This is a genomic window from Anaerovibrio lipolyticus LB2005 (genome assembly GCF_000621545.1).
Taxonomy (GTDB): domain Bacteria; phylum Bacillota; class Negativicutes; order Selenomonadales; family Selenomonadaceae; genus Anaerovibrio; species Anaerovibrio lipolyticus_A.
Window position 1 is genome coordinate 57672 of the sequence record NZ_JHYA01000005.1, and the last position, 57671, is coordinate 115342.

Here is a 57671-nt window from a genome sequence, read left to right on the forward strand (position 1 = left end):
ATAGGTAACCACTACAATGCTAGCCACCAAGGCAACTGTATCATGATATGGCACGAAGCTAATATATTCTCCTACCACAGGTGAAAGCAGAACACTGGTGGCAACACCCATCAATATGCTGACCAAAGTTATGCCAATCTGAACCACAACGAATGCCAGCTCCGGTGCCTCGAAAAGCTCCAGGGCAGCTTTGGCATCCGGGACATTGTCATCAACCATTTTTTCCAATCGGCTTTTATGACTTTCTGTAAGAGCTGTCTCAGCCATGGCAAAAAAAACATTAATCAGCATTAAAACAAATATTATGGCAAATATGAGTGTGGGGTGATAGGTATCCAAAAAAAGCACATCCTTTATGTATTGAGATTTAATAGTTTAAATTATATTTTATCATTATTTTGGTAGTATATCTATATTTTCCTTGACATAGAAATAAAGTGATTATATTATAATTTATGTTATGTAACATATGTTGCATAACATAAATTATAGTAAGGAGAATATGCCATGCCACCACGAGTTAAATTCCAAAAAGAAGATATTGTCAGTGCAGCAGTAAATATCGCTAGGAAAAAAGGGATTGAGGCTGTTACTGCCCGTGAGGTAGCGGCAGAGCTTGGGGTATCCACAAGACCTATTTTTACATGGTTTGAAACTATTGAACAGCTTAAGGGAGAAGTATATAAACAGGCTCAGGAGTATTATCGTAGTTATATTCGGGATGGGCTTAAAGAGAAGATACCCTTTTTGGGGGTTGGCCATCAATACATCCATTTTGCCAAGGAGGAGCCGGAGCTGTATAAACTATTATTTTTAACCAAATCCAGTGATTCCTTAGGAGGTGCTATGGAGGCATTGGAGCTGTCACAAAATTTGGTACGGGAATCTATAATGAATATATATAATATGAATGCATATACAGCGGATTGCTATTTCCGTAATTTGTGGCTGGTAGCCTTCAGTATGGCTACCCTTATTGTAACTGATGATTGTCCTTATACAGATAAAGAGATAAGTAGTATTTTTACGGAGATGAGTCTTGCGGTGTGTAAGGCATATAAGGAAATCCCGGGCTTGGCAAAGGGAAACTATGATAGGGATGCAATATTCAAGGAATTGGTAAGGAAATAATATATAGTTAGTATTGGATTCAAGTCAATTTAAATATGATTTCTAGGGCGAATTGCAGATTGAAAGGATGGGGGATTATGAAAATTATAGGATTGCTCGGGGGAATGAGTTGGGAAAGTACAGTTACCTATTATGAGATATTGAATAGAACTGTTGCTGAAAAGCTGGGAGGCTATCACAGCGCTAAAATTATGATGTATAATGTGGACTTTGCCCCTCTGGAAAATAACATGGCCACTGGTAACTGGGCCGGCAATGCTGAGATTTTATCAAAGGCTGCTAAGCGCTTGGAGGATGCTGGAGCGGAGTTTATCGTTATTGCCACTAATACAATGCACAAGCTGGTGCCGGATATAGAGAAGAAAATTAATATACCTATTTTACATATTGCCGATACCACGGCTAAGAAGATAAAAGAGGACGGTTTGACCAAGGTTGGTTTCTTGGGAACCAAGTTTTCCATGACTCAGGATTTTTTACATGAGCGATTCAGAAAGGCTGGTCTTGAGGTAATCATACCTGATGAAGCAGATATTGAGCTGGTAAATAATGTTATATTTGATGAGCTGTGCTTGGGAAAGGTTTTGGAATCATCCCGCAAAGAGTATCAACGCATTATATCTTCCATGAAGGCGCAAGGAGCAGAGGGCGTTATCCTTGGCTGTACGGAAATTGGTATGCTGATATCCGCTGAGGATAGTGTACTTCCAGTATATGATACTACCCTGATTCATGCCCGTGAGGCAGCTTTAAAGGCTTTGGATGATTAAATGTAAGGGAACGTTAATTATTTTTGAAAAAGTGTTTGTTCATAATTTAGAGGGGAAAATTGGATGACTGTAATATTGTATGTTCATGGAAAGGGCGGCAGTGCAGCGGAGGCCGATCATTATAAGGCACTGTTCCCGGATGCTGAGGTTGTTGGCCTGGATTATAAGACCAGCTCACCTTGGGAAACGGGAAAAGAGATAAGGGCCTTCGTGGAGAAGCTGAAAACGCAGTATGACAATGTAATACTGGTGGCCAATAGTATTGGTGCCTTTTTCAGCATGAATGGAAATCTGGATGGACTTGTTCAGAAGGCCTATTTCATTTCGCCTATTGTGAATATGGAACGGCTCATTGAGGATATGATGATGTGGGCCAATGTAACGGAGGCTGAGCTGGAGGCCAAGGGGGTCATATCCACGGAGTTTGGGGAGGATTTGTCCTGGGAGTATTTGGACTATGTGCGGAATCATCCCATTAACTGGAATGTGCCGACCAGGATACTGTATGGCAGTGAGGATAAGCTGACTTCCCTGGCAACTATGGAGAAATTTGCAGAGATGCATAGCGCCCAACTGACTGTTATGGAGAAGGGTGAGCATTGGTTCCACACCGAGGAGCAAATGGAGTTTTTGGATAATTGGATTATGACAAATTAGTATTAGAAAGAAGCGAGAAAATTGAATAATAAAGATATAATAATTCGTCGGGAAACAGAGAAGGACTATCGTGCTGTAGAAAATATGGTACGGGAAGCATTTTGGAATGTGTACCGTCCCGGATGCGTGGAGCACTATGTACTGCATAAGCTGAGACATGATAGAGATTTTGTGCCGGAGCTGGACTTTGTTATGGAAAAGGGAGGCGAAATTATTGGCCAGAATATATTTATGCGGGCTAGTATTAAGGCTGATAACGGGGAAATGATACCAGTTATGGCTATGGGGCCGATATCCATTGCACCAAAGTATAAGAGGCAGGGATATGGCAAGCTGTTGCTGGATTATTGCCTTGAGCAGGCGTCAAAGCTGGGCTGTGGAGCCATGTGTTTTGAAGGTAATATTGATTTTTACGGTAAGAGTGGCTTTACTTATGCCAGCGAATTCGGCATCCGCTATCATGGACTTCCGGAAGGGGTTGACGCGTCCTTCTTTCTTTGTAAAGAGCTAAAGCCAGGGTATTTGGCTGGTATTACTGGTGAATATGCACCACCGGCAGGCTATATGGTGGCTGAGGAAAATCCGGCAGAGTTTGAGGCCTTCGAGGCTCAATTTCCACCAAAGGAAAAGAAGGTCCTGCCAGGACAGATTTTCGGGTAATGGTAAAGCGGCAGGTGTCAGAAATGGCACCTGCCGCTATTTTGATGTTATGTAGTGTTATTTAGTTATCAAAGTAATTAGTTTAATTATGTCATTTCTATATTTAATTTAGTCATACATTACAAAAATGACTAAATTAAAACTATTGACTACCAAATTGAAATGGATTATGATTAATGTGAATTAACTTTATCATGGTTATAGTAGGTGATAAAGCTTGATCGGCGTGAGGTAGTTAAATGAAAGATTATAGTTATAAAGAAAAATGGGAAAAATTACTAATCCCCGAGATTGTAAAGAAACTGACAATTATTAATGAGTTTAAGGGGGAACAGCGTCTTTTTATTGAGGCACATAAGGATGAATTAAAGGAGCTATTTGAACTGGCTAAAATACAAAGTACGGAAGCCTCGAATAGGATAGAAGGAATCTTTACAGTTGATGACAGATTAAAAAATTTGGTACAGCAAAAGACCACTCCACGAAACAGGGATGAGTCTGAAATAGCGGGTTATCGTGATGTTCTTAATACTATCCACGAAAGTTATGATTATATACCGATTAATGTTAATTTTTTCCTGCAATTACACAGGGATTTATATAAGTATATCGGCAGTGTTGATGGTGGCGTTTTTAAGACCTCAGACAATATTATAAGGGAAATAGATGAAAATGGTAATGAGAAAATAAGATTTAATCCAGTGCCTGCCTGGGAAACACCGGAAGCATTGGAAGAATTGTGCAAGGCTTTTAAAGAGGCTATGGATGATGTCGATCCATTGATTTTAATGGGAATGTTTATCCTGGATTTTTTGTGTATTCATCCCTTTAATGACGGTAATGGACGAATGAGCAGATTGCTTACATTGCTATTGCTTTATAAGTCAGGATTTATTGTAGGGAAATACATTAGTATAGAAAAGATTATTGAAGAAACAAAAGAAACATATTATGAAGCTCTACAAGATAGCTCTATAGGTTGGCACGAAAATACCAATGATTATAAGCCTTTTGTAAATTATATGCTGGGAGTAATAGTTGCTGCTTATAGAGAATTTGAATCAAGAGTAAAGCTGGTAGCAAATGCTAAACTTTCTAAGCCAGAGAGAATTCGGGAAATAATAAAAGCGCATATAGGTACTATAACGAAAGCTGAGCTTTTAGAAACAAATCCAGATATTAGTGATACAACAGTACAGAGGACTTTGGCAGAGCTCTTGAAAAATAATGAGATAAAGAAAATCGGCGGAGGCCGCTACACAAAGTATGTGTGGAATGTGGAGGATTAATAACATGATTACTGGTGAATTAAAAAACAAGATAGATGGACTTTGGGATATATTTGCAGCCGGTGGACTGGTAAATCCCCTTGAGGTTATTGAACAAATTACATACTTGATGTTTATCAGGGATTTGGATGATGTAGACAACAAGCGGGAAAAAGAAAGTGCTATGTTGGGACTGCCATATAAGAGTATTTTCGCTGATGATGTGAAAATAGGGGAACGCTCTATTAATGGGAAACAGCTTAAATGGTCTGTATTCCATGATTTTCCAGCAGGCAGAATGTACACTGTAATGCAGGAATGGGTTTTTCCTTTTATCAAAGATTTGCATGGTGACAAAAACAGTGCTTACAGCAAATATATGGACGATGCTATTTTCAAATTGCCTACACCGCTCCTGCTGTCTAAGGTGGTTGACTCATTAGATGAAATCTATGAACTGATGAATGCCAATCAATCTATTGATGTTCGTGGTGATGTTTATGAATACCTCTTGAATAAAATTGCTTCAGCTGGCAGAAATGGCCAATTCAGAACCCCTAGACATATTATTCGTATGATGGTAGAAATGGTGGATCCTAAAGCTGATGATGTGATTTGTGATCCTGCTTGTGGTACTTCTGGCTTTTTGGTATCTGCTGCAGAATATTTAAAAGACAACAAGAAAGAGGAAATATTTTTCAATAAAGAGAAAAAAGAGCATTACATGAATACCATGTTCAATGGCTTCGATATGGATAGAACCATGCTTCGTATCGGTGCGATGAACATGATGACCCATGGTATTGAAAATCCGTTTATTGAATATCGTGACAGCTTATCTGATCAAAATGAAGACAGTGAAAAATATTCCCTTATTTTGGCTAATCCGCCATTTAAGGGAAGTCTTGATGCGGATGCAGTATCTTCGGATCTGCTTAAAGTATGTAAGACTAAGAAAACGGAGCTGCTGTTTTTGGCATTGTTCTTACGGATGTTAAAAGTAGGCGGAAGATGTGCTTGTATAGTTCCTGATGGAGTGTTGTTTGGATCCTCCAAAGCACATAAAGCTATTCGCCAGGCCATAGTGGATGAAAATAGATTGGAAGCAGTTATTTCTATGCCATCTGGAGTATTCAAACCTTATGCTGGAGTGTCCACGGCTATCCTTGTTTTTACTAAGACTGGCCACGGCGGAACGGATAAGGTATGGTTCTACGATATGAAAGCAGATGGCTTTAGCCTGGATGATAAGCGCCAGCCTGTACAGGAAAATGATATTTCGGATATTGTTGCCAGATATGGCAATTTGGAGACTGAAGCAGACAGAAAACGCACTGAGCAGTCTTTCTTTGTACCAGTGCAGGAAATCAAGGATAATGACTATGATTTATCCATAAATAAGTACAAAGAAATTGAGTATGTACCAGTAGAGTATCCACCAACCAGCGAAATCATGGCAAATATTCGCCGGCTTGAACAGGAAATAAAGAATGAGATGGACGAGCTGGAAAAGCTGTTGAAAGTGTGAGGAAGGGTAATTTTTCATGGGAAACGATAAAATACAGTTATTTGAAGATCAGCCTATAAGGGTCGCGTGGGCCGAGGATGAGGAAGAATGGTACTTTTCGATAGTGGATGTGGTTGGTGTGTTGACGGAACAACCTAATACAGACGGAGCACGTAATTACTGGAAAGTATTAAAAAACAGGTTAAAAGAGGAAGGAAGTCAACTGGTTACAAATTGTAACCAGTTGAAAATGACAGCACAGGATGGTAAGAAAAGGCTAACTGATGTGGCAAATACAGAGCAATTACTTCGCCTGATTCAGTCCATCCCATCAAAGAAAGCAGAGCCGTTTAAAATGTGGCTGGCACAGGTCGGAAGGGAACGGTTGGAAGAAGTTATTGACCCGGAATTAACAATAGAACGTGCTTTAGAAACCTATGCCAAGAAAGGATATTCACGGGAATGGATAAACCAACGTTTACAGGCAATTCAAGTAAGAAAAGAGCTTACGGATGAATGGGATAGGCGTGGGATAAAAAAGGGTGTTGAGTATGCTATTTTAACGGATGAGATAACAAAAGCATGGTCTGGGATGACAACCAGACAATACAAGAACCTCAAAGGACTTAAAAAGGAAAACCTTCGTGATAACATGTCTACTCTTGAACTGGTGCTTAATATGCTTGCGGAAGCAACAACAGCTGAAATCTCTAAGCAAAAGCAACCGGAAACATTTGAAGAGAACCGATTTGTTGCAAAAGAAGGTGGAGCAGCGGCCGGTGAGGCAAGGTCTGCGGTGGAGAAAAGAACAGGAAAGCCTGTGATAACTAATAAAAATGCTGTCCAGTTACAGAATTTGCTTACTGGGCTTATTGAAACGGATATAGAGAAGAATGGGGGAGAATAATAGTGAATTATAATGATTATCCATACAATATATTCAATCAGAATTCATTACTTAATTATGGACAACAGATTTCATATCAGCAACATCAAATCGAGCAAGAATACTGTTGAAATGAACTGGTGACATATTGTCACCGGTTGAATTATGGGGGACTATATGAAAAAGGTTAGTGTAAGAGGCGGTTTTTCAGATCGTAATGGTATAAAAGCTGAAAATACAGAAATTCAAATAATAAATTTTGATGAAAAAACCCGAATTCAATTATTTAATACAATTATGAGACTATATGATATAGTATATGAACATAATTTGTACTATAAAAAAAGGCATATACAACAGTTTTTAAAATTTGTATTATGTGAGATATATTCTGAAGCTATAGATGTAAGAACGATATATTTTGATGATGATGTAATTGAAGCTATAAAAGAAACATTTCTACATGGCGAATATGATGATATTTTAACATTGGTAGAAGGTCTTATTAATTATTGGGACAGGGTATTAAAGGAGAATAGAGGTAGTCAATATCATTTAACACTTGGTTGGTCTATTTATGAAGTTGTTAATGTTTTTTTTGAAAGAGAATATATTGGCTATCGTTTTATTGATGAGAAAATTGTACCTATAAGCGACCCTTATGAAGTTGATGCAATTAAAGATACATTAAGTATTGAATATGAATCAGTTTATGAACATATTTCTAAAGCAAATAAATTCCTTTCAGATAGAGAAAATCCAGACTACGAAAATTCAATAAAAGAAAGTATAAGTGCTGTAGAAGCGTTGTGTGAGGTTATGACTGGTATATCGGGTAAGAATGCCACCTTGGGAAGTATGCTAAAAAAAGCAGAAGAAAGAGGTATGTTTATTCATGCTACTTTAAGATCTGCTTTTGAAAAATTGTATGGGTATACTTCAGATGCAAATGGAATTAGACATGCAGGTGATATTGGCGGGCCTTCTTCAACATTCGAAGAAGCAAAATTTATGTTAGTTTCATGCTGTGCGTTTATAAATTATTTAATCGCAGCTAACGCAGATTAGAAAAAAGTAAATTGAGATTTGTAGGGATGAAAGATGAAATTAGAAGATGTATGTAAAGTATTTACTGATGGGGACTGGATAGAAAGCAAAGACCAATCTGATAATGGGATAAGGCTTATTCAAACAGGAAATATTGGTGAAGGTGTATATCTTGAAAAAAGCGAAAGAGCAAAATATGTATCACAAGATACTTTTGCTGCTTTAAAGTGTACTGAGATTTATTCAGGAGATGTATTAGTGTCGAGACTACCAGAGCCTGTTGGTAGAGCGTGTATAATTCCGCCTAAATCGGAAAGAATGATTACGGCAGTTGATTGTACTATTTGTAGACCAAATGAAGAAATAGTATTAAAAGAATATTTATGCTACTTCATGCAATCTGATGTTTATTATAATCGGCTGTTGAATAATGTCACTGGAACTACTAGAAAACGAATCAGTAGGAAAAATCTTGGAAATGTCGAGATAAATGTTCCTAATATAGATAAACAGAGAGCAATTATAGCAAAATTAGATATTATATCCAATATCATTGATGAAAGAAAACGAGAATTAGAGCAATTGGATGTCCTTATTAAAGCCCGATTTGCCGAGATGTTTGGGGATGGTAATTATCCTGTGGTAAAGTTGGGTGAAGCGTGTAAAAAGATAACTGATGGAACGCATAAAACTCCAAATTATTTGGATGAAGGAATAACATTTATTTCAGCTAAAAACATAGTAAATGGTGAGCTCGATTTTTCGGATGTAAAGTATATTTCGGAAGAAGAGTATCTGGTTATTCAAAAAAGGTGTCAGACAGAAAAAAGTGATATTCTACTCTCGAAAAGTGGTTCTTTAGGTTTTCCTGTGATAGTGAAGACAGATGAAAAACTTGGTTTATTTGAAAGTTTAGCAGTTTTGAAATATGAAAAAGATAGATTCATACCGGAGTTCTTGTGTGAGCAGTTGAAGACAGACATGGTACAACGACAGTTTACTTCAGGAACCAAAGGCGTTGCGATAAAACATTTGCATCTTGGTGTAATAGCAAATACGGATATAATTGTTCCACCTGTGGAAGAACAAAAGGAATTTGCATATTTCGTCCATCAAGTAGACAAATCAAAAGTTGCGGTGCATAAAGCACTTGATGAAACACAAACTTTATTTGATAGTTTAATGCAAGAGTATTTTGGTTAAATTCACTTTTTTAACGATTTTGCTGAGGTCAGCAAAATCAATAATTAGTATGTTAAATGTAGGTTTACACTAATAGAATAGTTATGGTTGGAGGATGTTGGTATCTTGGAAGGGAGATACCAACATGGAAGAAAAAATAGCAGCAATTTTAAATGAGATGGCAGAGTGCCTGTCTGTGGCACAAATGCGTAAATTGCAGGAAGTTATGTTGAAAAACTTTGTATCTCAGCCTGAGAATGTCTGTGAAATATCAAATGAAGATTTCTTAAAAATGTTTTTAGATGCAAAGAGAATAGAGGGATGTTCTGACCGAACAATAAAGTTTTATCGCATGACCATTGATAAAATGCTGCAAAGTGTGTTAAATCCAATTAGAAAAATCACTATTGAGGATATGCGTAGTTATTTATCAGAGTATCAAAAGATTAATAATTGCAGTAAGGTTACTGTGGATAATGTTAGACGTAACATTTCCAGTTTCTTTTCCTGGCTGGAGGAGGAAAACTATATTTTGAAAAGTCCTATGCGGCGTATACATAAGATAAAGACTAACCAGCAGGTTAAAGAGATTATTTCGGATGAAGAAATAGAAAAACTCAGGGATAAGTGTAACTGTAGCCGTGACTTGGCAATGATTGACTTATTATATTCTACAGGTATTCGTGTAGGCGAACTGGTTAATCTAAATATAAATGATGTGGATTTTGCGGCTCGTGAGTGTGTGGTATTTGGTAAAGGTGGCAAGGAACGCCGAGTATATTTTGATGCTAAAGCCAAACTGCATTTGTTGAAATATATTGACAGCAGAGTGGACAATAATGAGGCATTATTTGTTACCTTGGATGCACCGCATCAAAGATTAAAAATAAGTGGTGTTGAGATACGAATGAGAACCTTGGGGCGTAGTATTAATCTCAATAAGATACATCCACATAAATTTCGTCGTACGATGGCAACTAGAGCCATAGATAAGGGAATGCCCATAGAACAGGTGCAGAAAATACTAGGCCATTCCCAAATAGATACAACCATGCAATATGCTATGGTAAACCAGAGTAATGTAAAAACATCCCATCAGAAATACATTTCTTAATGCAAATTGAGATTTGTAGGGGTATGAGATGGCAAAATTAATTGATATAACGGGAAAAGCTCTTTCTGGTGAATGGGGCACAGATGATGAAAAAGGCATAGGCATACCTGTATTGAGGACGACTAATTTTACCAATGAAGGAGTCGTCGACTACACAGATGTTATAACAAGAATTATTACCAAAAAGAATCTTGATGAGAAATATTTGAAGCCAGGAGATATTATTATTGAAAAATCTGGTGGAAGCGATAAGCAGCCTGTTGGTCGAGTAATCTATTTCGATGGTCCAGAGAAAAAATATTTATTCAATAACTTTACTGGATTATTACGAGTAAAAGAACCGAATAGATGGTTTCCCAAATATGTATTTTATTCGCTTTTTGGAAATTACCGAAGAGGTGGTACACGCCCATTTGAGAATAAAACAACTGGTTTACATAACTTAAAAACAGATGATTATGTATCACGGTATGAAGTAAAAGAAGCTAAATATTCCAAGCAGATTGAGATCAGTGAATATTTGGATAAATTATATTCTATTATCAAAATGAGGGAGAAAGAGTTAGTTGAACTTGATACCCTTATCAAAGCCCGATTTGTCGAGATGTTTGGGGATATAGCCATTGGTAAATATAAGTATGAAACACGCAAACTAGGTGAAGTGGCGGATGTAGGGTCGAGCCATCGAGTCTTTACATCAGAGTTTGTGGAAGAAGGAATACCTTTTTATCGAGGAACTGAAATAGGTGTATTGGCAAATGGGCAAAAGCCATCTGATCCATATTACATAACCATGGAACATTACAAACGTCTTGCTAGTGATGGGACCAAGCCAAAGATAGGTGACTTATTAATGCCTTCAATATGCGATAAAGGACAAGTGTGGATGGTTGATAGTGATGAACCATTTTATTATAAGGATGGTCGAGTTTTATGTATTTCGGCTGATAGAAATATGTATGACACAAGATACTTACAGTATTTTATGAAGGTTAAAACCGAGGTCGAATATCCTAAAATTGGATCTGGTTCAACTTTTGCAGAGTTTAAAATTTTTCTTTTGAAAGATTTTGATGTTTTAACACCACCTAGAGAATTACAGCGCAAATTTTCTTCATTTGTTAATCAAGTCAACAAATCAAAATTTGTCGTCCAAAAAGTATTGGATAGCGCATGAATATTGATTGTAAACGTTGGAGCGTTTTTTTAGACGATTTTGCCGAGAGCGGCAAAATCGTCTCTGTTATAAAAGTCTCTGTTTTTGGTAAATTTCCCTTAAATAATCAAACTTTCCCTTAAAAACCGAGGTATAATAAGGGAAAGTCTAAATACTATGGGTTGAACCATGACTTTAATAGTTCATTATTAGGAGATAGAGTAAAATGTACACTAATTTTGATTATCTAAAGCAAGACCCACAATTTAACAGCTTTTCTGATGTGGCAATTTCAGCAGAAAAAATAATATTGCTGGACCCTGAGGCTAGTATTATCAATAGCCGTAGGGCAATGGAATTCGCTGTAAAATGGATGTATTCCGTAGATAAAGATTTGTCTGTGCCATATCAGAATAATCTGCAAAGTTTGATGAACGCTGAAGAATATAGACAGATTGTTGGCCCTGATTTGTGGAAGAGGATGGATTTTATCCGTCGTTGTGGCAATAATGTGGCCCATGGAAGCAAAAAACTTGGCCGGGATGAGGCCACGTTATGCTTGGAAAATCTGTTTATTTTTTTGGATTATATCGCCTATTGTTATTCGGAGCATTACGAGGAACAGAATTTCAATCACCATTTGATTGAAGACAGAGTAAAAAAGATTAAGGAGTCCCGCCAGCAGAGTCAGGATGTTAAGGCGGAGCTTGAACGGGAAATAAAGAATTCTGCCCAGAAGGATGTAGATATAGAGAAGCTTCGTCAGGAAAATGCTGCGTTGAAGGAAGAATTATCTTCCCGCCGGGCGGAGAAGCAGCAGACCTATGTTGAAAAGCCACTGGATTTGTCCGAATATAAGACACGGAAAATTTATATCGACACTATGCTAATAGCTGCTGGCTGGACAGAGGGCAAGGACTGGATGAATGAAGTAGAGCTTCCTGGTATGCCAAATAAATCGGAGGTTGGGCTGGCAGATTATGTGTTGTACGATGAAGCCCATAGACCTTTGGCCGTTGTGGAAGCAAAGAGGACTTGCGTGGATGTGGCAAAGGGGCGGCAGCAAGCCAAACTGTATGCGGATATTATCGAGAAACAGTATGGCAGAAGACCTGTGGTATTTCTTACAAATGGTTTTGATACCAGAATAATAGATAATCAATACCCAGAGCGTAAAGTGGCAGAAATCTATTCAAAGCGGGATTTGAAAAAGCTGTTTAATTTACAGGCAATGCGCACCAGCTTAAAAAATATCTATGTAGATAAGGATATTGCCGGAAGATATTACCAAGAGGGTGCAGTTAAGTCTGTTTGTGACAGCTTTGACCGAAAAAATCGTCGAAAAGCACTGCTGGTTATGGCCACTGGCTCTGGTAAAACCAGAACAGTTATTGCTCTTTGTAAAGTTTTATTGGATGCGGGCTGGATAAAAAATATATTGTTTTTGGCAGATAGAAATTCATTAGTTACGCAGGCAAAGCGCAACTTTGTGAATTTACTGCCAGATTTGTCATGCACAAATTTATGTGAAGATAAGGATAATTATACGGCTCATTGTGTATTTTCTACCTATCAGACCATGATGAACTGTATTGATGTAATACAAGACGATAAGGGAAGGCTGTTCACAAGTGGCCATTTTGATTTAGTTATATGTGATGAGGCCCATCGTTCAATTTATAATAAGTACAAGGATATTTTTAATTATTTTGACGCGTGTCTTGTTGGCTTGACCGCCACACCGAAAGAGGATATTGATAAAAATACCTATTCTATTTTTGAGCTGGAAAATGGTGTGCCTACCTATGGCTATGAATTGGCGCAGGCGGTAAAGGATGGCTATTTGGTTGACTATATGTCTGTGGAGACAGTCCTAAAGTTTATTGAGCAGGGAATTAGCTATGATGAACTGTCGGATGAGGAAAAGGAAGAGTATGAGGCTACCTTTGAAGATGAGGATGGAAATATTCCTAAGAAAATCAGCTCTTCTGCTATTAATACGTGGCTGTTTAATGAGGACACCATTCGTCAGGTGCTTGATATCGTTATGAAGGACAGCTTGAAAGTAAATTATGGTGAGATGATAGGCAAGACGATTATTTTTGCCAAAAATCATAAGTATGCGGAGAAGATTTTAGAAGTATTCAATAAGGAATATCCACATCTTGCCAAGAATAATAATGGACAGGCCTTTGCCAAGGTCATTGATAATTACATGACATATAGTCAGAGTGCTATTGATGAATTTTCTGACAGCAAGAAAATGCCGCAAATTGCTATATCCGTTGATATGCTGGACACTGGAATCGATGTGCCGGAAGTTTTGAATTTGGTTTTCTTCAAGAAGGTTATGAGTAAGGCCAAGTTTTGGCAGATGATTGGCCGTGGTACTAGATGCTGTCCGGGACTTATTGATGGAGAAGATAAGAGTAAGTTTTATATATTCGATTTTTGCGGCAATTTTGAATTTTTCCGTATGGGAGAAGGAAAAAAGGCTGTAACCAGGATGGCTTTGCAGGGGGCTATCTTCAATTTGATGTTCCAGATTGTTTACAAGCTGCAGAATATAAAATATCAGACGGATAGGCTGATGGAGTTCCGTAAATCGTTGGTTGATGCCATGGTTGAGAAAGTTAAGGAACTGAACAGAGAAAATTTTGCCGTAAGACAGCATATAAAGTATGTTGATCTATATTCAAAGGCTGAAAATTACAATGCTATATCCTATGAAGATACATTGTTGGTGCGGGAAGAACTGGCACCATTGGTGTTGCCGGATAATGATGAGGCTACAGCAGTGCGTTTTGATGCATTGATTTATGGCTTGGAATTGGCACAGCTTGCTGGAGAGAAGTATGGAAAACTTAAAACAGACCTGATCAAAAAGGTAAAGGGGATTGCGTCTGTTGCCAATATTCCGGAGATTGTTGCTCAAAAGGAGCTTATAAACACCATTTTGCACACAGATTATGTGGAGCGGGCGGGAATTGATGAGTTTGAGCATATCAGGGAAAATCTTAGAAATCTTATGAAGTACATACCCCGTAACCAGGTGCGCTATGATACGGATTTTACGGATGATATATTGAGCTACGAATGGAATGAATCTGAGCTGGAAAATGACGATTTGAAAAACTATAAGGCCAAAGCTGAGTTTTATATTCGCCAGCATCTGGATAACGCCGTTATTGCAAAGCTCAGGACGAATCAGCCATTGACACGGTTGGATATAGAATCACTGGAAAAGATTTTATGGAGTGAAGTTGGTTCCCAAGAGGATTACGAGCGGGAATATGGTCACAAGCCTCTTGGCGAATTAGTGCGTGAAATTGTGGGCTTGGATATGAATGCCGCCAAGGAAGCCTTTGCAGAGTTTTTGGATGATACTAATCTTGATAGCAGACAGATTTATTTCGTGAACCAAATCGTGGAATACATTGTTCATAACGGCATGATGACTGACCTTTCTGTGCTTCAGGAGTCACCTTTTACTGACCAGGGCAGTGTAGCAGATATTTTTACTGATTTGTCAGTCTGGGCAGGAATCAGAAAGGTTATTGATGGTATAAATTATAATGCTGGGGTTATGTAGCTAAGTGGTGATATTTTATGATAATTAGTGCCAGCAGGCGGACGGATATACCGGCTTTTTACTATGACTGGTTTTGCCGAAGGTTAAAGGCGGGATATGTGGATGTGGTAAATCCGTTCAATCGAAAGCAGGTAAGCCGTATATCTTTAAAGCCTGACTATGTAGACTGCATTGTGTTTTGGACCAAGGACCCGGCCCCTATGTTAAAGAGATTGGATAATCTTAAAGACTACAATTATTATGTGCAGGTGTCCTTAACGCCTTACGGATATGATGTGGAGGCAAATCTCCGGGATAAAAAAGATATTATCATCACTGTGCAGGAGCTATCTAAGAGAATCGGTCGGGAAAGGGTAGTATGGCGGTATGACCCTATTTTGTTAAATGATGGTTATACAATAGAGGGTCATCTGGAATGGTTCAAAAATACCCTTGATTCCTTGGTTCCCTGTGTTGAGCGTTGTGTTATCAGCTTTATTGACCTGTATGCCAAGTCGAAAAAGAACACACAGGGGCTGAATCTCCATGAGCTTTCTGAGGAGGAAATGAATGAGCTGGCGGCAGGAATGTCAAATATTGCCAAGGGGAGTGGCGTTGTACTTCAAACCTGCTCTGAGGCCATTGATTTGGAAAGGTACGGAATAGGTCACGGAGCCTGCATAGATGGAGAATTGGTGGAACGCATAGTTGGCAGGAAACTTAACATCAGCAGGGCCAAAACACAGCGACCACTTTGTAACTGCGTGGAGAGCTTCGACATTGGGCAATATGACACCTGTATCCATGGCTGCCGTTATTGTTATGCTAATGCCAGCTTAGATCGAGCAAAACATGGTTTTGATAACCATAATATTAACTCGTCAGTAATAACCGGCAGTTTGCTGGGGGATGAACATATTACTGTGCATGAATAGTGTAAAATGCTGTATTAGATGTATAATAATGTTAGGTAGAATCTTTCCAAAAGAGGAGGCGAGAACTATGGGGATTATTAGTGGCTTGATGGGCAATGCATCCCAGACCAACATTGAAGATGTAAAAAAGGACTATGCCAAGCTCCTTGGACAAAATGAAAAGGTGATACAGGCTTATCAGTGGATCAGAGATTTGATGATTTTTACTGATTATCGGCTTATATTGGTGGATATCCAGGGAGCTACCGGCAAGAAGGTGAATTATCATTCTATACCATATAAAAATATTCGCCACTTTGAGGTGGAGTCGGCGGGGCATTTTGATTTAGATGCAGAGCTGAAAATCTGGGTGGCAGATATGGGAAGTACACCATTAGTAAAGACCTTTAGTAAGGATGCTGATGTTTATCGTGTTCAGGCCCTTTTGGCAGAGTGTATTGGGCGGTAATGGTAATTTAAGAAAGGATACAAACTTCGGAAAGTAGCAGGTGGATTACAATGAAAGAACACAGAACAGGCTGTATATCTGTGATACAGAACACCGCCAGGTCTGAGGGAAAAGGGCCGGCGTTTCTCTCCGAAGCGATTGTTGCCCAAGTCCAAAGGATTCATCGGGGATACCCTGATTATCACGAGACTCCGCTCCGTAGGCTGGATGCTATGGCTGAGAAGTTGGGAGTAAAGGCGTTCTTTGTAAAAGACGAGTCACAGCGCTTTGGATTGAACGCATTCAAGGGACTGGGTGGTCTCTACGCGCTAACCAGAGTGGTTTGCCGGGAGCTTGGTCTTGACGCAGAGAAAATCAGCTTTTCTGATTTAAAAAAGACGGAGTATCAGGAGGCTGTTCACAAGATGGTGTTCGTCACCGCGACGGACGGAAATCATGGAAAGGGTGTGTCATGGGCAGCGGGGAAGCTTGGCTGTGCGGCTCATGTCTATATGCCCATAGGCTCCAGTGAGCTCCGTGCTCAGGCCATTAGGGATGTTAATCCGAAGGCGAAGGTCACTATCACGAAGAGTGGGTACGATGATACCGTGCGCTATGCTGCAAAGATGGCGGAGAAGCAGGGGTGGATTCTGATTCAGGATACCAGCTGGGATGGATATGAGGATATTCCATCTTGGATTATTCAGGGATATACAACCATGGCGGAGGAAGCCTGCAGACAGATGGAGGAACAGGGACTTGCGCCTACCCATGTGTTTTTGCAAGCCGGTGTAGGGGCCATGGCAGGGGGCGTTACTGGATATCTGGTGAATCACTATGAGGGCAGTAGACCAGCCATCGGCGTGGTGGAACCGGAAAATATGGCGTGTGTGTATCAGTCTGCTTTGATAGGGGACGGAGCGGCCCATGAAGCAGTGAATCAGGCCCCGACTATCATGGCAGGTCTAAACTGCGGTGAACCATGCACAATTGCCTGGCCGATCCTTAGAGACTTTGTGGATTGGTATTTCAAATGCCCAGATTATGTTTCAGCTTATGGAATGCGCTTGCTGGCAGCACCACAGGGGGTGGATCCAAAAATAATATCCGGAGAAAGTGGGGCCGTGACCACTGGTCTTGTAAATCTGATTGCTGGGAAAGAAGAATATGCGGATATAAAAAGGCTTTTGGATCTTGACCAAGATTCTGTGGTCCTCTGCATCAGCACGGAGGGCGATACAGACCCTGAGCATTATCGGAAAATTGTATACGAAGGAAAAAATCCAATGCCGCAGCAGGTGTAATTATATACTTATAGGATTATGTGCTGATGGAAAATACATCCTTGCTTTGTTTTCTATGCCATAGGTTAAAGTTATGAGTTTAGATACAGAATACTATTATTATGATATAATTTTTCATAGTGGGTGCGTTTTTTATGATTGGTGGTGAAGCAAAATGACATCTTTATCCCTTGAAAAAATAATTGTTGTTATTAAAGATGGGTACAGACAGGTATATGGTGATGACATAATTGATATATATCTTTATGGCTCCTATGCACGGGGGGATTACGACAGTGAGTCTGATATAGATTTTGTCGCTGTAGTAAAGGGTGATAGGCTGGATTTGCAGCGAAAGCTAAAGAAAATGTGGGAATTGTCTGCAGATTTAGGTTTAGAAAATGATGTTATTATTTCACCTACAGTAATTCCGTATAATGAGTTCACCAAATATCAGAATACACTCCCATATTATAGAAACATAATAAAGGAGGGGCAGAAGGTTGGATGAGCTTGTAAAGTACCGTTTGGATAGTGCCAAGGAAAAATTGGATTCGGCTAAGATTTTGCTGGATAATGGAAAGTATAAAGACTCTATTGGTCGTTCATATTATGCCATTTTTACAGCCGTGAGAGCTGTACTGGCCAGAGACTCCGTTGATTTTGCAAAACACGCAGGTGTAATCTCATATTTTCAACGAGAGTACATTAAGACAGGTGTTTTCGAGAAAAAATATTCTGCTTACTTGCAGGAGGCGTTTCAGGTTAGAAACAACTGTGATTATGATGATTTCTATATCGTATCCAAGGTTGATGCTGATGAACAGTATTCTAGGGCTGTAGAATTTTATAATGCAATTGAGCAATATCTACTTAAAAGCTAATATAAAACATTTATATGCCAAAATGGTCGTGCGTTTTGCTGGGCTGTTTTGGCTTTTCTTTTGTCGTTCACACCCTAAAAACCATCGTTCGCGCCGTTTCTATTGATAAAAAGCTCATACCTACGATACTATAGATGAAAATAGCAGTATTATATTAATTCCTATAAGGGGGGATTGGAATGTCTACTATATCATCTATGGCACGCAACAATTATTTGATGTTGCGGTATGCACAAAATACCGGCCAATCTTTGTTTAATACTGGGAAGTCAGCTAATAAGACGTCATCCTTGTGGAGTGACGGCAGTTCAATGTTGGGTGGATATGGATTATTAGGTAGTATATCCTCTTCTTCAATGTCTGGCTTAATGGGGCTTCGTTCGGGGATGACTGAGCTGGTGAAGTCCTATGACAGTACAGCCAAGGCCTTTAAGACCGAGTTTTCAGATACCATGAGCGATTTGTCAAAGGCCTCTGCGGACATAAAGAAAATAAACTTTGATGTGGGTGGCAAATCAGCCCTTACACAGACAACCAGTGAAGACGGAACAGTAACAACCACAAAAAGTAGTGAGCTGGTGGATGCATTGAAGGGTATTGAGGATTTTGCCAGCAAATATAATGATGCTATTGGCTTTTTTAAGGATAATGCAGATTTGTCTAAGTACATGAAAAATATAGCTAACACTTTTTCAGATACTACTTATCGGGCCAAACAGTTCAGTGGTATTGGAATTGCTGTAGGCAATGATGGAAAAATGAAAATTGACGAGGATGTACTGACTAAGGCTTTGACGGAAAATCCGTCAAAGGTGGGACGGCTTCTGGGGAAGGATGGTTTAGCAGGGATGGCAGACAGACATATTTCCTTTGCCAAGTCTCAGCAAAATCGGCTGTTTCCGTCGATTTCCTCAGCTCTGGGCATTAATGGAAAATCTAGTTCACTTTATTCCAGCAACTCACTAATGAGAATGTCTGGTTATTCGTCTCTTGGCAACCTGTTTAATTCATGGATTTAAGGCGCATATTCAGATAAAATATCTCTGGGAAATAATTTCAGAGATATTTTATTTTGGGGCGAAATAAAACATATAGAATGGGGAGATCACTTGTGGAGGTGCGAATTGCTGTTTGCGACAGTGATATAGAATTTTGTAAGGACTTGGGAAATATGATTGCAGCCCACAGGCCTGAGGCAAGGGTAGAGTTGTTTTCTTCAGCCGCTGATTTACTACAGGCTGGAAGGGATTTTCATATATATTTTCTGGATATAAAGGGTGTTTCAGGTCTGGATATGGCCCGTAAAATCAGGGAACATCAGGCCCAAAATGGTAAGATACGAAGCATTATAATATTCGTAACCGGCTATCGGGAGCACATGGAGGAGGCCTTTGATGTGCAGGCCTTCCATTATTTGTTGAAGCCTGTCCAAAGGGACAAATTTGTTCAGGTGCTTGGGCGGGCCTTGCAGGAAGTGGAATTTCGGGCAAAGCAGGAGGAAGAATATGTACTGCTGAAAATTACCAGTCATCAGACTGGCAGCAAGGACACCAGAAAGGTTTTTCTGCGGGACATATACTACATAGAAAGCAACAACAAAAAGGTAACGGTGCATACCACCGGGGGAACCTATGAGGTGCAGGGCACCATGGATGAATTTGCCAGTGGACTGGGCCCAGCCTTTTACCGTTGTCATCGGTGCTATTTGGTGAATTTTGCCATGGTATCATCCTATAATCAGAATGAAATAATTATTGCCAATGGGGATTGTATTTTGTTGGCCTACAGAAAATATTCAGCCTTCGTAAAGGCTTACCTCGCCTATGCGAAAGGAGGGGGCATGGTGAATGTATGAGGAAGAATATGTTTTGGAAGCCCTTGTACATATACTGAACGGCTGGCTGAGTTTCTGGTATGGGGATTTATTTTTGCGGCGTAAATTCGTCAATCGGCGCAAGGCTGCAATAATCTGGATAACAGTATATGTGGTGGGGCAAATATTGTATGGGCGTTTGGTGGAAGCCTATCCTTTATACGACCGGTTTACCCATGTGGTGCCTTATATCTTGCTGTTGTCACTCTTGCAGTATTTCTTTTTTGAGAAAAATTTGCCCCGTCAGGTCTTTGTGGTAGTTAGCTTTGTGGCCGGCTGGGAAATCCTGCGGTTTACGGTTAGTCCATTGGCCCACGCTGTTCTTGGCCTGTGGAGCCCCTTTTGGGGGTGGCTGCTGGAATATTTTGCAGGCAGAGACCTTATGCCCATAGAGTCATTGACGGAATATATGCTGATGCTAAATCGGGTGGCCATTGTGGCGGTGCTGGCAATTTGCCGAGGGCTGCAGCTGGGGATCCTGTTTTTGTATTTGCGTTTGATAGGGCGGCATTTTATCAGAATAGATGAGGAAATGACGGGGCAGGAAAGCTGGTTCCTTCTGATTCCGTGCATTACGGTGCTGTGCATTGATTTGACCATGCGTTTGATGGCATATTCGGTGGACAACAGTGCCCTGATGATAATTTATGAGCGGGTGCCGGAAACCTTGGTGCTTCTCCCTGTGGTAAGTTTACTTCTCTTGGGGATCGTGGTGTCATCGGTGATTCTTTTTAGGGGCATTGTGCAATCCAAGGACGAAGAACGGAAACGGCTGCTTTTGGAAAATCGGGTAGCGGATGTGCAGCACCAAATCGAGGATTTGCAGGATATTTATGGCGATATGCGGGGGCTGCGCCATGATTTGCGTGGGCATATAGCTAATCTCGCGGCATATATACGCAACCGTTCTATGGGGGAAAATAAGGATTTGGACGATTATTTGGATGGAATGGAAAAGACCGTAGCCCGACTGGATTTTGCGGATCATACCGGTAATCCAATGTTGGATGTGATTTTGCACCAGATAAGGCAACAGGCAAAAAGGAAGGAAATTGATTTTTCCGTGAATTTTCATTACCCTAAAAATGCTTCCTTTGATGTATATGATGTGAGTATTATCTTGAACAATGCTTTGCAAAATGCCATAGAGGCCTGCGAAAAAGTAAAAGGAGCGCGAAATATAGATTTGCACTCCTACGAAAAGGGTTCATTATTCTTCTTGGAAATAGAGAATGATTATGATGGGCAGTTAGTGTGGAAAACAGGGGCAGAGCTCCCGGAAACAACCAAGGCGGAAAAGCGGGTACATGGCATTGGCTTGGATAATATTCAGCGTTGTGCCAGAAAATATAATGGTGATGTTGAGATAAGGGCATTGTCTAAAGGGGACAGACAGGTGTTTAATCTCACTGTTATGCTTTATCATAGGGAAGAAAAAAGTGATAATTGAGATTAATGAAATAAATTGTCTTGGATTGTTTGTTCAAGCTGAACTTGGGCGGAACCGGTTTTTATTAACCGTTCCGCTTCTTTTATTATTAGGTCTGGTTCATTGCCAACTACCGGCTGGCCCATGAGATTGCCCCCTCCGTCTACGAAGCAGACCGTTGGGGCATTTTTGATACGAACCAAGAAGCTGTCAAGGTCGTCATTGACCATTAGTTGTGGGATATCTGTAGGTAGATTCCATACAACGGATTGTGCCAAAGAGAGTTTCTCTTTATTGTCTGTTTCCCGTAAATCACCGATGATGCCAATGATAGGGATTTTATTGGTGGAGTTATTTTGCCAGTTGGCCAAGGCACAAAGCAAATCACGGCTGGTGACGGTGTCTTGGGTTACCCAAAGGCAGACGATTGATATATTGCTTTCTGATGAGCGGGCAAAAATATCCTGAGTAACGATATTTCCTTGCAAATCCTTGGTATGAAAGGCAGGAAAAGAAATAGTGTTTTGCTCCTGATATATACTTGGTGTTACGTTAATGCGGCTTATTATGAAGCCGTCTACTGCCAGTAAAAGAAAAATTGTTAGTAAGGGAATTAACAAAATTCTTCGGGATATTTTTTTCATGGTTTAGCCCCTTTTTTCGTTTTACTCATCATAGCATGAGAATATAGGCTGAGCAACGAAAAGAGCTGTGTAAAGGTAGCCGTTCACACCTAAAAATGAGCCATTCGCACCAAAAATGTAAGCTGGGATGAATTTATAACGATATATAAGATAAGAAAAACTTGTGGTGGGGAGGTAATTAAAATGCCAGTACGTATTGGACAGAGCTATGTGTCGGAGGCTGCGGCAGAATATGCCAAGGCTCGACAAAAAGAACGGGAGGAAGCTGCTGCTAATGAAAAAGGCAGTGTCTTTTCGGAATTGCAGGGCAAATTTTCAGGGATGAAGTTTAGCATTGGAACAAATCCTTTTTCGGGGATGGGGACAAACAATGTTTCCATTTCTCCGAAAATATTGATGCAAATGGAGAATGACCCGGAGAAACGGTTGGAGTATGAAGCTCTGCTATACGATGTTTCCAACACAGACTTGGTTCAAGGGAGAAATTTGAAATCTGCAGGTTGGATTATTGATGACAATGGCGGTCTTCGTGCTTGGAGTGTTGGTGTCAGTGATAATAGAAATCAGTCTTTTGTGAAGCGATCGAATACGAAAAACTGGTGGCAGGAGTTGCTGGATAAGCAGTCGAAAAAAGCTAAAAAAACATCTAAGGGTTCTTTGAAAGCTTTACAGGAAAAGATTGAGGAAAAGAAGAAGGAGATGGCTTCAGAGCTTAAGGATATCCCGTATTTACCGGTAGACCAGCGCGCCCTTAAGCGGATGGCTGATAGTCATGTTACGGATATTCTGCGGGATAATACTGAGAAAATTATGCAGATACCGTATAATGGCAATCCTATGCTTGCTAAGGCTTATCTGCAAAATAACAAGGTAGCTGGCACAAGTCAGGCTTTTAAAAATATTGATGAACTGAATGCTTATCTGTGGGATAATTATCAGGTGGTTAGTGGCGGCATGACCAGTATTTCATCAAAGTATTTGAAGAAGTGCTTGACTGATGAGGATAGTCGTAACAGACTGTTTGATATCCTGCGTGCAGCGGATGAATCCTATGCCAGCCGTAAGGATGAGGTGGGCTTCCAGGGGATGAATGTCAGGATAAGTGAAAATGGAGAAGTGACCACGGAATCGTCTAAAAGTACAGTTACAGTTAATGAGGGAAAACGCAGTCGTCAGATTGCAGCAGCGGCCACCCAGAAAGATATGCAAGCCGTAATTGCATTGTTGGAACAGGATTTACAGGAAGTGGAAGATGGTTATAAGCAAAATAAGTGCGATGAGGCGGAAGTAGAAAAAGTAAAACGACTTTTGGCAGAAGCCAAACAGCGAATGGGCACCTTGCCAGATAGAGAACCAACTCAGGAGGAGCAGAGCATAATGTCCATAAATATGTTGATTTAGAGCAATTAAATTTTGTAATTAAATCTATAAGAGAAAATTAGAATTGAGCTGAGGGAATGTAAGCACATTTCTCCCAGCTTTTTCTTTTGTCCGAAAAGAGGATTTGCCAATAAATACCTTGGGCCGTATAATTAATATGTTATTTTATGCAATTTTAGATAGGAGTTTACATATGAATGATTATATAAAGGAACGGGAAGAGAGCACTCGAAAGCTGGCAGCGGAGCAGGTGTTGCCTAATGTGCAGTGGTTTCCTGGTCATATGACCAAGGCCAGAAAAATTATCACTGAAAATCTGAAGCTGGTGGATGTGGTAATTGAGCTGCTGGATGCCCGTATTCCGTATAGCAGTGCCAATCCAATGCTTCAGGAGATTATTGCCGGCAAGCCTAAGGTGGTGGCACTGAATAAATCTGATTTGGCAGACCCAGCCATTACCAAGAAATGGGTTGCTTATTTCCGCAGTCAGGGAATTCAGGCAGTAGCCGTGGATGCCACCCAGGGTAAGGGAACTAAGCAACTGGTAAAAATCACTGAGGAGATGGCCCGCTCCAAGACGGAAAAGCTGGTATCAAAGGGAGCTAAAGCCCGTTCAGCCAGAGTGATGATTCTGGGTATTCCAAATGTGGGAAAGTCATCCCTTATCAACCGTCTTGCTGGCTCCAACAAGGCTAAAACAGCGGATAAGCCAGGGGTAACCCGCGCCAAGCAGTGGATTCGTCTTGCTGACAGTTTGGAGCTTTTGGATACTCCAGGTATCCTTTGGCCAAAATTTGAGGACATGAATGCCGGCCTTAAGCTGGCCTTTACTGGGGCTATCAACGATGAGGCAGTGGACCGGGAGCTTATCACTGGAGTGTTCCTCGATACCATGATTAAGCTGTACCCTGAACGTATTAAGGAACGCTACAAGATCACAGATGAATTGCCCGAAACCTCTGGTGAGCTTTTGGAGCTTATTGGAAAGAAGCGGGGCTGTCTTGTGAAGGGCGGTGTGGTGGATCTGGAGAAGGCCCAACGCATTGTTCTCACAGATTTTAGAAGTGGCAAGCTGGGAACCGTCAGCCTTGATACGCCTCCTGACATCGAAGAGGCCGAGAATTCTCAGGAGAAGAATTAATGAATATTGCAGACTTGTCGATAAAACAAATAGAGGGTTTGTTTGCGTCTGGCGAAGTTACTGAGGAGCTGTTGGAGGCCCTTAGGATGGATACCAGGGCCGCAGCAGGAAAAATACTCAAGCGCTATGAGAAGCAGCAAAAGGAAATCGCCCGTGTAAAGGCCATGTTCCGCTATGAGGATGAGGCCAGAAATGAGGGCCTTAATATAATTGCCGGTGTTGATGAGGCAGGCCGTGGACCTTTGGCAGGACCAGTGTCCGTAGCAGCGGTCATTCTTCCGGAGGGGCTTATTATTCCCAAAATCAACGATTCCAAGAAGCTGTCAGAAAAGGTTCGTGATGAGCTTTATGATGAAATAATGGCCAAGGCTGTGAGTGTAAAGCAGGTTTTTGTGGATGAACGTACCATAGACAGAGTGAATATTTTACAGGCCACCATGAATGGCATGTATGAAGCTATATTTGCCTTGGAACCACAGCCGGACAAGGTGCTTTTGGATGCAGTGAAGCTGGAAAATCTTCCTATGGCGTCTTTATCTCTTATTAAAGGAGATGCCAAGTCCGCATCTATTGCAGCAGCTTCCATTATTGCCAAGGTATCCCGTGATCGTCTTATGGATGAATATGATAAAAAATATCCTGAATATGGTTTTGCCGGGCATAAGGGATATGGCACAGGGAGTCACATTGAGGCCATTCGTAAATACGGCCCATGTCCAATTCACAGATTGTCCTTTGAACCTATTAAATCAATGGTGGAAGAGACGGAAGATGTGGGGAATTTGTTTACTAATTAATCATGCATTTAAACATGATAATCGATATATTAATGCTTTTATAAAATGATAACCAGTATTTTGGTATCCAGGAGGTGGAAAGGCCTTGCCAACAAATGTAACAGGAATGACGCCCTCAGTACAACCTGCGGAGCGGACACAAGAAACTAAAGGTGATAAGCTATCTGTCAAACGGGATGGCGGCGGCAGTTCCGGTTCTGCCTTTTCGCCCCGTACAGATGTAAATATAAAAAATTCCATAGATAATATGGCAGGTGTTTTGTCTAAGATTTCCACCCATCATTCGGAAGCGGAAAATGCCATTCCAAGTGAGCTGAAAAACATCATACAGAATATTATGCGCAATGCCTTTACTCTTGAAGGCACCGTGGGAGAAGGCGTGGGCAGTTCTTTGGCCAGTCAGCGCTTTTCTGTGGAGCAGCTTAATACCTTGAGTAGAATCATGACGCAGCTGGGACAGATGGCTGATCAGGGCAAGCTGGGGGATTTTTCAGAAGGCTTGCAGACAGTATTTGATAATCTTAAGGCAGTTCTTGGCAACAATAGCTCCATGGAGCCTGTGAATATCAACAAATTGGCCTTTCAGCTGATGCAGCTTCCGGAAGGTGAGGAAATGCCACGGCAGCTTGAGCAGCTTCTGGCCCAGTTGGCCGCTGTCACTAATCCTCAGCCAGCTCAGGGAGCCCAGCAGACTACAGAAGGACTGAATATCTTAAATAAGCTGGTGGATGCCTTTTTCCCTAAAAGTGCATTTACTGGGGATACATCTCAGTCACAGCCTCAGCAGGGGAATGTCCAGGGGACCGCAACGGGGAACTCTGCCCAAATGGCTAATCAAGCTGGACAGACTTCTCTTCAAAGCGGACAAGCAGCTCAATCCGGGGCTGCTGCTAATTCGACCAATAATATTGCTGGCAATACTGTGCTTTCTGGGACCGAAAATATGCCTCAGGGTGCGGCCCAACAGGTCAATGGCGGTGGGCAAGGGGCCCAACAGACTCAGACCGGAGGCAATGGCCCGCAGATGGCAAATCAGACTCAGACTGGAGGCAATGGCCCGCAGATGGCAAATCAGACTCAACCAGAGGGCAATAGCCCTCAAATGGCAAGCCAGATCCAGCAGGGGACAACGGGTACTACTGTCAATACTGCTGGTAATCCTGCTAATGCTACCAGTGTAATGGCTGAAAATACTGCTATGCCACAGGGGATGGCACAGACTCAGGGGAATCAGAGCACTCAGCAAAATACTGCTATGCCTAATCAATCGGCTATGGCTGTGGAGGAAGGTAGTGCCCAATCTCAGACCAATTTTACGATTCCTGGCAGAGAGACTATCAATGTTCGGCTGAATAATATTGGCATGGCCTACGAGGGAACATCAGCCAGAATGAATGGTCCTGTTGAACAGAATCCGCTGTTTAGAAGTATTTTTAATCGTTTTGGGCCTCAGCAGCCTATTGAAAATAATAATGCGCCTGCTGCTAATACCACCCAATACCAGCTGCCTCAAATGGATAGCCAGCAGGTGGCCTTGGCTTTAAAGGACGCTGGACAGCTGATTATGAAAAATATGGAGTTGACACCAAAAGAGGCACAGCTTCTTAACAATTTTATCAATGAAAATCAGGGTATGCTGTCTGAGCAGGATGCCAAGCAGCTAAATACCTTGCTTCGTACAATAGAAGGCAATATGCCGGCTTCAGTTCAGCAGGCGGCCCAGAAAATGGGATTTGATGCATTGCCAAAGCTGTGGGCCTTTATGCAGCTGGCAGATATCAGTACCTTGAAGAAAATGAAGGGCTATCAGTACAGAAGTGCCAGCAAGGAAATTGTTAATTTTACCAATGCTATAAAGGGCTCCATGGATAGTGACGGTGCCTTTAAGGCTGATGGTCAAAAATCTATTTCCTATATGATGCCTTTGTATGTAGGGGATGGTACTCTTAGCTATCCTGCATATCTTCATATTTACGATGAACCGCCACATGAGGATGAATACGGTGTTACCCGTAAGGATACATGGTTCCGTGTATGTGTGCTGACAGATGAAATTGGTGCAGTGGACGTGGTATGCCGCCTATACGATGGCAATAATCTGAACCTTAGGGTAGTGTTCTCGGATAATGAGGCAGTGGATGAATTTAAGGAATATCTCCCAGATATTCGCAAGGCACTTTATAATACTCCGATTAACCTAACTGATTTGAAGATAGGAACTGTAAGCAATGATGAATAAAGGAAGACGGCCGCAGGAAGATCCGGAATTGGATCCCCTTGCTGAGAAAAAAGCCGTAGCACTGAAATACGATCCTGAAAAGAATATGGCACCAAAGGTGGTGGCCAAGGGTAAAGGGCATGTTGCAGAAAATATTCTGGAGGCTGCCAAAAAAGGTAAGGTGCCTGTTTATCAGAATAAGTCCTTGGTTAATATGCTTATGGCTCTGGAACTGGACAAGGAAATTCCTACAGAGCTGTATACCACTGTGGCTGAAATTCTGGCTTATGTGTATAGGATCGACCAGCGGCGCAAGGATATGAAAAATCAGATGCCGCCAATGAAAGGCATATAATGAACAACAAGATTTTGGGAAATAAGGGAGAGCAGGCTGCGGCCCAGTATTTGGAGAATCACGGATATTTTATTCGTGAGAGAAATTATCGGGCAAAGACCGGGGAAATAGATATTATTGCCAGCAAGGGGGATACCATATCCTTTGTGGAGGTAAAGACCAGAGGCTCTGTAAAATTCGGGGCACCGGCTGAAGCAGTAAATTATTTCAAGCAGCAGAAAATAGTTCGTACCGCCCAGGCGTATATCAGATATAAGGGGCTTCATGATTATTATTACCGTTTTGATGTGCTGGAAATTTTGGCACCTAAAAGTGGCAGCATGAGCTTCAGGCTTATTGAAAATGCCTTTGAAGCTGTATAATCATGGGGATTTTGGAGGATGTATGAAAATTATAGTAGGAATAACGGGGGCCAGCGGTAGTATTTATGGCCTTCGTCTTATAGAGGTGTTGAAGGAAGCTGGGCATCAGGTTCATGTAGTGCTTACGGAGAGTGGCGAAAAGGTAGTGAGGTTTGAGTGTCCTGACATTTATGAGAGGATTCTGAGCAGTGCAGACATGCTTCACGATGTACATAATATCGGTGCTTCCATCGCCAGTGGTTCTTTTAGGGCTGATGCCATGGTGGTAGTGCCCGCTTCCATGAAGACGGTAGCCTGTATTGCCACTGGGGTTACGGATAATCTCTTGACTCGGGCTGCTGACGTGATTCTAAAGGAGGGCCGCCGCCTTATAGTGGTGCCTCGTGAAACCCCAATGCATGCCGGACATTTGGAAAATCTCCTTAAGGTGTCCCGTTTGGGTGCAATGGTGATTCCAGCCAGTCCAGGATTTTATCATTTACCGAAAACTTTGATGGACTTGGTGGATATGCTGGTTGGGAAAATCTGCGACAGCTTAAATGTGGAGAATAATTTATTTCGTCACTGGGACGGAAATATGGAATAATTTTTGAAGGTTGCGAAAGTAACCTTCTTTTTTATTTTGTTTTATTTACAAACCTAAAATAATTTGATAAAATACAGATATAGATAATATTATTAATCAAGGAGTGTGTTTTACAATGGAAAACAACGAAAAGAGAGAAATTACCTGCGAAATCAAGGAGGAATTTGGAGTAATTGCTGAGGACAGACGGGGCTGGCATAAGGAGCTGAACCTGGTTTCCTGGAATCACCTTAATCCAAAGTATGACATTCGGGAATGGTCCCCGGACAGGAGCCGCATGGGGAAAGGCGTTACCTTTACAAAGGATGAGATTGTGGTGTTGCGAAATCTGCTGAATGACCTGGTAATCTGATAGCTGAATAACAGCCTATATGAGATTGTTGTGTTAAATGACTGGTAATTTGACAGCTGTAGAAAACTTATATTTTAAGAATGGAGGATGCCTGAAGGCGTCCTCCATTTTTTATTATGAATAATGATATCGCTACAAAAGGAGTATTTGCTGTGATTGTAGAATGATAATATAGAATTTTGACGGGAGTTGAATGTCATGCCTTTGGAATTTGTCAGAAACGATATAACGAAAATGCAGGTGGATGTAATTGTTAATTCCGCCAATCCCAGAGCCATTGTAGGTGGTGGTGTTGACAGGGCTATTCATAAGGCTGCTGGCCCGGAGCTGTTGATAGCCAGACAAAAAATAGGAAATATTGATACGGGGGAGGCATTTATTACTCCTGGATATAATCTTTTGGCACAATATGTAATACACACCGTTGGACCTGTATGGCAGGATGGAAAGCATGGGGAACGGGAGCTGTTGGCCAGTTGCTATAAAAATTCTCTCCGGTTGGCAACAGACCATAAATGCAGTTCAATAGCCTTTCCTTTGATTTCTGCCGGAATATTCGGATGTCCACCGGAGATTGCCATTGCCACCGCTACAAGGGCAATTCGGGAATATATTGATGAGCATGATTTGGATGTATATATGGTAATGTTTGATCGGGAGTCTTTTAAAATTTCTAATAGCCTGTTTAATGATGTGCAGAATTATATTGATGAGGTGTATGTGGATGAGCATTTGGCCCAGGAGCGCTGTAATAATTATCGGCGCAGACGGGAACGGGAGGCGGCTCTATATAAAAATAGAGTCACTGATTCCCGTTCATTGGACGAAATGTTAGATGATATGACAGATACCTTTTCGGAAGCCTTGTTTAAACTTATTGATGCCAAGGGAATGACAGATCCCCAGGTGTATAAAAAGGCCAATATTAATCGCAAGCATTTCTCGAAAATACGCACTAATCAGGATTATAAGCCGAAAAAGTCCACCGTTTTTGCGTTGGCCATAGCCTTGGAACTAAATTTGGCAGAAACCAGGGAGCTATTGGCCCGGGCCGGCTACGCCTTTTCACATAGCAATGTGAGCGATGTAATTATTGAATATTTCCTCAGACACGGGAAATACGACATCGATAGTATTAATCAGGTGCTGTTTGAAAAAGGGGAACCTACATTGGGGTGTTAGGCTTTGGTGTGCCCTCAAAAATGTCGCCTGACAGGAGACCATATAGATAAATTATTTTGATAATATTTGAACATCAAAAGAATTGGAATGGTAATATTGAAGGGGGAATATATATGTATGGTGCTATCTTAGGCGATATAATTGGTGCTCCTTATGAGTTTGACAGAGGGAATAAGACGAAATATTTTCCGCTTTTTTGCGATAAGTCAAAATTTACCGATGATACTGTGATGACTGTAGCAGTGGCAGAGGTTTTACTGAATAATGTCGATGGTGAATTTGATTCTGATGTGGAAATAATACAGTCTTTAATTAGTTCTATGAAAAATTGGGGAAGTGAATACCCTAATGCGGGTTATGGGGGGATGTTTGGTCACTGGTTAAAGGCAGATGACCCTGAACCATATAATAGCTTTGGTAATGGAGCAGCAATGCGGGTATCAGCTGCTGGTTGGCTTGCTACCAGTATGGAAGAAGCAATGCGATTAGCTTGTCTTACGGCAGTAGTAACACATAATCACCCTGAGGGCTTAAAAGGTGCTCAGGCTGTAGCGGGATCAATATATTTGGCCTTGGAGGGAAAAGACAAAGAAGCAATAAAATCTTTTGTTACAGAGGTTATAGGGTATGATTTATCCCGTACATGTGATGAAATCAGACCAAACTACCACCATGATGAAACCTGCCAAAGGTCTGTACCGGAAGCTATTACAGCCTTTTTGGAGGGGGAGAATTTTGAAGATGTGATAAGAACTGCCATTTCTCTTGGTGGTGACACAGATACACTGGCATGTATAGCTGGAAGTATTGCTGAAGCCTATTATGGGATTCCAGATGAATTAGTAGTTGAGTGTCGAAACAATTTACCTGAAGAAATGCTAAAAATAATAGACCGTTTCTATAGAGATGTTGATGATATATGGATTTTATATCGAGGAAAGGGAAGAAAAATTTCTGCAAAGGAGTTAGCTGATGGCTCACTTTTAAGAGAAGCTATAAGAAAATATAAATATTGGAATACGGATGATAGCTTTTGGAATTTATTGGCAATTTTAAGGGATAGTAATGTTTGGATACCATGTAATGCAATTTCGGGAAGCAAGGATCAGGCATCATTGGATAAAATGATACAAATGGCAGGTGATAATCTGGATTCTTTGGTAGGTATGGAATTTACAAATGAAGAACCTATTCGCCTGGTTCCAGTAATTATCTCAAATGGAGAAGACAATTTCATCCCTGTTTTTTCTAGTGCAGAAGTTATGGGAGAATATGATGATCAATGTTCCAAGGTGGCAAAACATTTTTTGGAAATTCTTGAAATGGCACAATTTTATAAAAATAAGGTATTTGGTATTGTACTGAATCAATTTACTGAACCGGTAATACTGCATTTGGATATGGCTGAAATAGTTGAAAAGGTACGTTCAAGGGTTGGGAGGTAAAAAAGTGCAAAAATTATTAAAGACATAAAGTTGTTTTAACTAATAATGATTCGATATTGACACATGATGCTGTTGATAGTAAAATATAATTACCAAACAGGTGTATAAAAGAATAAGCCTAACGGGCCTTTGGTCATTGTATTCTAATTGATATTGGAATGCAGGAACCAAAGGCTTTTTGTTTGGAAAAGGTTGATTTTGCGTATTAACATTGATTTACAAAATACACCATTATGGTTTATAATGAAAGTGAGGTTGAACTATGCCTAAAGTAATGGACAAATACACTCCAACATATAATTTGGATTCGTTCAAAAAGTCTAAATATGGTATTAAGCAGTCAGCTTTGTTTGGTGCTGCAGCTATGGGATTTGAACTCAAAGATATTCTCCAGGCAGTGGATTCCATGCTTCCAGAACATTTCTATAAATCAATGACATCTTATCAAAATTATCAAATATGGCAGGATGTTTACCATGTTCCATATAAGGGCTATCTGATATATATTAAATTTGTTCAAGGGACAATTACTGAATTTGATTTAATATCTTTTAAAGAGAAATGAGGTGCCATCATGGAAGAAATCAAATATGATATTGAAACTGGTGCTGAATTAAAACGGGATATTCGGCCAATTACCATAACATATCAAGGGCAAAGTAAAACCTTTGATATGCCTGGTTGGTATCCTTTAAATAACGACTGTGAACCTACCTTTAGTCATGAAGATCTAAAAATTTATGATAGGGCAATCAAGGAATTAAAGGCTGAAGTTGAGCATCTGTTGTTGCCGGCTGAAATACGCTCAATACGGAAAAGTCTAAAATTATCCCAAATTCAGGCCGGACTTATTTTAGGTGGCGGGAAAAGGGCTTTTCAGAAGTATGAGAGTGGTGATGTATTGCCTAGCAGGGCCATATCAAATCTGCTTAGAATATTGTCAACCAATCCATCCTTGCTCAAGACTTTGCCTATAGCGGAAATTTACGAATTGTAAAGGGAGTGCATCGATATACTGTCAGAAAAAGAGAAAATGCTTAAAGGTTAATGGTATCATTATGGTTGGGGAGATGAATATTATGGCGCGAGGGAAAATATCAACTTATAATACCCCTTCTGGGGCATCTGATTTTGTATGTTTCGCTAATACAAACGGAAATGATGAGTGGAAAAACCATAATGGGGTTAAATTGAAAGATTTGTAAAATGAAGGTTTTTTTGTAATATAACTGCAAATATTTAGTATTTTTTTATATTGACATTACAAATACACAATAGAAACATTTAAGTACCAAACAGGTGTATAAAAGAATAAGCCTAACGGGCCTTTGGTAGTTGTATTCTGATTGACGTTGGAATGCGGGAACCAAAGGCTTTTTTGTTTGGCTAACAATATATAATATACACGGATAATGTGCGTATTTATTGAAAAATACACGGTGAATGTATATAATGTGAGAAGAGGGATAACGATGACAGTTTCTGAATTAAAACGGTTACTAAAAAAGCATGGTTGTTATTTCTTAGAACATGGTGGCAAGCATGACAAATGGTTTAGCCCCATAACAAATAAGTATTTTAGAATTCCGCGTCACGCAGCTGAGATAAAAAGAGGGACAGCGGAGGCAATCTTAAAACAGGCAGGTATTAAGTAAAAGGAGTGCATTAAAATGGCAAAATATTCGTATCCAGCGGTATTTATGCCTGCTGAAGAGGGCGGGTATATAGTTACATTTCTTGATTTTGAGGGGGCAACCCAGGGGGAAGATGTTACGGATGCTATTGTAATGGCTACAGATTTTCTGAATTTTGCATTGTGTGATTTAGAAGACGATAAAGCAGCAATTCCACAAGCAACAGATATAAAAACTGTTAGGGTACCTAAAAATGGTTTTGTAAATATGATTGTTGCTGATACTGATGCTTACAGGGAAGTCTTGTTAAAAGAAAACAACCCTATAAAATATGCTAGAGAAAAAGCAAAATTAAACATCAAGCAGTTGGCAGATTTATTGGGAGCACCATATAGAACGGTGCAGGACTGGAACCGTGGTAAAGCATTTCCTCCTAAATGGGTGGAAAAATTAGTTATTGAAAAAATTGAATCTGTTATGTGATTAATAGCCATATTAATGGAAAATGAGGTGGAACAGTGGAAGAAATCAAATGCATGTCGTCAGAGAAAGAAAAAATGCTTAATGGCCAATGGTTTCAGGACAATGAGCCTTGGATGGTAAAGCAGCGGGCTTTAGCCGGGAATACTTCTACAATTTACAATCAGACTATGGTGGAGGAGAAGGAGAAAAGACAGAAGCTGCTGAAAGACCTTCTGGGACATATAGGGGAGAATTCCTTTATCGCCAATGGTGTGCAGTTTGATTATGGCTGTAATATCTATATTGGGGATGATGTATATATAAATTTCAATGTTGTATTTCTTGATGGCAATGAAATACACATTGGTGACAGATGCCTGATTGGCCCAGGAGTGTTGTTTGCCACTCCATCCCATCCATTGGTTGCTGATGAGCGTTCCAAGCATTTTAACCAGTATGGGGCCTATTATCCGGAAAGGGTTGAAAAAATCATTTTGGAGGAAGATGTTTGGGTAGGCGGCAATGTTACCATTATGCCGGGAGTGAAAATCGGCAAGGGAGCAATTATCGGTGGTGGCAGTGTGGTCACTAAGGATATACCGCCATATTCTCTGGCCGTGGGTAATCCTTGCAGAGTAGTGCGGCAGATTACTGATGATGACCGGATTGGGAATAGTTAATAATGAGCACTAAGCCGAGATTATATCCCGGCTTTTTCTATTGATTTCATTTTTTAAAAAATCATCAATTATGGTATAATGTTCTGTACGATTGTTTGTTTTTGAGAGGATGTATCAATTTGACTTTAAATAGAGAAAAGAAATACTTAAAGATGCTGACATACGGCTGTCAGATGAACTTCAGCGATGCAGAGCGTATGGAGGGTGAGCTGGCCAAGCTGGGCTATGAGTCCATTGAGGATATGGAGCAGGCTGACCTTATTATGATAAATACCTGTGCAGTGCGTGAAAATGCTGAGGACAAGGTCTATGGAAAAATCGGTGAGATTAAGAATCTCAAGCGGAAGAATCCTGACCTTATTTTTGGTATCACTGGCTGTATGGCACAGAAAGAAGGGGAGAAGCTGATTAAGCGGGCTCCCCATATTGATTTTGTGCTGGGTACCAATAAGATTCAGGAAGTGGTTTCCACTGTTTCCAAGCTGGAGCAGGCTCAGGAGAAGCATATTGTTGACACAGAAATCAATGAAAAAGATTTGCCTGAAGATATTTCCATTCACAGAAAGACAGCTCTATCGGCTTGGGTGCCAATTATGTACGGCTGCAATAATTTCTGCACCTATTGTATCGTTCCTTATGTAAGGGGGCGGGAACGGAGCCGTATGCCTGAGGACATTGTTTCTGAGGTTCAGGAGGCTGTGAAGCAGGGCTACAAGGAGGTTACTCTCCTTGGTCAAAATGTTAATTCCTATGGTAAGGACCACAAGAAGGCTACCTTTGCTGAGCTTCTTTCAATGGTGGACAAGGTGGAAGGTATTGAGCGGGTGCGCTATATGACTTCCCATCCAAAGGATTTAAGTGATGCAGTAATTGAGGTTATTAAAAATAGCCAACATATCTGCACTCATTTCCATTTGCCGGTGCAGCATGGCTCCAACAGAATATTGAAGGCTATGAATCGCGTTTATACTGTGGAGGCCTATAAGGAGCTTATTACCAAGATTCGAAATGCGGTACCGGATGCCACTATTACCACTGATATTATTGTGGGGTTCCCGGGAGAAACTGAGGATGATTTTCAGCAGCTTCTGGATTTAATGGCATGGGTTCGCTATGACCAGGCCTATACCTTCATTTATTCCAAGCGTTCCGGCACTCCGGCAGCAGAAATGGAAGAACAGGTGGATGAGGATGTGAAGCATGACCGTCTGAATCGCCTTATGGAGCTTCAGAATAAGATAAGTCTGGAGAAAAATCAGCAACTTCAGGACAAGGTGGTAAAGGTTATGGTGGAGGGGCCAAGCTCCAATGATGACAAGGTTTGGTCCGGACGTACCTCCGGCAATAAGCTGGTGCTGTGGCCATATCAGGGCCATGAACAGCCTGGGGATTTGGTAGAGGTAAAGATTTGTCAGCCTCAGACCTGGGTGCTGAAGGGGGAACTGGCGTAAGCATAGCATGATGGCGTAAATCTGCCCATAGATAAAGTTGTTTAGTATAGAAGGAATGGTATTTTCATGGAAATGACACCAATGATGCAGCAATATATGGCCATAAAGGAGCAGCATCCCGATGAAATCCTGTTTTTTAGAATGGGAGATTTTTATGAGATGTTTCTGGATGATGCGGTGACAGCCTCCCGCGAGCTGGGACTGACCCTTACCAGCCGCAGCGGTGATGTAAAGAAGAATCCCATGTGCGGTATTCCTTATCATGCTGCTGAAAGCTATATTACAAAAATCGTAAATAAGGGCTATAAGGTGGCTATTGCTGAGCAGATTGGTGACCCAAAGGCCAAAGGACTTACAAAACGCGAGGTCATTAAGGTCATTACTCCAGGTACCATTTTGGAGGAAAGTGCCCTTCAGTCTGCTAATAATAATTATATTGCTTTGGTTTATGAAGCTGACGAGGAGGTTGTACTGTCCGGGGCGGATATTTCCACCGGGGAGTGCTTCTATGGTGTTTATACTGGGGATGACCGCCTGCAAGCCCTTTATGATGAGCTGTATCGTATCATGATGCCGGAGCTGATTATTTTGGGTGAGCCCTCCTTTCTAGGTGACTTAAAGGCCTTTATTGAAATGCGTATGGCAGCCTGTGCCTTCACCCGTATTGAGGCGCCTGTTAAAAATGTGGATGATTTGATTATTCAGCATTTTGATGTAAACAACCGACCTGCTGGACGTTCTGCCAGTGAAGCTGTGGCAACTATGCTGGGTTATCTCCACGACACGGTGAGAACTGATCTTTCCCATTTGTCCCAGCTGACCAAGCTGGATTTTGCCAATAATCTGGTTATTGACACATATACCCTGAGAAATCTGGAAATTACCCGCAATCTCCGTGATGGTGGCAAGAAGGATACCCTTCTTGATGTTCTGGATTTTACGGATACGGCCATGGGGACCCGTCTCCTAAAGAAGTGGCTGGAATATCCCCTGATAAACATCGGGCAGATTAACCAGCGTTTGGATGCTGTGGAAGAATTAGCCAATGATTTTATACTTCGTGGGGAGCTGAAGACTTCCACTAAGTCCATATATGATTTTGAGCGTTTGCTGACCCGTATTGAAGTGGGCTCAGCCAATGCCAGGGATATGGTAGCTCTTAGAACTTCATTTATGGCCCTTCCTGCCATAAAAAATCTCCTTGATGGCAGAAAATCCCAGCTTTTGCAGAAATGCCATGAGGGGATTCATCTTTATGAGGATTTTGTGGACCTTTTAAACAGGGCCATTGTGGATGCCCCAGGACTTACCATTCGTGATGGTGGCATTATCAAGGAAGGCTACAATGAGGAGCTGGACGAATACCGCAAAATTTCCCGTGACAGCAAGCAGCTATTGCAGGAGATGGAGGAAAAGGAAAAGGAAGCCACTGGTATACGCGCCCTGAAAATCGGCTACAATAAGGTTTTTGGCTATTATATTGAGGTGCGTCACAGCGGAACTGAGCTGGTTCCGGATAACTATGTCCGTAAGCAGACCTTGGCCAATGCAGAGCGATATATTACCCAGGAGCTGAAGGAATTTGAGACTAAGATTCTTGGAGCTGAGGAAAAGATTGTAAACATTGAGTACAATCTTTTTATGGAAATTCGCGATACCATTAAGGCAAAGCTGGGAGATATTCAGGAAACTGCCAAGCATATTGCGGTTCTTGATGTGCTTACGGGTCTTGCTGAGGCGGCCAGTGCTTATAACTATGTGCGGCCACAGCTTTTGAATAATGGTCAGATTGATATTAAGGACGGCCGTCATCCGCTGGTGGAGCGGATTTTAACAAGGGATTTGTTTGTTCCAAATGATACCCGTCTAAATCATACTGAATGTGAGATTATGCTGATTACCGGTCCTAATATGGCTGGTAAATCCACTTATATGCGCCAGACAGCGCTGCTTACCCTTATGGCTCAGGTGGGCAGCTTTATTCCGGCACGGGAAGCCACCATTTCCCCTGTGGACAGAATATTTACCCGCATAGGTGCCAGTGATGATCTCGTAAGCGGTCAGAGTACCTTTATGGTGGAAATGAACGAGGTAGCTCAGATTCTCAAATATGCCACCCGTGATAGCCTTGTTATTCTGGATGAAATTGGCCGTGGTACCAGTACCTTTGACGGCATGAGTATTGCTAGGGCAGTAATCGAGCATATTCGTGAGCATATTCACTCCAAGACCCTATTTGCCACCCATTATCATGAGGTTACGGACTTGGAGGATGATTTAATAAAGAATTACTGTATTGCCGTAAAGGAGAAGGGCAAGGACATTAGCTTCCTTCGCCGTATTATTCCGGGCTCTGCAGATAAATCCTATGGTATTCACGTTGCCCGCCTGGCGGGACTTCCAAAGGCGGTAACTCAGCGGGCAGAAAAAATACTGGAGGCACTGGAGGCCGAGGGCTCTAAGGTTGAGGATATCCCATTAACCAAAAAACAGGAGAAAGCCAAAGCGGTGGCTGGATCCAATGATATGATGGCATCACTTTTCGGAAATTCCATCAGTGATGAGCTGTTGGGCATGGATGTTATGACCATGACCCCAATAGAAGCAATGAATACCCTGTATCGCTTACAGCAGCAGGCAAAAGAGGAGGCGGGACGAGGATGAGTTTCGTACATGTTCTTGACGATAGCACTATCAATAAGATAGCGGCAGGTGAAGTGGTAGAACGACCAGCTTCAGTTATAAAGGAATTAATCGAAAATGCCATGGATGCCAAGGCTGACCGCATTGAGGTGGAAATCATGGCGGGAGGTACCAGCTTTATGCGGGTATCGGATAATGGTATCGGCATGAGCATGGAAGACGCGAAGATGGCCATCCGACGTCATGCCACATCGAAAATCTTTAAGGTTGAGGACCTTATGGATATAGATACATTGGGCTTCCGTGGTGAGGCCCTTCCAAGTATTTCATCTGTGTCCCGTTTTACTTTGCAGACCCGTCAGGCGGGGGCAGAGCTGGGCACTGAGGTGAAGATTATCGGGGGCAAGGAGCCGGAAATCGGTGAAACGGGATGCAGTCTGGGTACCACCATTCGGGTGGAGGATTTGTTTTTTAATACCCCTGCCCGTAAAAAGTTTATGAAAACCAATAACACCGAGGCCAGTAAGATAAATGAATTTATTATTAAACTGGCGATTTCCCGCCCTGATATTGCCTTTAAATTTATAAATAATAATAAAACCTCCGTGGTGACTCCGGGAAATGGAAATCTCCATGATACTCTTCGCAGTATTTACGGCGGTTCTGTAGGCGATGCCCTTTTGGGCATGGATTTTGCTGACGATGATATCACCATCAAGGGCTATATTTCCAAGCCATCCACCATCAGGAGCAACAGAAACTGGCAGACCTTTATTGTCAATGGACGTATAATTTCCAATAGGGCCATGTCAAAGGCTGTGGATAACGCCTATTCCTCCCTGATTCCTAAATCCGGCTATCCAATGGTGGCCCTTATTATGGATGTGGCATCCAATTCTATTGATGTAAATGTTCACCCACAGAAAAGTGAGATTAAATTTGAGGACGAGGGCAGAATTTTTAAGGCTGTGTACAAGGCTGTGCTGGATGCGGTGCGCCCTCATGGCGAGGCACTTGGGAATATCGCTGCCCAGGTGGAGCGTCCCGAGAGGCATTTTACGGGAATTCCTGCTTCTATGAAGGAAGCAAAGCCTGTTATGGAGACCCTTATTGACGAAATGCACTTTGTACCGGCATCACAGCCAAGAGTAACCAGTGCAGCCAGTTCCATTAGTAATAGTAGCTATACTCCCTCAAGCATCCCATCTTCGGCTTATCAGTATCGGGTGGAGCAGCAGGCCAAGACCTTACATGAGGTCCAGGAGGAATTATCCCAGCTGAAAGGTGAAAGATTGGTTTCTTCGGGTGGAACCATTGCAAATGGTGGCGAAACTTATATAAATGATACAGAGGCAATTGCCAGCCAATCAGAAAATACTGTTCTGGAAAATGATGTACTTATAGATAGGTCAACCGGGGAAATAATTGAAAAATCCGCGGGTATCAGTGCAACTCCAATGGTTCCTATCGGTCAGGTGGACAATACCTATATTATTGCCCAGGATGCAGATGGTCTTTATATCATTGACCAGCATGCTGCCCATGAGCGCATATTGTATGACCGTTTTGCGGCCATGACGGAGCGGATTCCATCACAGCAGCTTTTGGTGCATCTCATATTGGATTTTAGTGAAAGGGAAGCCCAGCTTATTGAAAGTAATCTGGAGATGTTCCATAGCTTGGGCTTTGGCCTTGAACCAAGCGGGCCGGACCAGTATCGACTCATGGAGATTCCAGCGGATATTCCTGTGGCTGAGGCAGAAAACACAATTAGGGAAATATTGGTTTCACTGGAGGATATGCACCAGCTTAGTGCGGCGGAGATTCGTCATGAGTGCCTTGCTATGACAGCCTGCAAGGCAGCCATAAAGGCGGGCTTTGAGCTTAATTTCCGCCAGATGGAAATTATTTTGGATGAGCTGAATAAAACCGCCATGCCATATACCTGCCCTCACGGCAGACCAACAATTTTGAAATTCAGCAGCGATGAGCTGGCCAAAATGTTTAAGCGTACAGGCTTTTGAGCTGCACACATATATTTAGGAGAATTAATGCTAAATACCATTGTCACGACGGACAGAAAAAATCATAAGGAAAGTATTGAGTTGGCAGCCTATGCGGCGGAGAAGCTGGGGATTAAAAATGTTAAACGCAATCGGGCGGCCTTGCCTGAAATGCGTGAAGAATACGGTGTAGATAACATTTTGGTGGCTAAAAAGGGTAGCTTTGTTTTGGATACCCTTGACGGGGAGCTTTTTTTTCACCCTAATATGTCCCAGCTCCGAATAAAGAATATTCGTATGGGTGATGAGGATCACATGGCAGCCGCCATGGATCTAAATGAAGGCATGAGCGTTTTGGATTGTACCCTGGGGTTTGGTGCTGATGCCATAGTGGCCAGCTTTGTTACGGGAGAAGGGGGCAGTGTCACTGGCTTGGAGTCTAGTCCCCTTATTGCCTTTGTTACAGGTGAAGGCATGAAGCATTTTCTCGCCACCAATTACGAGCTTCATAGTGCTATTAAGCGGGTAAACGTTATAAATGCTGATTATAATGATTATCTAAAGACTCTGCCCGATAGGTCCGTGGATGTTGTTTATTTTGATCCTATGTTTCGTCATCCATTAAAGGACAGCCATAATATAAATCCTATTCGTGCCGTGGCTGACCATCGGCCTTTGTCAATAGAGGCAGTAAATGAGGCCAAGCGGGTTGCAAGACATCGGGTGGTAATGAAGGAGAATAGCCGCAGCTTGGAGTTTGCCCGCCTGGGCTTCGATACCATTGTTGGAGGCAAGCACTCCAAGGTGCATTATGGCGTTATTAAACTGTAGGTGTAATTTATAAAATGATGAATGATAATATACCTGACAATATGCAATACAGCTTTCTGGTGAAACTGCGAAATGAGCATCCGGCCTGGCGTCTGTTGGCCTCTGAGCAGTGCAGCTTCGTGGCGGCTTTCCTTTATCAGGAGTTTATGGTGAAGAATCAGAGAGCCGTGCCAGAGGACAGATTGCTGGAGGATCTTAATAATTTTATATATGACCTTCACGATAATGCTGAGGCCCAGGGAATTATTCGCCCCGCCAAGGATTATCTCGCCTCGTGGACTGACGGTCAGCACTCATGGCTCCGTAAATTTTTTGTGAAGAAGAACGAACCCTGCTATGATCTCACGGCAGATGCCCAGCGTGGCATTGAATGGCTGGCTGGTTTAAGGAAGCAGAGCTTTATTGGCACGGAATCCAGAGTTCGTCTGGTGTTTAACCTTATTCGGGAAATTGATGAGGAAAGCAATATAAGCGCCGAAAGCCGTATAGCCAGGCTTAAAGAGGAAAAGGAGGCTATTGAAAAGGAGATTTCCCGCCTGGAAAATGGTGGAGCTCCAAAGGTTTTAGATGAAGTTCAAATAAAGGAGAGATACATTCATGCTGCCGAAACCGCCAGAAGTATACTGGCGGATTTTCGTGAGGTGGAGGAAAATTTCCGTCAGCTGGAGCGTAGTCTTATGGAGCAGATAGTTACCTGGAAAAAGGGCAAGGGAGAGCTTTTGGAAAAGTTCTTTCAGGACAGGGACTATATACAACACTCAGAGCAGGGCAGGAGCTTTGGGGCTTTTTGGGACTATTTGATGAACCAGTCTTCCAGAGAAGAGTTGGATGAGGCTTTGGGAAGAATATTAAAAATCCAGGGCATTGAACAGGTGGAAAAGCAGTATGATATGCGTCATATCCGTCGTCAGTGGTCCGAGGCTGCCCGACAGGTTATGGACACCGTCAGCAATTTGTCCCGTCAGATTCGCCAATATGTGGACGAAGGCTATCTGGAGCAGGAGCGTTACATTTATGAGATTATTAAACAGGTGGAGGATAAGGCAATTTCCATAAAGGATAATATTCCGAGAGATGCTGAGTTTGCCCAGATGGATCAGTCGGCCCCATTCTTTGATTTTATTATGGACAGACCACTTTTTGTGCCACCGAAAAAGCCTATTATTGAAAGCAGTGCCATTGAAAAGGGAAGTCATCAGGGCTCCGTGGAGGCACTTTTTAAACAGGTATATGTGGATCGAAAGGTGTTGGAGGAAAATATCGCTGATGTCCTGGGGGACAAGGAAAAGGTTTCTCTAAGCGAGATATTGGAAAAGCATCCGCTTACCAAGGGCCTTACAGAGCTTCTTAATTATCTGGTCATTGCCAGCAGTGACAGCCGTAGCTTTGTGGATGGTGAGCGTCAGCTTTTGGATATGGAAAATGTGAACGCTGTGGATATTCAGGTGGATATGGATAAGATTATTTTTTATAAAAAGGAGGGGTAAGGGATGGCAGATACTATGACTGAAGAAAAGGACATGAACTATTCCCGTGCCCTGATTACGATTTTAAAAGGCGTGGTGGATAAGCGCACCCAGCCGGATATATGGAATATCATTAAGGATAACCAGCCCCGCATGGAGGAATATGTAGCCCAGATTGGCTTACTTCTTTATGTGGACGATAATGCGGGATATGCCTATGTGAAGCAAAATGATGATGAAAATTTACCACGGCTGGTACCACGTCATCAGCTTAGCTATGGCCTTAGTATATTGTTGGTACAGCTTCGCAAGAGCCTGGGGGATTTTGACGCCTCCAATGGTGACAGCATTCTTGTCCTTTCCCTTGAGGATATAAAGCTGAGGCTGAAGCCCTTTTATCCCGCCGCTACCAATGAAACGAAGTTTGATAATGAGGTGAACCGCCACATCAAAAAGGCTGTGGAAATGGGCTTTTTGTCAGAGGTCTACGGTCAGGCGGATGCCTATGAGGTTAGGGAGCTCATAAGGAGCTTTGTAACCGCTGATTGGCTCCAGAAGTTTAATGAGCGGTTGCAGGACTATCTTGATTTCGGCAGCAGAAATGCTGAGGAACCATCTGAGGAAAATACCTTGGAATTTTAAATGTTTAAAGTTATTATTTTTGGAGGTGCATAATATGTCACTTAAAGAACAGTTGGCAAATGATATGAAGGAAGCAATGAAGGCCAAGGAAAAGGAGCGCTTGGCAGTTATTCGCATGGTTAGAGGTGCCATTAAGCAGCAGGAAATTGACAACAAGGTAGAGCTGGACGATGATGCTGTAATAGCCGTTATTAGCAAGGAAGTTAAGATGCGTAAGGACTCCATCGCAGATTTCGAAAAGGGCGGACGGGCTGATTTGGTAGCTCAGAATGAAGCCGAGATTGCTTTTCTGATGCCATATTTGCCACAGCAGTTATCTGAGGATGAGGTACGTGCCTTGGTGAAAGAGGCTGTGGAGCAGACTGGTGCTTCATCACCAAAGGATATGGGCAAGGTAATGGGGGCACTTATGCCAAAGGTTAAAGGCCGTGCTGATGGAAAGATGGTCAATACATTAGTGAAGGAAGCCCTGAATTAAGCAGGTGATGGGATGAATACAGTTTATCCGTCATTTTATAAGGATTTTTCCTGTATAGCCAGTGATTGCAGCCATTCCTGCTGTAAGGGCTGGGAGATAGATATAGACAATGCCACGGCGGAAAAATATCTGAAAATTGAAGGAAGTCTGGGGGATGAACTACGGGCTAATATATCCAGCGCAAATGGTGTGTATTCCTTTGGGCTTGCTAAAAATGGAGCTTGCCCATTTTTACAGGAGGATGGCCTTTGCAAGCTGATTTTGTCAGCAGGCGAGGAAATTCTTTGCGAGATATGCACCAATCATCCACGTTTCTATACTGTCCTCAATGATTATGAGCTGGCGGGGGTAGGTCTTAGCTGCGAGGTTTCCTGTGGGTTGCTTTTGCAGGCTGGTTCATTGGAATTCAAAATTGAAGGTCATAGTGATAATCTGAGCTTTTCTGAGCTTTTGAAGCTATTGGGAATAAACATGAAAAAGGAACAGCAGACATTTCATCCTGGTCTTTCCAAGGATGATGCTCTGGAGGTTCTGGAAATAATGGGAAACACTGAACCAATTGATGATAAGTGGCGGGAGGATATTGCTGCCTATATGCAATATGCCCAGGAAAATCCTGAGTTTCTCGAAAATTACGAACGAATAATGCCACACCAGGCTTTTCAGCGTATATATCAATATATAATGTACCGTCAGTTGGAAAAGATCAGTGATTACAGTCTGGATGATTTGCTGATTTATACAGATATATCCACGGAATATATTTTTATAGTAGCAGCCATTACGGGTGATTTGTCTGAAGCCATACGCCGCTGGTCAGAGCAGATAGAATACTGCCCGGAAAATGTGGCGATGCTCTTGAAAATGTAGTTTCATCCGATATTAACGGGTAAAAACAGATCAGGTCAGTTCCACATAGCTTTTGCGGTTTCTGGCCTGTTTTGTGTTTGTTAAGGAAAATATACTGAATGAATGATGTTTACATGTAATATTGATTCATTTTTAGAAAATGAGCTATTGAAAATAAGGGTCCATTTCTATAAAATAATGGCGAATTTTCCCAATGATTCTTTTGAAAAAATGCTGAGGGAGCGCAAGGAATGGCTGCCACCTGTATATATTTCAGATGAAGTGATAGTTATTCCTAAAGGGAATGGCCCCTTTGATAAGCAGCTGGGGAAATCCATTAAAAAGGGCTACAGTGTATTCATATACCATGAGGCAGTGAAGGAATATTGCTGCAAATTTCATTTGGAGAATGAATATGAAAGTGTTTTAAGTATGGTGCTGGCCCATGAATTTTTCCATTCCCTGCACCGAATATGGGATGAAAAGGCTTTTTTGCAGGATGCCAGCCCCAGAATGGGATTATCTATGGAAAGAAAGCACCAGCTGACTGAGTCTTTGGCAGATTATTTTGCGTATTCCTGGTTGGAAAGCAATGCAGATGGCGATTATGCAAATGTGGCCCAGCACCGAAAAAGCTTGTGGCAGGAATACACCCCAGCTAACTGGCCTTACAGTGCCGCCTTGGTGTTTGTGAACAACCCCAAGAAGTTTTTTGAAATATTGGAGCTGTTGAAAGCGAACCCTTCTACAGCGTACAGAAAACTGAGCAGTTGATTGGTATAAAAAAGGATTATCATGCCATGATTGTTGAAATGATTCGGGGAATTGAAGATATACGGTGTTAATAATTAATAATTTCAGATAAATGCAGAGGATAATTATGGACTTATTTGATTTTGAGCATGACCCCAAGGATGTGAAGATGGGGTTTCGGCTGGTTCGGCTGGAAGTGTATAACTGGGGTACCTTTGATGGGAAGATTTGGGCCATGGATTTGGATGGGGAAACATCACTTTTGACAGGTGATGTGGGCTCCGGCAAATCTACTCTGGTGGATGCACTGATTACTTTGTTGGTTCCACCGAAAAAGGTTACCTACAACAAGGCGGCGGATGCCAGTGCCAGAGAGCGCAGCCTTAATTCTTATATAAGGGGCTATTATGCCCAAAAGCGGTCCCAGGATGGCATTGGCCAGCCAGAAGCCCTTCGTGACAGAAACCAGTACAGTGTTGTACTGGCTGTTTTTGGTGACGAAAATTTGGGAGCCAGAGTGACTTTGGCTCAGGTTTTCTGGTACAAGGATGAAACGGGAAGCCCGGAGAGGTTCTTTGTGCTGGGTGAAAAGACTCTTACCATTGAAAATCACTTCAGCAATTTTGGCAGTGACATCAGAAGCCTGAGAAAGCGCCTCAGCAATGATGTCTATATCCATATTTATGATGATTACCCAAAATATGCTGAGGATTTTCGCCGTCGCTTTGGCATCAGCTCCTTGCAGGCCATGGATCTTTTCCAGCAGACTATTTCCATGAAGAAGGTGGATTCCCTCACCAGCTTCGTGCGCCAAAATATGCTGGAGCAGCCTGGTACAGAGGATGATGTACAGCGTCTTTTGGAGCATTTTCATGATTTGGACACTGCCCATAGTGCGGTGGTAAGGGCAAGAAAGCAGGAGGAAATGCTGTTGCCTCTTACTGCCCTTGGGGAAAGCTATTTTGATGCTCATAGCCGTCAGGTGGTTATTGAACAGATGGAAGGGGCCCTGTCAGCTTGGTTTGCCAAGGAGGACAAGGAGCTTCGAGAAAAAGCTCTGTCAAGCTTGGAAAGTAATCTTGCACAGGTGAAAAAGGATCATGAAGCCATTATGGAGCAGAAGCAGGCCAATGAGGAATCCATTGAGGATGTACAGCGCCAGCTGTACCAAAATGGCGGTGATAAGGTTTCCGTTATTGAGGAAAAGCTGGACAATGCCAGCAAGGCTCTGGAGGCCTGCTTAAAGCAGCGTCAGCAGTATGAGGAAAATGCCAAGGGATTGTCAGTTGAGGTGCCTGATTCTTTGTCAGCTTTTAATGAAAATCTTGAAAGGCTGACAGCTCTGGATAAAGAGGAAAAGCAACGGGAGCTTGATATTGCTGAGGCCCAAAGCGACAATGACAGCGAGATTAAGGCCCTTAATAATTCCATAGCAATGGTGGAAAATGAGCTGATTTCCCTGCGCTCCCGTAAATCCAGTATTTCTGCCGATTACATTGAACTTCGTCAGCAGATATGTCAGGACTTGGATCTTGCAGAAAGCGAGCTGCCATTTGCGGGAGAGCTTATGCAGGTGGCGGAAGGGGAGGAACAGTGGGAAGGTGCCCTGGAGCGTCTTCTTCACGGCTTTGGCATGTCCCTTTTGGTACCAAAGTTTCATTATGGCGAAATCGTTCAGTGGATGGAGAAGCATAAGGTGAAGCAGCGGGTAGTGTACTACAGCTGTGAGGAATATGTGGACCCTGTTAATTTTGATGATTTGTCTGAGGATGCAGCCTGTGCCAAGCTGGACATTCGTCAGGATTCCCCCTTTAAGAACTGGCTTATGCGGGAGCTTTATCAGCGTTACAGCCACACTTGCTGTGAAACCTTCAAGGAATTTCAGCAGGAAAAGTTTGCCATTACCATAAAGGGCCAGATTAAGACCCAGGGCCGGCGCCACGAAAAGGATGACCGCTTTGATTTGGACGACCGTCGCCGTTATGTGTTGGGCTTTTCCAATTTGAAGAAAATTCAGGCCTTGGAATCTGAGCTGGAGGATTTGCAGGAGGCTGTAAAGGAAGCAAAGCGTACTGAAGGCCGGCTGAAGCGCCAGAATGGGGAGTGCCGCAAGAAGCAGCTCTATATCAATAACCTTCAGTTGTTTAAGGATTTCAACCTTTTGGATAAGGAAACTCTTGAAAGGGATGTGGCTGAGAAAAAGCAGCTTTTATCTGAGCTTCAGGAGGAAAATGCTGTTTATATGAAATTGGAGAAACAGCTTTCGGAGCTGAAGACGCAGCGTAAGGATATTGATTTACAGCTACAGCGGATAGTTGTTTCCCTGAATAACATAAATTATGGTATTAAAAGCAACAAACAGGCCATTGAGTCAGATGATATCCGTTTGGAAAGCATCAGCGAAGAAGAACAGCAGCGTATATTCCCACGGATTTCCGAAAGGGCAGCCCAGGTATTTGGGGAAAAGCATCTTTCCTTGGATAATCAGGGTGAGCTTAAGGAAATGCTGGGGGCAAATCTGCGGGCTGAACGGGAGATGTCTGTGCGCTCCAAGGAGGAAAAGGGGCAGCAGCTGGTGGTTATGATGCAGCGGTTTAAGGCCGCTTTCCCTGAATTTGGGGACGAGCTGGCAGCAGCCACTGAGGGCCTTAATGATTATCGTCAGCTTCTTACAAAGCTCCAGACAGATGCGTTGCCTCGTTTTGAGGATAAGTTCCGTCAGCTTCTTCGTGAAAATACCATTAATAGAATCGCCCTCTTTAGGGAAAAGCTGAACAATGTGTGTGATGTAATAAAGGAACGCATAGAAATGATTAATCATTCTCTGGCGGAAATCGATTACAGCGAGGGGCGTTATATTCAGATTGAATGCGACAATGTGGCAGACAATGACATAAAGGATTTCCGTAGTCAGCTTCGCTCCTGTGTCAGCGGTTATTCAGACGGGGATGATAATGAAGCATATTCGGAAGAAAAATTCCGACAGGTGGAAAAAATTATTGAACGCTTTAGGGGGCGGCCTGAGTGTGCTGAGGCTGATAAGAGATGGACTGCCAGAGTTACAGATGTAAGAAACTGGTTCAGCTTTGCGGCTTCAGAACGCTGGCGGGAAACTGGGGAAGAATATGAGCACTATACCGATTCCGGCGGTAAATCCGGCGGACAGAAGGAAAAACTGGCCTATACCATATTGGCTGCCAGCCTTGTTTATAACTTCGGCCTTGAAAGCAAGCACAAGAAGATAAACAGCTTCCGCTTTGTGGTAATTGATGAGGCTTTCTTAAAAAGTTCTGACGAATCAGCCAGATTTGGTTTGGAGCTTTTCCAGAAAATGGATTTACAGCTGTTGGTGGTAACTCCATTGCTAAAAATCGGTACGATAGAGCCTTATGTGTCCCATGTAGGATTTGTGTACCAGGATGACCAGAAGCATAAATCATATTTGAGAAATCTGTCCATAAAACAGCTTCAGGCCCAGCGGGAAGAATACGCCAAGGGGTAAATTTGCCTTTGGAGGCTTCAAAAGGTATAATAAGTCTGTTGAGTAATATGATTTAGGTGATTTTTTTAATGCAGATTTTCAGTAAATTTAGTGATATAAAGACCTTCCTGAAGGGGCAGAGGACAGCTATTGCTCTTGGGACTTTTGACGGGGTTCACATTGGACATCAGAGTATTATCCGTCAGGCCATGGGGCTGGCTAAGAAGCATGGACTTCTTAGTGTGGTGTTTACCTTTAGTAATCATCCCTTGTCCGTGGTGGCTCCTGAAAGGGTGCCGGTGCAGATAGGCGATAATATCTCCAAGGCGGCATTTCTTGAGGAAATGGGCGTGGATTTATTGCTTAATGTAGCCTTTTCCGAGAAGCTATCCAAGCAGACTCCGGAAGAATTTTTGGAACGTCTGAAGGATTGCTGTAATGCCAAATTCGTGGTTACGGGGCCTAACTTTACCTTTGGGTACAAGGGTAAGGGAAATACCCGTATGCTGGGCCGAGTGGCCAGCTCCTATGGATTTAAGGCTGAGATTGGTGAGGCCATCCAGCTTAATGGCCGCATGGTAAGCTCCACCCGAATTCGGGGCCTTATTGAAGAAGGTGATTTGGAGCTAACCAATGAATACCTTGGCCGACCATTTAGCTTTGGTGGCCGTGTTATTCACGGTGATCAGCGTGGACGAACCATTGGCTTTCCTACAGCCAATCTTGCCATTCCTGACAAGCGGGCCATGCTCCCTAATGGGGCTTATGGAGTGTATGTGCTGATGAATGGTGAAAAGCACAAGGGTATTGCCAATGTGGGCAACAACCCGACCTTTGAGGGTTGCAATCGCCGTTTGGAGGTTCATGTGCTGGATTTTAAGGGAGATTTATACAACAAGCCTCTCACAGTGCAGTTTGTTAAAAAGCTGCGGGATGAGAAAAAATTTAGCGGCATTGAGGCCTTGGTTAAACAGCTTCGTGCAGATGAAGAAAAGGCAAGACAGATTCTTTAAACCCCACGCAACCGGTTGCTAAGAGTCTGGTTGCTCTGGATTAATTCGACTAAATTCAGATGGAGTACAAAACTTCCACTGAATAAGTCTCATTGAAAAGGTAGTGCTTTTACATATAATGGACAGACGTAGTTTTATAAAGAAGTCAGTGGGTCTGGTACTGGGGCTTAGCTTACTGTCCCTGCCCGAGTTGGCGTCCAAGGCTTCGGCGGCCACCAAGTGGGGAAAGACCCGTTTTCGTATAGAGGAAAATGATTTTTGGTTCGCTGAAGAACCATCCAGAAGAAGAGAAACCAACAGAATAATTGTTCATCATACAGGAACATCCCAGGACCGTGATATGTCAGCGGAGCAAATCCATCGCTTGCACCGTGACAGCTTTGGCTGGGCTGGTATAGGATACCATTACGTCATCAGAAAAAATGGCACCATTGAACGGGGCCGCGGATGGAATATGATAGGTGCCCATGCCAGTGGCAATAACAGCGATTCTGTGGGAATTTGTGTAGCCGGCAATTTCAATGTTGGCTCACCAACGGACGCCCAGATAAGATCTTTAACCAATCTTTTAACAACTCTTTGTGGTGTATATAATCTTATTCCTGATGAAATGGGAGTAATTGGGCATAGGGATGTCAATTCCACCTCGTGTCCGGGAGATATGCTTTACGCTATGCTGCCACAGGTGCGTAAGCGTGTAATGAAGAATATGGGGCTGGATTTACCAGAGGATGAATAAATTATCCTTTACAAAGTAATAGGCCTATAGTATAATTCTAAAAGTGTTCGCTAAGGACATAATATTTATCCCTTGCTAAGACATGGACGACTCCGACCTTGCCTCAGCTTGTGGAACTTTTAAAAATTTAGGAGGAATTTTCAATGTTAACTAACGAAGCAAAGCAGGAAATCATGCAGAAGTATGCAGTTCATGAGGGTGACACTGGATCCCCAGAGGTTCAGATTGCTGTTCTCACTGCTCGTATTTCTTACCTCACTGAGCATCTCAAGGAGCACAATAAGGATCATCATTCCCGTCGCGGTCTTCTGAAGATGGTTGGTCATCGTCGTCGCCTGCTGGCATACCTGAACAAGAAGGATATCGAGCGTTATCGTGCAATCGTATCCAAGCTTGGTCTCCGTAAGTAATTTAATATTAGTTTCGGACCTGAGGGACTCCATTTTGGGGTCCCTTTTTGCTTAGGGAAAAACTAAAAATTAAGTAGCTATTTTTGTCAACAATATGTTATACTATCAAGGTTAAAAGGTATAAAGAAGATTATAGGAGGAAAAACTTAATGCAGAGTTTTGAGATGCAGTTAGGCGGCCGCACATTTACTGTTGAGACCGGAAAAATGGCTAAGCAGGCAAATGGTGCTGTTTTGGTGCGCTATGGTGAGACTGTTGTTTTGGTTACAGCTACGGCTTCTGATGAGCCAAGAGAGGGTGTTGATTTCTTCCCTCTGACTGTAGATTATGAAGAAAAGATGTACGCCGTTGGTAAGATTCCAGGCGGTTTTATAAAGAGAGAGGGTCGTCCAGGGGAGTCTGCTATTCTTTGCAGCCGTCTCATTGACCGCCCTATTCGTCCTCTGTTCCCAGAGGGTTATCGTAATGATGTTCAGATTGTAGCTACAGTTATGTCTGTAGAACATGACAACGCTCCAGAGATTGCGGCTATGATTGGTGCATCCTGTGCTCTGACAATTTCCGATATTCCTTTCCTTGGTCCAATAGCTGGTGTTCGTGTTGGTCGAATTGATGGCCAGTTCGTTATCAACCCTACCGTTGAGCAGCGTGAGGTTTCTGATCTTAATCTGACCATTGCTGGCTCCCGTGATGCGGTAATGATGGTTGAGGCTGGTGCCAATGAGCTTCCAGAGGAGGTTATTTTGGAGGCTATCCTCTTTGGACATGAGGAGATCAAGAAGATCGTTGCTTTCCAGGATGAGATCCAGAAGGCTTGTGGCAAGGAGAAACGCGAGGTTAAGCTCTTTGCTGTTCCAGAGGAGCTGGAAAAGGCTATTCGTGAGTACGCTACTGACAAGCTGGATCAGGCTGTTCGTAATCCTGACAAGCTGGCCCGTGATGAGGATATTTCCAATGTTAAGGCTGAAGCTATGGAACATTTCCTTGAGCTTTATCCTGATGCCATCAAGGAAATTCCATATATGCTTCACAAAATCGTTAAGGAAATCGTACGCCGTATGATTACCAAGGAGAAGATTCGTCCAGACGGTCGTGAGGTTGAGGAGGTTCGTCCTGTAAGCTGTGAAGTTGGCATTTTGCCTCGTCCACATGGTTCTGGCCTCTTTACCCGTGGTCAGACCCAGGTTCTCACTGTTACCACCTTGGGTTCTCTTGGTGATGAGCAGGTTCTTGATGGCCTCGGCGTTGAGACTTCCAAGCACTACATTCATCAGTACAACTTCCCTGGCTATTCTGTAGGTGAGGCTCGTCCTGTTCGTGGTCCTGGACGTCGTGAAATCGGTCATGGTGCTTTGGCTGAGAGAGCTTTGGTTCCAGTTATTCCTTCTATTGAGGAATTCCCATACACCATTCGTATGGTATCAGAGATTTTGGAGTCCAACGGCTCCAGCTCCATGGGGTCCGTTTGCGGCAGCACCCTTTCTCTGATGCACGCAGGTGTTCCTATTAAGCGTCCTGTATCCGGTGTGGCTATGGGTCTGGTTAAGGATGGGGATGATTACACCATTCTCACTGATATTCAGGGTATGGAAGATGCTCTGGGCGATATGGACTTTAAGGTTGCTGGTACCACTGAGGGCGTAACTGCAATTCAGATGGATATCAAGATTAAGGGCATCTCCCGTGAGATTCTTTCCGCTGCTCTTGCACAGGCAAAGCGCGGTCGTGCCTTTATTCTCGGCAAGATGCTGGAGTGCATTGCTGAGCCTAACAAGGAGCTGAGCAAGTATGCTCCTCGCGTAACCACTATGCAGATTAAGCCAGATAAGATTCGTGAGGTTATTGGACCTGGCGGAAAGGTAATCAAGAAGATTATCGAGGACTGCGGTGTTCAGATTGATATTGATGATGACGGTACCGTTCGCATTTCTGCTACCAGCGTTGAGGCTTCTGAGGCAGCTATTGCCTGCATCAACGAAATCGTCAAGGAAGTAGAGGTAGGCGAGGTTTATAAGGGTAAGGTTACCCGTATTATGAATTTCGGTGCCTTTGTAGAGCTGTTGCCAGGCCGTGAGGGCCTGTGCCACATTTCCCAGCTTGACAAGAAGCGCGTTGAGAAGGTTGAAGATGTTGTCAACGTTGGCGATGAGCTGGAAGTTAAGGTAACTGAGATTGACCAGAAGGGCCGTGTAAACGTATCCCATAAGGTTCTCCTGTAAAATATTTATGCCCGCTTTGCTTTTGGTGAGGCGGGCATTATCTTATTTTTTGGAGTTTTAGATATGAGAGAAAGAAAGAAGACAGTTTCCGAGCTGTTACGAAGATACTTGCTTTATACTTTGGGTATTATCCTGATGGCTTGCGGTATAGCTGTTCTGATTAAGGCGGAAATGGGCGTGGCCCCTATGGTTACCATGCCTTATACTATATGGTTAATTGCAGATGTATTTACAGTAGGAGCCTGGATAGGTCTGTTTAATTTTGCCGGTCTTATGGGCCAGCTTATTATCCGCAGAGGGCGGGTAAAAAAACAGGCAATGATAATGCAAATTATCACGGCTCTGGCTCTGGGGATATTTACGGATATGGCCCTAAATTCCCTGGCTGGCTTTAATCCTATATCCCATTCCAGCAGGGCTGTTACTTGCTTTGTAAGCAGTGTACTGATGGCCAGCAGCCTTTATTGCTGCGTAATATCCAGTGTGGCTTTACTGCCGATAGATTCTCTGCTGAGACTTTTGGGGGCAATTTACCATAAGAAATTTTCCACCATGAGATGGATTTCTGACATAATCCTGTCTCTGTTCTCCGCTGTTTTGGGACTTGTATTTTTGGGCAATCTTGGAGGCGTCCGTGAAGGAACCATTATCGTGGCCGTATTCACTGGCGTTATTCTAAAGCTGCTCATGAAATATCTGCGTTGGTTTACTTATATTTTGTTGCCTGAGAATCGTGTAGATGATATTTCCTCTGTTATTGATGATGATATTAACGAGAAGCATTTTGTACTGACTGTATCCCATGAATATGGCAGTGGTGGGCATTCTATAGCAAGACGCATTGCTCACGAGCTTAATCTTCCTTATTATGATAGTGATATTATCCAGATGGCTGCAGAGGATAGTGAATTTGCATATAAATATCTGGAGGAACACGGTGACAAGGTTACTTCCAATGCCCTTTACAGCTTGTATGAGTGGTATACCTCTGCTTATGATAAGGATGAGGAGCTTACCCAGGAGCAGGTGTATAAAATTGAGGCCCAGGTTATCCAGGAAATTGCTGCCAAGGATTCATGCGTTATTGTGGGGCGCCTGGCCAACTACGTGCTGCAGAATCATAAAAATTCTTTGCACATTTTCATTACTGCTGACGAGCTTGATCGTACCAAACGTGTTATGCGTAAGGAAAAAATTGATCATCAGCAGGCAGTGGAACAGATAAAGAAGCACGCCAAGCTGAGAACTGAGCATTGCCGTAAATTTTCTGATGCTCAATATGGTATTGGCGCCAGCTATGATATTACAATTAAGTCCAGTAAATACGGTGTGGACAGAACGGCTGCTATTCTTCTGCAGCTGATTAAAGAGTTTAGGCTTATCCAGTTTTAAGTATGTTTGAGGTGATTATATGAGATTATCGAGTAAGGGACGCTATGGTGTAATTGCTATGCACGAATTAGCTATGGCGTATGGTAAGGGGTCCATTACGGTTAAGACTATTGCCGAGAATCAGGGCATCTCTGACAATTACCTGGAACAGCTTATGGGGGCATTGAAGAAAGCCGGCTTTGTAAAAAGTGTTCGTGGTGCCCAGGGTGGCTATATGCTGGCCAAGGCTCCTAAGGATATAACCATAGGTGAGATTATTGTCACTATGGAGGGACCTGTTATTTTTGCCGACTGTATGCTGGCTCCCTGTGAAAAGGCAGAGGGCTGTGGCCGTAGAAATGTTTGGTCGCATATAAGTGATAAGGTAAATGATGTGCTTAACTCCATAACTTTGGCTGATCTTGTAAGGGAAAGCAATGGGTAAGTATTACAATTGGGACTCGCATGTCAATGCGGGTCCTTTTCTTTATTTTTGTTTATTTTCAAAAAATAGAATTGTTGCTATTGAGTATAAAAACTTAACCATGTATAATATAGTAGAGTTTTTGTGTAGGAGGTTAGAACATGCTGGGAGATATTCTTAGGAGAGAACGAGAAAAGCAAGGACTAACGATTAAAGATATAGAGAATGAGACCAGTATCAGGTCTTTATATATTGAAGCAATAGAGAAGGGTGATTATGATCACCTGCCAAGTGATGTATATACCAAGGGCTTTATCCGTAACTATGCCAAGGCCCTGAATATGGACAGTGATCCATTATTACAGCAGTTTAATTCCGAGAGAAATATTGATGTTCCTGTTCAGCCAGTTGACCAGCGCCCTCAGGAGACTTACTATGATGATGTGCCACAGCGCACCATTACTGTAAAATCTTCTTCATATTCTGCTTCTGGCAGCGAGGGTGGCAATCTCTTTTCTTCCGGTAATGATTATCGTGAGCGCACCGAGGAAAAGGGTGGGTCCAGAAAATTCATGATTCTTCTGGCTATGATGATTGTGTTCTTGGGCGGTGTATATTATGCCTTCAGTGACGACCCGGCTCAGGAGAAGTCAAAGCCTACTGTAAAGACAGAAAAGGTTGTGGACAAGAAGCAGGAGCAACCACCTGTTGTTGAAAAGAAGTATGATTCCGTTGAGGTTTCTGCCAAGTTTACCGATCCATGCTGGATTTCAGTTAAGACTGACGGCAAGGAAGTATTTGAAGGCACTGTGGATAGTGGCAAGGAGATGTCCTGGAAGGGTAATGACAAGGTTGAGCTTATTGCTGGTAATGCCGGAGCCATTGAGCTTACTTGGAACGGAAAGAGCCTGGGGGTTCTTGGTAGCAAGGGACAGGTCGTGGAGCGCCTTATGACCAAGGAGAGTGATGGCGCCAAGGCTAAGACTGCTGATGCCACCAAGGATGAAGGTGCAAAAACCAAGTCAACACCAACTAAATCTGATACTTCTAAGTCAAATAAGAGTGCCAAATAATTCAAGTTGTTGATGGTGTGATTTAATGAGCTTTTTACCAATATCAAAAGAGGATATGGAAATTCGGGGCTGGCAGCAGCTGGATTTTGTCTTTGTATCAGGTGATGCCTATGTGGATGATCCCAGCTTTGGCCCGGCCATATTATGTCGTCTATTGGAAAAGCATGGCTATAAGGTGGGGATTATCCCACAGCCGGATTGGCACAATATCAAAGATTTTGCCCGCCTTGGGAAACCTAGGCTGGGCTTTCTTGTTTCAAGTGGAAACCTGGATTCGCAGCTGAATAGATTTACTGCAGCCAAAAAGGTTCGCCATCAGGATGCCTATTCTCCCGGAGGTAAGGCTGGTCACCGCCCGGAAAGGGCAGTGGTGGTGTATACTCAGATGCTGAGAAGGTGCTGGGGAAATGAGGTTCCGATTATTATTGGTGGTATTGAAGCCAGCCTTAGGCGTTTTGCCCATTACGATTACTGGGGAGATCAGATTCGCCAGTCGATATTGGCGGAAAGCGGTGCTGATATTCTGGTATATGGTATGGGTGAAAAACAGCTTATAGACATTGCTGCACAGCTCCATCAAGGCGTTGAAATACAGAATATTCAAGATGTTCAGGGTACCTGCTTTAGGGTGCCCAATTTTGACTATATTTGGGATTTTACGCCAATTCCTTCCTATGACGAGGTTAGAGCCAGCAAGGAGAAGTTCGCTGAGGCATTTAAAACCGAGTATTTGGAGCAGGATGCTTTTAGAGGAAAAAAGCTGGCCCAGCAAAATGGTGAATGGTGTATTGTTCAGAATCCACCAGC

Annotated in this window: 55 protein-coding genes (2 of these 55 cut by a window edge); 53 read left to right on the forward strand and 2 right to left on the reverse strand. The window is 42.4% G+C overall.

Annotated features, from left to right (window positions below):
* Positions 1–348: the 5' portion of a hemolysin family protein gene (locus tag T355_RS0105850; protein WP_419670095.1), read on the reverse strand. Its footprint begins 981 nt before the window's first position; 348 of the gene's 1329 nt are visible here — the first part of the coding sequence; it begins with the start codon at positions 346–348; its stop codon lies beyond the left edge, outside the window.
* 159 nt (positions 349–507) lie between these two features.
* On the opposite strand from T355_RS0105850, the gene T355_RS14685 reads away from it, so the two are divergent.
* The 20 genes from T355_RS14685 to T355_RS0105950 all read left to right on the forward strand — a co-directional run bounded on the left by T355_RS14685 (position 508) and on the right by T355_RS0105950 (position 21801).
* Positions 508–1131 carry a TetR/AcrR family transcriptional regulator gene (locus T355_RS14685; protein WP_051555408.1) on the forward strand — a complete coding sequence of 208 codons (624 nt, stop codon included), beginning with the start codon at positions 508–510 and terminating at the stop codon, positions 1129–1131.
* A 77-nt stretch (positions 1132–1208) separates the two neighbouring features.
* Entirely contained in the window at positions 1209–1901 is a 693-nt protein-coding gene (locus T355_RS0105860; RefSeq protein ID WP_027396946.1) for an aspartate/glutamate racemase family protein, read from the forward strand.
* A 63-nt stretch (positions 1902–1964) separates the two neighbouring features.
* Complete coding sequence (locus T355_RS0105865) at positions 1965–2558, forward strand: alpha/beta fold hydrolase (RefSeq protein ID WP_027396947.1); 594 nt, start codon at positions 1965–1967, stop codon at positions 2556–2558.
* A 21-nt stretch (positions 2559–2579) separates the two neighbouring features.
* Complete coding sequence (locus T355_RS0105870; RefSeq protein WP_027396948.1) at positions 2580–3218, forward strand: GNAT family N-acetyltransferase; 639 nt, start codon at positions 2580–2582, stop codon at positions 3216–3218.
* A gap of 239 nt (positions 3219–3457) precedes the next feature.
* Complete coding sequence (locus T355_RS0105875; protein ID WP_027396949.1) at positions 3458–4507, forward strand: Fic family protein; 1050 nt, start codon at positions 3458–3460, stop codon at positions 4505–4507.
* A 4-nt stretch (positions 4508–4511) separates the two neighbouring features.
* Positions 4512–6014: a type I restriction-modification system subunit M gene (locus T355_RS0105880; protein WP_027396950.1), complete on the forward strand. Its 1503-nt coding sequence runs from the start codon at positions 4512–4514 to the stop codon at positions 6012–6014.
* A gap of 16 nt (positions 6015–6030) precedes the next feature.
* The gene (locus tag T355_RS0105885; RefSeq protein ID WP_027396951.1) at positions 6031–6900 is read left to right on the forward strand and encodes a Bro-N domain-containing protein; all 870 of its coding nucleotides are present in this window, start codon (positions 6031–6033) and stop codon (positions 6898–6900) included.
* Positions 6901–7056: 156 nt separating this feature from the next.
* Positions 7057–7947 carry an AbiJ-NTD4 domain-containing protein gene (locus T355_RS14690; protein WP_051555409.1) on the forward strand — a complete coding sequence of 297 codons (891 nt, stop codon included), beginning with the start codon at positions 7057–7059 and terminating at the stop codon, positions 7945–7947.
* 33 nt (positions 7948–7980) lie between these two features.
* On the forward strand, positions 7981–9129 hold the full coding sequence (locus T355_RS13720; RefSeq protein WP_051555410.1) for a restriction endonuclease subunit S: 1149 nt from the start codon (positions 7981–7983) through the stop codon (positions 9127–9129).
* Positions 9130–9253: 124 nt separating this feature from the next.
* A complete protein-coding gene (gene xerA / locus T355_RS0105900) occupies positions 9254–10222 on the forward strand; it encodes a site-specific tyrosine recombinase/integron integrase (protein ID WP_027396952.1) in 969 nt (322 codons plus the stop codon).
* A gap of 28 nt (positions 10223–10250) precedes the next feature.
* Entirely contained in the window at positions 10251–11399 is a 1149-nt protein-coding gene (locus T355_RS14695) for a restriction endonuclease subunit S (RefSeq protein ID WP_027396953.1), read from the forward strand.
* Between the two features lie 205 nt (positions 11400–11604).
* Positions 11605–14970 carry a DEAD/DEAH box helicase family protein gene (locus T355_RS0105910; protein ID WP_027396954.1) on the forward strand — a complete coding sequence of 1122 codons (3366 nt, stop codon included), beginning with the start codon at positions 11605–11607 and terminating at the stop codon, positions 14968–14970.
* Between the two features lie 17 nt (positions 14971–14987).
* Positions 14988–15884: a DUF1848 domain-containing protein gene (locus tag T355_RS13730; protein ID WP_037329923.1), complete on the forward strand. Its 897-nt coding sequence runs from the start codon at positions 14988–14990 to the stop codon at positions 15882–15884.
* Between the two features lie 67 nt (positions 15885–15951).
* Entirely contained in the window at positions 15952–16332 is a 381-nt protein-coding gene (locus T355_RS0105920) for a PH domain-containing protein (protein ID WP_027396955.1), read from the forward strand.
* Positions 16333–16382: 50 nt separating this feature from the next.
* The gene (locus tag T355_RS0105925; RefSeq protein WP_027396956.1) at positions 16383–17615 is read left to right on the forward strand and encodes a diaminopropionate ammonia-lyase; all 1233 of its coding nucleotides are present in this window, start codon (positions 16383–16385) and stop codon (positions 17613–17615) included.
* A gap of 154 nt (positions 17616–17769) precedes the next feature.
* Entirely contained in the window at positions 17770–18105 is a 336-nt protein-coding gene (locus tag T355_RS0105930; protein ID WP_051555411.1) for a nucleotidyltransferase domain-containing protein, read from the forward strand.
* A complete protein-coding gene (locus tag T355_RS0105935) occupies positions 18098–18478 on the forward strand; it encodes a HEPN domain-containing protein (protein ID WP_027396958.1) in 381 nt (126 codons plus the stop codon). The genes T355_RS0105930 and T355_RS0105935 overlap by 8 nt, the downstream gene beginning before the upstream one ends.
* Before the next feature lie 179 nt (positions 18479–18657).
* Positions 18658–19497: a flagellar filament capping protein FliD gene (gene fliD / locus T355_RS0105940; protein WP_081777624.1), complete on the forward strand. Its 840-nt coding sequence runs from the start codon at positions 18658–18660 to the stop codon at positions 19495–19497.
* Between the two features lie 92 nt (positions 19498–19589).
* Positions 19590–20333, forward strand: a complete 744-nt coding sequence (locus tag T355_RS0105945) for a LytR/AlgR family response regulator transcription factor (protein WP_197019559.1) — start codon at positions 19590–19592, stop codon at positions 20331–20333.
* Positions 20326–21801, forward strand: a complete 1476-nt coding sequence (locus tag T355_RS0105950; RefSeq protein ID WP_027396961.1) for an ATP-binding protein — start codon at positions 20326–20328, stop codon at positions 21799–21801. Before T355_RS0105945 ends, T355_RS0105950 begins: the two co-directional genes overlap by 8 nt.
* Positions 21802–21803: 2 nt before the next feature.
* On the opposite strand, the gene T355_RS0105955 is transcribed toward T355_RS0105950, so the two are convergent.
* Positions 21804–22424 carry a hypothetical protein gene (locus T355_RS0105955; RefSeq protein ID WP_027396962.1) on the reverse strand — a complete coding sequence of 207 codons (621 nt, stop codon included), beginning with the start codon at positions 22422–22424 and terminating at the stop codon, positions 21804–21806.
* A gap of 183 nt (positions 22425–22607) precedes the next feature.
* On the opposite strand from T355_RS0105955, the gene T355_RS14700 reads away from it, so the two are divergent.
* The 33 genes from T355_RS14700 to T355_RS0106125 form a co-directional block, all read left to right on the forward strand.
* Entirely contained in the window at positions 22608–23825 is a 1218-nt protein-coding gene (locus tag T355_RS14700; RefSeq protein WP_027396963.1) for a DUF6033 family protein, read from the forward strand.
* Positions 23826–23997: 172 nt separating this feature from the next.
* Complete coding sequence (ylqF, locus tag T355_RS0105965; RefSeq protein ID WP_051555412.1) at positions 23998–24945, forward strand: ribosome biogenesis GTPase YlqF; 948 nt, start codon at positions 23998–24000, stop codon at positions 24943–24945.
* Positions 24945–25742 (forward strand): ribonuclease HII, encoded by a 798-nt coding sequence (locus tag T355_RS0105970; RefSeq protein WP_027396965.1) that lies wholly within the window; start codon positions 24945–24947, stop codon positions 25740–25742. Before ylqF ends, T355_RS0105970 begins: the two co-directional genes overlap by 1 nt.
* A gap of 85 nt (positions 25743–25827) precedes the next feature.
* Positions 25828–27981, forward strand: coding sequence for a hypothetical protein (locus T355_RS0105975; RefSeq protein WP_027396966.1), 2154 nt, complete (start codon positions 25828–25830; stop codon positions 27979–27981).
* Complete coding sequence (locus tag T355_RS0105980) at positions 27971–28315, forward strand: EscU/YscU/HrcU family type III secretion system export apparatus switch protein (RefSeq protein ID WP_027396967.1); 345 nt, start codon at positions 27971–27973, stop codon at positions 28313–28315. Before T355_RS0105975 ends, T355_RS0105980 begins: the two co-directional genes overlap by 11 nt.
* Positions 28315–28677, forward strand: a complete 363-nt coding sequence (locus T355_RS0105985; RefSeq protein WP_027396968.1) for a YraN family protein — start codon at positions 28315–28317, stop codon at positions 28675–28677. Before T355_RS0105980 ends, T355_RS0105985 begins: the two co-directional genes overlap by 1 nt.
* Positions 28678–28699: 22 nt before the next feature.
* On the forward strand, positions 28700–29263 hold the full coding sequence (locus tag T355_RS0105990) for a UbiX family flavin prenyltransferase (protein WP_027396969.1): 564 nt from the start codon (positions 28700–28702) through the stop codon (positions 29261–29263).
* 115 nt (positions 29264–29378) lie between these two features.
* The gene (locus T355_RS0105995; RefSeq protein WP_027396970.1) at positions 29379–29615 is read left to right on the forward strand and encodes a YdbC family protein; all 237 of its coding nucleotides are present in this window, start codon (positions 29379–29381) and stop codon (positions 29613–29615) included.
* 198 nt (positions 29616–29813) lie between these two features.
* A complete protein-coding gene (locus tag T355_RS0106000) occupies positions 29814–30797 on the forward strand; it encodes a macro domain-containing protein (RefSeq protein WP_027396971.1) in 984 nt (327 codons plus the stop codon).
* A gap of 113 nt (positions 30798–30910) precedes the next feature.
* Entirely contained in the window at positions 30911–32242 is a 1332-nt protein-coding gene (locus T355_RS15415) for an ADP-ribosylglycohydrolase family protein (RefSeq protein ID WP_071997172.1), read from the forward strand.
* Positions 32243–32504: 262 nt separating this feature from the next.
* Entirely contained in the window at positions 32505–32807 is a 303-nt protein-coding gene (locus tag T355_RS0106010) for a type II toxin-antitoxin system MqsR family toxin (protein ID WP_051555413.1), read from the forward strand.
* Positions 32808–32816: 9 nt separating this feature from the next.
* A complete protein-coding gene (locus T355_RS13745) occupies positions 32817–33239 on the forward strand; it encodes a type II toxin-antitoxin system MqsA family antitoxin (RefSeq protein WP_037329924.1) in 423 nt (140 codons plus the stop codon).
* 475 nt (positions 33240–33714) lie between these two features.
* On the forward strand, positions 33715–33897 hold the full coding sequence (locus T355_RS0106025) for a type II toxin-antitoxin system HicA family toxin (RefSeq protein WP_027396973.1): 183 nt from the start codon (positions 33715–33717) through the stop codon (positions 33895–33897).
* A 15-nt stretch (positions 33898–33912) separates the two neighbouring features.
* Positions 33913–34359, forward strand: a complete 447-nt coding sequence (locus T355_RS0106030) for a type II toxin-antitoxin system HicB family antitoxin (protein ID WP_027396974.1) — start codon at positions 33913–33915, stop codon at positions 34357–34359.
* 53 nt (positions 34360–34412) lie between these two features.
* Positions 34413–35018: a sugar O-acetyltransferase gene (locus T355_RS0106035; protein WP_027396975.1), complete on the forward strand. Its 606-nt coding sequence runs from the start codon at positions 34413–34415 to the stop codon at positions 35016–35018.
* A gap of 152 nt (positions 35019–35170) precedes the next feature.
* Positions 35171–36469, forward strand: a complete 1299-nt coding sequence (miaB, locus tag T355_RS0106040) for a tRNA (N6-isopentenyl adenosine(37)-C2)-methylthiotransferase MiaB (RefSeq protein WP_037329951.1) — start codon at positions 35171–35173, stop codon at positions 36467–36469.
* A gap of 66 nt (positions 36470–36535) precedes the next feature.
* On the forward strand, positions 36536–39133 hold the full coding sequence (gene mutS / locus T355_RS0106045) for a DNA mismatch repair protein MutS (protein WP_027396977.1): 2598 nt from the start codon (positions 36536–36538) through the stop codon (positions 39131–39133).
* Complete coding sequence (mutL, locus tag T355_RS0106050; RefSeq protein ID WP_027396978.1) at positions 39130–41136, forward strand: DNA mismatch repair endonuclease MutL; 2007 nt, start codon at positions 39130–39132, stop codon at positions 41134–41136. The genes mutS and mutL overlap by 4 nt, the downstream gene beginning before the upstream one ends.
* Positions 41137–41163: 27 nt before the next feature.
* A complete protein-coding gene (locus tag T355_RS0106055) occupies positions 41164–41946 on the forward strand; it encodes a class I SAM-dependent methyltransferase (protein WP_027396979.1) in 783 nt (260 codons plus the stop codon).
* A gap of 14 nt (positions 41947–41960) precedes the next feature.
* On the forward strand, positions 41961–43433 hold the full coding sequence (locus T355_RS0106060) for a DUF3375 domain-containing protein (RefSeq protein WP_037329925.1): 1473 nt from the start codon (positions 41961–41963) through the stop codon (positions 43431–43433).
* A 3-nt stretch (positions 43434–43436) separates the two neighbouring features.
* Entirely contained in the window at positions 43437–44054 is a 618-nt protein-coding gene (locus T355_RS13750; protein WP_051555415.1) for a DUF4194 domain-containing protein, read from the forward strand.
* 34 nt (positions 44055–44088) lie between these two features.
* Complete coding sequence (locus tag T355_RS0106070; protein ID WP_027396981.1) at positions 44089–44532, forward strand: GatB/YqeY domain-containing protein; 444 nt, start codon at positions 44089–44091, stop codon at positions 44530–44532.
* Positions 44533–44544: 12 nt separating this feature from the next.
* Positions 44545–45402 carry a flagellin lysine-N-methylase gene (gene fliB / locus T355_RS0106075; protein WP_027396982.1) on the forward strand — a complete coding sequence of 286 codons (858 nt, stop codon included), beginning with the start codon at positions 44545–44547 and terminating at the stop codon, positions 45400–45402.
* 210 nt (positions 45403–45612) lie between these two features.
* Positions 45613–46155: a hypothetical protein gene (locus T355_RS0106080; RefSeq protein ID WP_197019561.1), complete on the forward strand. Its 543-nt coding sequence runs from the start codon at positions 45613–45615 to the stop codon at positions 46153–46155.
* Positions 46156–46261: 106 nt separating this feature from the next.
* Positions 46262–49636 carry an ATP-binding protein gene (locus T355_RS0106085; RefSeq protein WP_037329926.1) on the forward strand — a complete coding sequence of 1125 codons (3375 nt, stop codon included), beginning with the start codon at positions 46262–46264 and terminating at the stop codon, positions 49634–49636.
* Between the two features lie 68 nt (positions 49637–49704).
* Positions 49705–50628 carry a bifunctional riboflavin kinase/FAD synthetase gene (locus T355_RS0106090; protein ID WP_027396985.1) on the forward strand — a complete coding sequence of 308 codons (924 nt, stop codon included), beginning with the start codon at positions 49705–49707 and terminating at the stop codon, positions 50626–50628.
* A 118-nt stretch (positions 50629–50746) separates the two neighbouring features.
* The gene (locus T355_RS0106095) at positions 50747–51367 is read left to right on the forward strand and encodes a peptidoglycan recognition family protein (protein WP_027396986.1); all 621 of its coding nucleotides are present in this window, start codon (positions 50747–50749) and stop codon (positions 51365–51367) included.
* Positions 51368–51510: 143 nt separating this feature from the next.
* The gene (gene rpsO / locus T355_RS0106100; RefSeq protein WP_027396987.1) at positions 51511–51777 is read left to right on the forward strand and encodes a 30S ribosomal protein S15; all 267 of its coding nucleotides are present in this window, start codon (positions 51511–51513) and stop codon (positions 51775–51777) included.
* Between the two features lie 149 nt (positions 51778–51926).
* Complete coding sequence (locus T355_RS0106105) at positions 51927–53996, forward strand: polyribonucleotide nucleotidyltransferase (RefSeq protein WP_027396988.1); 2070 nt, start codon at positions 51927–51929, stop codon at positions 53994–53996.
* A gap of 63 nt (positions 53997–54059) precedes the next feature.
* Positions 54060–55388, forward strand: a complete 1329-nt coding sequence (locus T355_RS0106110; RefSeq protein WP_027396989.1) for a cytidylate kinase family protein — start codon at positions 54060–54062, stop codon at positions 55386–55388.
* Between the two features lie 19 nt (positions 55389–55407).
* On the forward strand, positions 55408–55812 hold the full coding sequence (locus tag T355_RS0106115; RefSeq protein WP_027396990.1) for an RrF2 family transcriptional regulator: 405 nt from the start codon (positions 55408–55410) through the stop codon (positions 55810–55812).
* 140 nt (positions 55813–55952) lie between these two features.
* A complete protein-coding gene (locus tag T355_RS13755; RefSeq protein WP_051555416.1) occupies positions 55953–56864 on the forward strand; it encodes a helix-turn-helix domain-containing protein in 912 nt (303 codons plus the stop codon).
* Between the two features lie 25 nt (positions 56865–56889).
* Positions 56890–57671 carry the 5' end (the start) of a YgiQ family radical SAM protein gene (locus T355_RS0106125; RefSeq protein ID WP_027396991.1) on the forward strand. Its footprint extends 1138 nt past the window's final position, so 782 of the gene's 1920 nt are visible here — the first part of the coding sequence; the start codon lies at positions 56890–56892; its stop codon lies off the right edge, out of view.

What these genes read in the sequence shown, in the direction of transcription:
- T355_RS14685 (WP_051555408.1), top strand. Translation starts at nt 508, where the DNA reads ATGCCACCACGAGTTAAATTCCAAAAAGAAGATATTGTCAGTGCAGCA.
- T355_RS0105860 (WP_027396946.1), top strand. Translation starts at nt 1,209, where the DNA reads ATGAAAATTATAGGATTGCTCGGGGGAATGAGTTGGGAAAGTACAGTT.
- T355_RS0105865 (WP_027396947.1), top strand. Translation starts at nt 1,965, where the DNA reads ATGACTGTAATATTGTATGTTCATGGAAAGGGCGGCAGTGCAGCGGAG.
- T355_RS0105875 (WP_027396949.1), top strand. Translation starts at nt 3,458, where the DNA reads ATGAAAGATTATAGTTATAAAGAAAAATGGGAAAAATTACTAATCCCC.
- T355_RS0105880 (WP_027396950.1), top strand. Translation starts at nt 4,512, where the DNA reads ATGATTACTGGTGAATTAAAAAACAAGATAGATGGACTTTGGGATATA.
- T355_RS0105885 (WP_027396951.1), top strand. Translation starts at nt 6,031, where the DNA reads ATGGGAAACGATAAAATACAGTTATTTGAAGATCAGCCTATAAGGGTC.
- T355_RS14690 (WP_051555409.1), top strand. Translation starts at nt 7,057, where the DNA reads ATGAAAAAGGTTAGTGTAAGAGGCGGTTTTTCAGATCGTAATGGTATA.
- T355_RS13720 (WP_051555410.1), top strand. Translation starts at nt 7,981, where the DNA reads ATGAAATTAGAAGATGTATGTAAAGTATTTACTGATGGGGACTGGATA.
- xerA (WP_027396952.1), top strand. Translation starts at nt 9,254, where the DNA reads ATGGAAGAAAAAATAGCAGCAATTTTAAATGAGATGGCAGAGTGCCTG.
- T355_RS14695 (WP_027396953.1), top strand. Translation starts at nt 10,251, where the DNA reads ATGGCAAAATTAATTGATATAACGGGAAAAGCTCTTTCTGGTGAATGG.
- T355_RS0105910 (WP_027396954.1), top strand. Translation starts at nt 11,605, where the DNA reads ATGTACACTAATTTTGATTATCTAAAGCAAGACCCACAATTTAACAGC.
- T355_RS13730 (WP_037329923.1), top strand. Translation starts at nt 14,988, where the DNA reads ATGATAATTAGTGCCAGCAGGCGGACGGATATACCGGCTTTTTACTAT.
- T355_RS0105920 (WP_027396955.1), top strand. Translation starts at nt 15,952, where the DNA reads ATGGGGATTATTAGTGGCTTGATGGGCAATGCATCCCAGACCAACATT.
- T355_RS0105925 (WP_027396956.1), top strand. Translation starts at nt 16,383, where the DNA reads ATGAAAGAACACAGAACAGGCTGTATATCTGTGATACAGAACACCGCC.
- T355_RS0105930 (WP_051555411.1), top strand. Translation starts at nt 17,770, where the DNA reads ATGACATCTTTATCCCTTGAAAAAATAATTGTTGTTATTAAAGATGGG.
- fliD (WP_081777624.1), top strand. Translation starts at nt 18,658, where the DNA reads ATGTCTACTATATCATCTATGGCACGCAACAATTATTTGATGTTGCGG.
- T355_RS0105950 (WP_027396961.1), top strand. Translation starts at nt 20,326, where the DNA reads ATGTATGAGGAAGAATATGTTTTGGAAGCCCTTGTACATATACTGAAC.
- T355_RS0105955 (WP_027396962.1), bottom strand. Translation starts at nt 22,424, where the DNA reads ATGAAAAAAATATCCCGAAGAATTTTGTTAATTCCCTTACTAACAATT.
- T355_RS14700 (WP_027396963.1), top strand. Translation starts at nt 22,608, where the DNA reads ATGCCAGTACGTATTGGACAGAGCTATGTGTCGGAGGCTGCGGCAGAA.
- ylqF (WP_051555412.1), top strand. Translation starts at nt 23,998, where the DNA reads ATGAATGATTATATAAAGGAACGGGAAGAGAGCACTCGAAAGCTGGCA.
- T355_RS0105970 (WP_027396965.1), top strand. Translation starts at nt 24,945, where the DNA reads ATGAATATTGCAGACTTGTCGATAAAACAAATAGAGGGTTTGTTTGCG.
- T355_RS0105980 (WP_027396967.1), top strand. Translation starts at nt 27,971, where the DNA reads ATGATGAATAAAGGAAGACGGCCGCAGGAAGATCCGGAATTGGATCCC.
- T355_RS0105985 (WP_027396968.1), top strand. Translation starts at nt 28,315, where the DNA reads ATGAACAACAAGATTTTGGGAAATAAGGGAGAGCAGGCTGCGGCCCAG.
- T355_RS0105990 (WP_027396969.1), top strand. Translation starts at nt 28,700, where the DNA reads ATGAAAATTATAGTAGGAATAACGGGGGCCAGCGGTAGTATTTATGGC.
- T355_RS0105995 (WP_027396970.1), top strand. Translation starts at nt 29,379, where the DNA reads ATGGAAAACAACGAAAAGAGAGAAATTACCTGCGAAATCAAGGAGGAA.
- T355_RS0106000 (WP_027396971.1), top strand. Translation starts at nt 29,814, where the DNA reads ATGCCTTTGGAATTTGTCAGAAACGATATAACGAAAATGCAGGTGGAT.
- T355_RS15415 (WP_071997172.1), top strand. Translation starts at nt 30,911, where the DNA reads ATGTATGGTGCTATCTTAGGCGATATAATTGGTGCTCCTTATGAGTTT.
- T355_RS0106010 (WP_051555413.1), top strand. Translation starts at nt 32,505, where the DNA reads ATGCCTAAAGTAATGGACAAATACACTCCAACATATAATTTGGATTCG.
- T355_RS13745 (WP_037329924.1), top strand. Translation starts at nt 32,817, where the DNA reads ATGGAAGAAATCAAATATGATATTGAAACTGGTGCTGAATTAAAACGG.
- T355_RS0106025 (WP_027396973.1), top strand. Translation starts at nt 33,715, where the DNA reads ATGACAGTTTCTGAATTAAAACGGTTACTAAAAAAGCATGGTTGTTAT.
- T355_RS0106030 (WP_027396974.1), top strand. Translation starts at nt 33,913, where the DNA reads ATGGCAAAATATTCGTATCCAGCGGTATTTATGCCTGCTGAAGAGGGC.
- T355_RS0106035 (WP_027396975.1), top strand. Translation starts at nt 34,413, where the DNA reads ATGTCGTCAGAGAAAGAAAAAATGCTTAATGGCCAATGGTTTCAGGAC.
- miaB (WP_037329951.1), top strand. Translation starts at nt 35,171, where the DNA reads ATGCTGACATACGGCTGTCAGATGAACTTCAGCGATGCAGAGCGTATG.
- mutS (WP_027396977.1), top strand. Translation starts at nt 36,536, where the DNA reads ATGGAAATGACACCAATGATGCAGCAATATATGGCCATAAAGGAGCAG.
- mutL (WP_027396978.1), top strand. Translation starts at nt 39,130, where the DNA reads ATGAGTTTCGTACATGTTCTTGACGATAGCACTATCAATAAGATAGCG.
- T355_RS0106055 (WP_027396979.1), top strand. Translation starts at nt 41,164, where the DNA reads ATGCTAAATACCATTGTCACGACGGACAGAAAAAATCATAAGGAAAGT.
- T355_RS0106060 (WP_037329925.1), top strand. Translation starts at nt 41,961, where the DNA reads ATGATGAATGATAATATACCTGACAATATGCAATACAGCTTTCTGGTG.
- T355_RS13750 (WP_051555415.1), top strand. Translation starts at nt 43,437, where the DNA reads ATGGCAGATACTATGACTGAAGAAAAGGACATGAACTATTCCCGTGCC.
- T355_RS0106070 (WP_027396981.1), top strand. Translation starts at nt 44,089, where the DNA reads ATGTCACTTAAAGAACAGTTGGCAAATGATATGAAGGAAGCAATGAAG.
- fliB (WP_027396982.1), top strand. Translation starts at nt 44,545, where the DNA reads ATGAATACAGTTTATCCGTCATTTTATAAGGATTTTTCCTGTATAGCC.
- T355_RS0106080 (WP_197019561.1), top strand. Translation starts at nt 45,613, where the DNA reads ATGCTGAGGGAGCGCAAGGAATGGCTGCCACCTGTATATATTTCAGAT.
- T355_RS0106085 (WP_037329926.1), top strand. Translation starts at nt 46,262, where the DNA reads ATGGACTTATTTGATTTTGAGCATGACCCCAAGGATGTGAAGATGGGG.
- T355_RS0106090 (WP_027396985.1), top strand. Translation starts at nt 49,705, where the DNA reads ATGCAGATTTTCAGTAAATTTAGTGATATAAAGACCTTCCTGAAGGGG.
- T355_RS0106095 (WP_027396986.1), top strand. Translation starts at nt 50,747, where the DNA reads ATGGACAGACGTAGTTTTATAAAGAAGTCAGTGGGTCTGGTACTGGGG.
- rpsO (WP_027396987.1), top strand. Translation starts at nt 51,511, where the DNA reads ATGTTAACTAACGAAGCAAAGCAGGAAATCATGCAGAAGTATGCAGTT.
- T355_RS0106105 (WP_027396988.1), top strand. Translation starts at nt 51,927, where the DNA reads ATGCAGAGTTTTGAGATGCAGTTAGGCGGCCGCACATTTACTGTTGAG.
- T355_RS0106110 (WP_027396989.1), top strand. Translation starts at nt 54,060, where the DNA reads ATGAGAGAAAGAAAGAAGACAGTTTCCGAGCTGTTACGAAGATACTTG.
- T355_RS0106115 (WP_027396990.1), top strand. Translation starts at nt 55,408, where the DNA reads ATGAGATTATCGAGTAAGGGACGCTATGGTGTAATTGCTATGCACGAA.
- T355_RS13755 (WP_051555416.1), top strand. Translation starts at nt 55,953, where the DNA reads ATGCTGGGAGATATTCTTAGGAGAGAACGAGAAAAGCAAGGACTAACG.